Here is a 56,777-nt window from a genome sequence, read left to right as displayed (position 1 = left end):
GGATAGTCAACGGCACCGATTCAGAAGCGAAACTGTTACAGGGACAAATCGCCGGGGCCGCCAATGCCGCAGCTATTGCAGCCGACACTTTGGGCATGATGGACAAGCGCCTTAAGGATAACGCCGGCACGCTTGGTCAGCTTTCCCGCTCGGGAAATATTATGCAGGCCACCGTGACCAACGGTCTGGTCCTCAAGCAGATTCACGATGCGATGATCCAAAATGTCCAGGCCACGAGTCTGCTGACAATGGCCACTGCACAAGGGAGCCTTCACGCCGTGGAGGAGGCCGCCACGCAGCGTCGCGAACATCAGGACACCGCTAATATGTTTAGCATCCTCCCGTAAACCACACAGAGTTCATCAGGCTCAGCTGCGCTGATCAGGGACACATCAGGCTCACGCCATGAATTTCAAAATTCCCGCGCCATTCACGACTATACACACGATCTTTCATGGGGCCTTCACGTCCGGGCTGCACAAAGTGCTTGAAAACGTCCAAGCGGCGGTCAGTGCGCCTCTGGTTGCGTGTGTCACGCTCTGGATAATAATCCAAGGCTGTCTGGTCATGCGTGGTCAAGTCGATGCGCGCGGGGGTATCTCGCGCGTAATCATGGTGTCGATTGTCGTCGCCCTTATCTTAGGGCAGGCCAACTATCAGCAGTACATTGAAGCGCTCTTCGACGACACGATTCCGAGGTTGGCTCACGACATCAGTGGCAGCGACTTGCCCTTCATCGGAATCCCCCAGAAGCTCGATCTCATGTTTGCTTCAAGCCAGTATGTCTTTCAGCTGATTGCTTCCGAAATTGGGCCTATGAACGGCCAGGACATACTTGCTTTCGAGGGAGCGCAATGGATTTTCTACGGCGCGCTGTGGACAGCGTTCGAGATCTACGATGCCGTTGGAATTCTGACGAAGGTGCTCTTGACGATCGGCCCCCTGGTCCTTGTAGGCTACCTTTTTGATCACACTCGAGACGTAGCCACCAGATGGATCGGCCAACTGCTCTCGTACGGGCTGCTGCTTCTCCTCCTCAACATCGTTGCAACGATAGTAATCGCTGCCGAAGCAGTCTCGCTGGCAGCCATGCTTTTGATGATCAAATTCTCGGGCACGACAGCAGCCAAGATCATCGGGCTTTACGAGCTCGACATGCTTTTCCTAGCTGGTGACGCTCTGATCGTCGCGCTTCCGACGATCGCCAGCAGCATCGCCGGCGGCTCTTGGGGAGGTGCGAACCGACCTCTTAACAGCCTCAATCGCCACTTTGCCAAAACGGCGGGTGCTTAATCAATCGACAAGCTCGGTGCCAAAAACATGAAATATTGCCTACTTCTGTCAATCCTCGCTTTGGCCGCCTGCAAGACGAGCCATGGGCTTGCGACATGCGCGGGTGCCCCATTCCAACTGAACGTGGGACAATGGGAAACCACCCCTGAGGATCTTCAGGTCCAATGCGCGGAAGAGCCAAAGTGAAAGTTCCTGAACATGCCCTTCTGGTGGAGAGAGAAACGCTAGCCGCCCACTATAAGAAGGTGGAAGCGTTTCAAACTTCACGAGCGAAGTCTGCGCGGCGCCTGTCAAAGGCCCTGATAGCCTTTGCCGCAGCGGCGGTCCTAGGAAATGTTGCCCAGGCATTTACCATTGCTGCCATGGTCCCGTTGGCCAAGCTCGTACCTGTGTTCCTCTGGGTCCGGCCGGATGGGACCGTCGACAGCGAAGTGTCAGTCTCTCGACTGCCGGCAACCCAAGACCGAGCCGTCATAAATGCTTCGCTGTGGGAATATGTACGCCTGCGCGAGGGGTACACAGCAGATACAGCCCAATACGCCTATGACCTCGTATCCAGTTTCAGCGCGCCGGCTGTGCGACAGCAATATCAAGATTTCTTCAACTATCCGAATCCCACCTCGCCGCAAGTCACGGTCGGCAAACGCGGCAAGCTCGAGGTCGGGCATATTTCTTCAAACGACATCAGTCCGGACGTTCAACAGATCCGTTACAAACGTTCGCTTGTTGTCGATGGGCAGATGCCGATAGTGACCACCTGGACAGCTACCATCCGCTACGAGCGCTTGACGGGTCTGCCTGGGCAATCGAGGCTCACCAATCCGGGAGGTCTACTCGTCACTTCCTATCAAAGCTCGGAAGATAGCGTATCGAACCTGGGCTATGTGCAGCCATGACAAAAAGAGCGTTTCTCGCGCTGGTCTGTTCACTCTTCTTAACGATGGAAGCGTCAGCGGAAGACACACCACTTGCCGGCAAGCATGATGCGCGCATGCGCTACCTGGCTTACCGTCCTGACGAAGTGGTGCGCCTGTCTACCGCAGTGGGGGCAACGCTGGTTGTCACATTCGCGGCCAACGAGACAGTCGCAGCCGTGGCCGTTTCCAATAGCAAAGACCTGGCTGCGCTCCCGCGCGCCAACTATCTCTTTTTTAAGGCTAGCCGGATGCTCCCGCCGCAGCCGGTCGTCGTGCTGGCCGAGAGTGAGTCCGGTACACGGAGATACGTCTTCAGTATTTCAACGAGAGCGATGCCAAAACTCGATGAGCAGCAACCTGACCTATACTACAGTGTGCAGTTCACCTATCCTGCTGATGAGGCTGCTGCTCAGAGAAAGGACGCAGAAAGGCGCTCGATTCTTGGTCAGGCCCGGGCGAAAGTGCTGCGCGACGAGAGAGTTCAGGATTTGTTGAATCGGCCCGCCGCAACTACCAGTCCGGACGAAAGCAATTTTCACTACGTCGCAAAGGGCGATCGATCGCTGGCGCCGCTGGAAGTTTTCGATAATGGCTTTACCACCGTATTTGGCTTCGCAAGCAATTCCCGCATACCCTCCCTCTACATTATCAATCCCGACGGCAAGGAAGCCGCTGCCAATTACACGGTCAAAGGAGACTATGTTGAAGTATCCGCAGTCGCCCGGGAATGGCGTCTGAGAGATGGCAATACGGTCTTGTCCATTTTCAACAGGGCTTATGACCCTGTGGGACGAGCGCCAGGGACCGGTACAGTGACACCCGACGTGTGGCGCGTTTTGAAAGGCCCGGCCGATGAATGAAACCGGCCCACAGTCGGGACATGATGTCCATGCCTCAGGATCGATGGTCTCGGAGCCGGCCCGCCGGCATGTTTCGGGATTGCAGAAGTTGGCCGTCGCTGCTCTTGTTCTCATCTCATCTCTATCGCTCATCTGGCTCGGCGGTCGTCCCAGCACACAAGACGAGCCAACTCAGCCAAAACCTCCAATTGTCGCCGACGCCGAGCCATTCCGCCCCGTGCCGATTGAGATTGCTCCCGAAGCTCCAGCACCCGTACAGGCGGCGCAGGCAGGAGATTCTGCGCCATCCACGCCGCCTCCGACGCCAGCTGATCCGCCGCCGGAGGAAACACCAATTTTCGCCTACAGTGGCAGCGGTCAAATGCCCAACGACGGTCAGCGGAGCGAAGACAACCATAGGGATGCTCCCGCGACCTCGCATGAGATTTCAGACGCTGGCGATCTGACGGGGCGATTGAAACCAGATATACAGGAGCCAAGCCGGGCCACACTTTTGCCGCACCCTGATCTCGTGATTACCCAAGGAACGATAATTCCCTGCATTTTGCAAACGGCAGTCGACACAAATTTACCGGGTTATGTGAAGTGCGTCTTACCTAAAGACGTCCGCGGCGCCACCAACAACGTGGTGCTTTTGGATCGCGGGACGACCGTGATTGGCGAGATCCAGCGTGGTCTCCAACAGGGGGATGCGCGTGTCTTCGTGCTGTGGACGCGCATCGAAACGCCTGACCATGCCCTCGTTTCGCTAGCGTCGCCGGGCGCTGACGAGCTCGGCCGCTCCGGAATGCCTGGCACGGTGGATAATCACTTCTGGCAGCGCTTTGGCGGAGCAATGCTCATGAGCGTCATTCAAGGCGCGTTTCAGGCCGCCGGTCAATACGCTGGCAGCTCAGGTGGAGGAAGCGGCATCAACAGCTTCCAGAGCAACGCCGGACAAGCCGTTGACACGACCCTTAGAGCAACGATCAACGTTCCGCCAACTCTGAAGAAAAACCAGGGAGATGCTGTATCCATCTTTGTGGCTCGGGACCTCGATTTCTCAGATGTATACGATCTTAGACCGATCGCCGTGGCGCCAGCCCCCCAACATCGCCAACGCCGGAGAGACAACAATGCGACCGGAGGCTGACCCTCAATTGCGTTTGCTTCTCAACCCTGTTTTGAAATGGCTTGAGGAGCCAAGGACCGAAGAGGTCGCTATCAACCGGCCTGGGGAAGCCTTTGTCCGACAGGCCGGCGTTTTCACGAAACATCCGCTGCCGCTATCTTATGACGATCTGGAGGACATCGCGATCCTCGCTGGAGCGCTGCGCAAGCAAGATGTCGGACCGCAAAGCCCCCTCTGTGCGACTGAGCTGCCGAACGGAGAGCGGCTGCAGATCTGTTTACCGCCCGCTGTTCCCTCAGGAACAATAAGCCTGACGATACGGCGTCCCTCAAGTCGTGTGACCGAACTCAAGGAAGTTTCTTCTCGCTACGAATACTCGCGTTGGAATCAATGGCGGTCACGAAAGGAGCGCCAAGAGCGGCAGGACGAAACGATTCTTCAGCACTACGACCATGGTGACTTGGAGCAATTTTTGCGAGCATGCGTTTGCGGGCGGCTCACGATGCTGCTTTGCGGACCTACTGGAAGCGGCAAAACGACAATGAGCAAGACTTTGATCAACGCTATACCCCCGCAAGAGAGGCTGATAAGTATCGAGGACACGCTCGAACTTGCAATCCCGCACGAGAACCATGTCCGGTTACTTTATCCGAAGGACCGAGCAAGCGTAGGTGCGGTGACAGCCGAGCAACTGTTGCAAGCCAGCTTGCGCATGCGCCCTGACCGAATATTGCTTGGCGAGATGCGCGATGATGCTGCTTGGGCCTACCTTAGCGAAGTCGTCTCCGGCCATGCGGGATCAATATCAACGATTCATGGGGCGGATCCGGTCCAAGGCTTTAAAAAGCTCTTTTCACTCGTCAAGAGCAGCCCGCAAGGAGCTGCTGTGGAAGACCACACGCTTCTTGACCTGCTGTCGGCTGCCATTGACGTCATTGTGCCGTTCAGTACCCACGGCGACGTGTATGAGGTGGGGGAGGTGTGGCTCGCCGCCGATGCCCGGCGACGCGGAGAGACAGTAGCCGACCTTCTTAACAAGCACTAAGGCTAGAGCACGTCGGGGATCGGTAGGTCGTTTGTGATACGATGGCGTAATTTGTTCAGATTGAACGTCCACTTTGATTTGAGGGAGGTGGATAATGGGAGGAGGACTGGGCGTAGACCTTCGGTCACAAGTCTGAAGTCTTCGGGCGCCCTGTCGGCGCGGCAAGTTGCGGCACGATTCGACTGGGTGTATCGAGCGCGTCCGCTGAATTGCGCGGGCGACGCTCACCGAGCTGGTGCCGATGCCTGCTTCAAAAGCGGCATCGACACCCGGCAGTCGTACCCTTGATTTACCTAGCCGCGCTCAATGAGTGTCTTCAAAGCCGCCGAACGTGGTTCGGAATGACCGGTGGTAAATCGGGAAGTGCCATATAGGGAATCCTCCTGGTATTGCCTCCAGGGGGTCCTCTCAATGAACAAAGCCGCAACCTGCCCTTGCGACCTCAGCTGGATGTTGCGACGCAACCCATAGGAGGATCGATGCGCAGAGAAATCGCAGGCAGAGTCGGTGGCATTGTGGGCCCGCCGACCGACGGTTTCAGCCCGTCAACAGGTCTTCACGTGTTCCATCCCCGACTATTGCAGGCGTGCGGCTTGCATGCTCCCGCGATCACCCATCGGAAAGAGCGTTACGAACACTACGAAGAGTTGCGCGACTTCCGCTGTCGCCCCGGTCTTACAGCGGACGGTGACCTGTCCGACCTTGATAGGACGTGAAATGCGAACGCTGCTCATTGATCATCATGTGGATCTTACGCGCGCTGTGCGAGTTGCGCTCGGGGATAGCGGTTTTGCCGTTGATGTAGTTGGCAACCTGGAACAGGCATCGAGGGCATTTTGTTGCGCAACCTATGAAATTCTCCTGCTGGAGTTGGCTCTGCCAGATGGCGATGGCTTGGGCTGGCTGAGACAGCTAAGGAGCAACGGGCATTCAGTTCCAACCCTCATTATGAGTAGCATCAACGATCTCGAGAAGCGGATTGCAATTTTCAACGGTGGCGCGGACGACTTTCTGCTCAAGCCCGTCTCTTTCGATGAGCTCATCGCCAGAATGAGAGCCATTCTGCGCCGGTCGACACAGGTGACCGACCCCATCGTTGTATTTGGCAATCTCAATTTCGATCCGATCGGCCGACAGGTTTCCGTCTCGGGTCATCCTCTGAAGATCGCACGCCGCGAACTATGTATTTTGGAGCATCTGCTTATCCGTGCAGGCCGCATCGTGCCTCGTGCGCAGTTGGAAGATCACCTCTATTCGTTCAACGACGAGGTATCTGCCAACGCGCTTGAAGTCGGAATCTATCGCTTACGTGGACACCTGAGAAGGTCAGGTGCAACGCCACGTATCACGACCATGCGCGGCGTTGGTTACATTCTTGAATTGACTGAGGCGGCATCCGCATAGTTGGTCTAAATTGAAAGAACAGACTGCCTGCCCGTCGTCAGGGTGATCTTGTGGCCATAATGGACATCGCGGCCGCCCTTGACGATGGTGTCGGCATGCGGTTCGAACGGCTCTGTCGCAAACCTTTTTGTAAACGAGCATGGCAAGAAAAACGCCTCAGCTGTGGAGGAGCACGTGATGTTCAAGGGCCGCCATTTCGACCAGGCTATCGGCTTCAAGTCGCATGCGAACCGCGTGGTTATCCTCTCCGGCATCGAGATGATCCACATGATGGGCAAGCGACAGGCGAGGTATGCCTACAAGGCTGTCGATCGCTGTTTCGATCTCTCGCTGCCTGACGGACAGGCCGAAATGGCCGTTCACAACCCCATTTCCAGGTTTGCGACAGAGCCTTTTGTCGGCGTTGCCGGCTTCGAAGGGCCGGTGCGCGCCGAGCGGATCAAGATCACCCCCGGCCACCTTGCTGCGGCCACTCGCCGAGTACGAAGCGGCGGCCGGAGGGAGCTGGTGATGACGACCCTAGATCATGACCTGCTGATCGCAATCCTGGATCGGCTGAAGTTTACGGCGATCCGCGACCAGCTCGACACGCTCATGTCGAGCAAGATCGCGCAGTTCCCGTCTGTCCGCGAACTCGACGGCTTCGGCTTCGACGCGCAGCCATCGGTCTGCTTCAGCCAAACGTATTCATAGGTATGGGACAGGCTGCTATGTCCGCCACCCACGCCTGCTCCGAGGCCCTCCAGGGCAATGGTCTGAGACCTGGGCTCAAGCCCTTCGGCGAGGAGGATGAGACGCTGAGGCGTTGCGACTATCATCGCGGCGACACGCAGCTCTTGATTTGTGTGCGAAATCCTCAGCAGATCCATCGGGCTGAGCCGCTCAGCAATTATCAACGAGAATGTCCAGCGGCAGATCAAGGATACTCAGAGGAGGAAACGTTCTTGAGGCTCAGAGCGCGTCTGCTCCACTATAGATCAGGATGATTCACCGGGCCCTTCAACGCCAGCCGCCGGTTCCGACGAGAGAATTGTCCCTGATATCACGCTCGAGATGGGCGCCTTGCCACGCTCCTCAATGCCCCTCATGATTCACCGCCTATAGCTACCAACTGAATGAATCATCGTGATTGTCGCGCAGCGGAATCCTCAAGGATCGGGCAGTTCGTAGGGGGCGCCGGTTTGACCAGGTTGAGCCCGCGAATTGCTCGATCGGACAAGATCCTAATTCTCGACCATGCGGTGAGGCTCGAACGAGATCCTCGGGACGCACTCCAAGGTTTCGATCATGTTCGGCACACAAGGAAAGGGCGGCATTGCTGCCGCCCTGTCCGCTGTAAGTTGATAGGGGCTGGATTAAAAATCCATACCGCCCATCCCGCCCATGCCGCCCATACCGCCGCCCATGCCGCCAGGCATGCCGCCGCCAGCTGACTCCTTCTTCGGAGCCTCCGCGATCATGGCTTCGGTGGTGACGAGCAGGCCGGCGACCGAGGCCGCGTCCTGGAGGGCAGTGCGAACGACCTTGACCGGATCGACGATACCCATGGCGATCATGTCGCCATATTCGCCGGTCTGGGCGTTGTAGCCGTAGGTCGCGCCCTTGTTGTCGAGGATCTTGCCGGCGACGATCGAAGCTTCCGCACCTGCGTTCGAAGCGATCTGACGGGCCGGAGCCTGCAGTGCACGGCGAACGATGTTGATGCCGGCAGCCTGGTCGGCATTGACGCCGGTGACCTTGATGTTGGCCGAAGCGCGCAGCAGTGCGACGCCGCCGCCTGCAACGATGCCTTCTTCCACGGCCGCGCGGGTCGCGTTGAGGGCGTCATCGACGCGGTCCTTCTTTTCCTTGACTTCGACTTCCGTCGCGCCGCCGACGCGGATCACCGCAACGCCGCCGGCGAGCTTCGCCAGACGTTCCTGCAGCTTCTCCTTGTCGTAATCCGACGTGGTCTCTTCGATCTGCTGCTTGATCTGGGCAACGCGGCCCTGGATCTCGTCCTTCTTGCCGGCGCCGTCGACAATGGTGGTGTTCTCCTTGGAGATCGACACCTTCTTGGCGCGGCCGAGCATGTTGAGGCCGACATTCTCGAGCTTGATGCCGAGGTCTTCCGAAATGACCTGGCCACCGGTGAGGATGGCGATGTCTTCCAGCATGGCCTTGCGGCGATCACCGAAGCCCGGCGCCTTGACGGCGGCGATCTTCAGGCCACCGCGCAGCTTGTTGACGACCAGCGTGGCCAGAGCCTCGCCTTCGACGTCTTCCGAGATGATGAGCAGCGGCTTGGAGGTCTGCACGACGGCTTCGAGAACCGGCAGCATGGCCTGGAGGTTGGACAGCTTCTTCTCGTGCAGGAGGATGTAGACGTCCTCGAGCTCGGCAACCATCTTGTCGGCGTTGGTGACGAAGTAGGGCGAGAGATAGCCGCGGTCGAACTGCATGCCTTCGACGACTTCCAGCTCGGTCTCGGCGGTCTTGGCTTCTTCAACCGTGATGACGCCTTCATTGCCGACCTTCTGCATCGCTTCGGCGATCATCTTGCCGACCGACTCGTCGCCATTGCCGGCGATCGTGCCGACCTGGGCAACTTCCTCGGAGGTCTTGATCTTCTTGGCAGCGTTGCCGAGAGCCGCGACGACTTCGGTCACGGCCAGGTCGATGCCGCGCTTCAGGTCCATCGGGTTCATGCCGGCGGCAACCGCCTTGTTACCTTCCTGGACGATCGACTGCGCCAGAACGGTCGCGGTCGTGGTGCCATCACCGGCGATGTCGTTGGTCTTCGAAGCAACTTCGCGGATCATCTGCGCGCCCATGTTTTCGAACTTGTCGGAAAGTTCGATTTCCTTGGCGACGGTGACGCCGTCCTTGGTGATGCGCGGTGCGCCGAACGACTTATCGATGACGACGTTGCGGCCCTTGGGACCGAGGGTCACCTTCACCGCGTCGGCGAGGATGTTGATGCCGTGAAGCATGCGCTCGCGCGCGTCGCGGGAGAATTTTACGTCTTTGGCAGCCATTTTTTAGCTCCTGGCAGGGGCTTGCGATCAAGCCCGAAATTCAGTTGACGGTGAGGCCGATAATCAGCCGATGATGCCCATAATGTCGGATTCCTTCATGATCAGAAGGTCTTCGCCATTGAGCTTGACTTCGGTGCCCGACCACTTGCCGAACAGGATGCGGTCGCCGGCCTTGACGTCCAGCGGGACCAGCTTGCCGGCTTCGTCGCGAGCGCCGGAGCCGACGGCGATGATCTCGCCTTCCTGCGGCTTTTCCTTCGCCGTATCCGGGATGATGATCCCGCCGGCGGTCTTGGATTCGGATTCGACCCGGCGTACGACCACGCGGTCATGCAGCGGCCGGAAATTCGACTTTGCCATTTTTGGATTTCCTTGGTGCGGATGTTGAACGGTGCTCCGTTGCCGGAGCATGCCTAGCACTCAGCCGAAGCGAGTGCTAACGCGGCAATAGATAAGCCGCAGGCTCCTGCTAGTCAAGACGGAAGAGCAAAGAGCAAAGAGAAAAGAGAAGACAGCAAAGAGCAGCCAGCAAAGAGCGTGTAAGCATCGAGCCTTTTATGTGAACAATGTCGGGTATCCGACATATATGGGGCGGCTCACCCTTTGTAATTGAGCTTTATTCAGATGGTACGATTGGTGCAACGGGTGTTGCATTTGAACTCATCCAGAGGCTCGCACGGGTCGTGCTGCGTCAGCTTGGTCATGTCGAGCTTCAGAAGGCCATTTTTTGGCATTGGTTCTGTTGCTCCTATTGCCATTCATGACCAATCCTGCGCGCGTGAGCCGGCCGGCTAGATTCCAACCACGAGAGCGCCGCCGCTGAGACCCGCACCCGCCGCCGCCAGAAGGATTTTCTCTCCTGGCTGGAATGGCTTCATCTGGTTGGCGAGCGAGAGCGACAGCGGGACCGTCGCGGCCGAAGAGTTGCCGTATTCGGCAATCGTCTTGACAATTGCTTGGTCCGCAATGCCGAGGTTTCTTCCGACCGCGCCGAAAATCCGAGTATTGGCCTGATGCGGCACAAACCGGCCGACATTGTGTGGCCGCACTCCCGCAGTGGCTAGCGCGGCTGTCGAGCAATCGGTCATCATCTCGACGGCCTTTGCGAACACTTCGGGCCCGTCGGTCATCGTCATCCGGGTCTGCCCGAGGTCGAGGTCGCCATGGAACGGCGTGTTGCTTCCTCCTGCGGGAATCTGGATCAGCCCGTAGCGCGAGCCGTCCGAAGCCACCGAGGCACCGAGAATGCCCCGATCAGCATCATCGCACTGACCGATCACCAGGGCGCCGGCGGCATCGGCGAACAAGGCTGAGCTCGCGCGCTCGGCTGGATTGATGCGGCGGCTGAGGATGTTGGCGGCGATGACCAGCGCTGGTTTGCCATGCAGGCGGGTGAACCCGTCCGCAAACATGAGCGCATAGATGAAGCCGGCGCAGGCGCCGGTCAGATCGACCGCGCCTGCGCGGCCAAGGCCAAGCTTGTGTGCGACCAGCGGCGCGCTTGGCGGCAGAAGATGGTCGGGCGTCGAGGTGGCAAGCAACAGCAGACCGATGTCGTGGCGCGCAATACCGGCGTTCACCAGCGCCATGTCGCCAGCCCGGGTGGCAAGACCCGACAGCGTGTCTTCGTCCGTTGCCCAGAAGCGCGAACGGATTCCGGTACGCCTTTCGATCCAGCCCGGCTCGAGGCCGAGATTGCTCTCGATCTCGGCATTGGCCACCTTGCGCCCAGGCACGTGATGGCCAAGTCCGAGAATGCGCGACGACTTGCTCATGGCCTTGACCCGAAGCGTTCCCCAGCCTCCTCGATGGCGTCATAGAGTCGTTCGAGCTCGTCGCCTGCGATGCAATAGGGTGGCAGAAGGTAGAGGACATTGCCGAGCGGGCGCACAAGCAGGCCGCGCTCGAGGAAGAAAGCGCGCAGCTTCGGACCAATCTCGGCGAGATAACCTGCTGAACCGGTTCGCAGGTCGAGCGCCGCGATCGTTCCCGTGGCTCGACAGTCGACAAAATATGGATTGTCCCGAAAGCGTTGCAGCCCGACGGCCTGCATCACGCTCAAGGCCGTGATCCGCCCGGCCACTGGCTCGTCGCGCCAGATCTCGACATTGGCGAGTGCTGCCGCACAGGCAATCGGATTGGCGGTGTAGGAGCTCGAATGGAAAAACGTCTTCTTCCGGTCCTCGGAATAGTGCGCCCGGAAGATGGCATCGGTGACAAGCGTTACGGCCAGCGGGATGGTGCCGCCGGTCAAGCCTTTGGAGGTGCACAGGATATCTGGAGAAATCGATGCCTGCTCGCAGGCGAACATGGTTCCGGTGCGTCCCCAGCCGGTCATCACCTCGTCGGCGATCAGCAGCGAGCCGGAGGCCTCAGTGATCTTCTTCAATTCGGCCAGAACCGATGCTGGATACATCAGCATGCCGCCGGCGCCCAGCACCAGCGGCTCGACGATCAAGGCTGCGGCTCGTCGATCGCGGGTCACAGCCTCGAAACGATCCAGCGTCTCCTGCTCGTGCCCCGCGGCCGGAAAGGGGATGATGTCGACCTCGAACAGCAAGGGTTCATAGGCGGCGTTGAACACGCCACGCGCACCGACGCTCATCGTTCCAATCGTGTCACCATGATAGCTGTGCTCCATGACGACGATGCGCGAGCGCGGCGCGCCGATGTTGCGGAAATAACCGAGCGCCATCTTCAGCGCGACTTCGACTGAGGTCGAGCCACTGTCGGAATAGAACACCCAGTCGAGTCCAGCGGGAGCGAGGCCGACAAGCGCCTTGGCCAAGCGCTCTGCCGGCTCGTGCGTGAAGCCCGCAAAGATAATCTGGTCGAGGCTCGACGCGGTTGTCTCGATTGCCTTCATGATGCGGGGATGGCGGTGGCCATGTGTGACGACCCACCAGGAGGAGATGGCGTCCAGGATGCGGGCGCCGTCGGCCCTGTGGAGATAGGCGCCCTCAGTCAGGACGATTTCTGGGATCGCAGGCTCGAGTGCGTGCTGGGTGAAGGGATGCCACACATGAGACTGCGACATCAGTCACCTCCAGTAATCGAGGCGAAGGCGAAGCCGGCAACCATTGCGTCCCTCAGTGTTTTGCCCGTCAGCACATCGAGGTGCGGCAGCCTGCCGAGCTGCGGGGCACCGCTGAATTCCACGATGGTCCGTTGCGTATCGGCCATCTCATCGCCGATGAAAGCGATGCCCGCCAACGGGATGGAGCGGGCGCGGAGCGCCTCGACCGATAGCAAGGTGTGGTTGATGGTGCCGAGTGTGGTGCGGGCGCACAGAATAACGGGCAGCCGCCATTCAGCGAAGATGTCGATTAACCTTGTGCGCCGGTTGAGCGGCACCATTAGGCCGCCGGAGCCTTCGATGACGAGCGGCGTCGGTAGGACGGGAAAAGCAAGATCGGCAGCCTTGATCGCCACGCCGTCGATCTCGGCCGAACGATGTGGCGACAGCGGGCTCCGCAAGCGGTAGGCTTCCGGCAGCACGCGCTCTGAGGGCAAGCCGGCAAGCCGCGCGACAACCTCGCTGTCGGTCTCGCCGTCGAGGCCCGATTGCACCGGTTTCCAGTAAAAGCCGTCCAGCAAACCGGCGAGCCCAGCCGCAAACACGGTCTTGCCAACTCCGGTATCCGTTCCGGTGATGACGATGCGTTGGGTCATATCGCCTCCGGTGATGTTTCGGCCAACACCTCGACCAGCGCCTCGACCATGGCGGAAATGTCGGCTTCGCCAATATTGAGCGTCAGTGAGATGCGCAGCCGCGACGTGCCCTCGGGCACGGTCGGAGGACGAACGCCGCGTATGTCGAAGCCGCGGGCCTGCAGGCGCGCCGCCACTGCCATGGTGCGCCTGACATCGCCGATTACTAAGGGCTGGATCTGAGAGCCACTTGGTGTCACACCCCAGCGATTGACCAACCGGCCGGCGCTGGCGACGCGTTCATGCAGCTGAAAACGCCGCATAGGCTCGTCGGCGAGCATTGCGAGTGCCTCGCGCGCCACGACCGCCATCAGAGGCGATGGCGCGGTTGCGTAGATGAATGGCCGGCAACGGTTGATCAGATATTCGCACAGTGCCCTCGGCCCGGTGACGAGCCCACCAGATGCGCCGAGCGCCTTGCCGCAGGTGTGGAGCGCTATGATGTTGTCGCGGCCCTCGAAAGCGGCGGCAAGCCCCCGGCCATCCGGTCCCCAGACGCCGGTGGCATGCGCCTCATCAATGACGATGAATGCGCCGTGCCGATCGGCAAGTGCGACCAGGCTCTCCAAAGGCGCGCAGTCGCCATCCATGCTGTAAAGGCTTTCCACCGCGATCCAGACGCATCCCATGCCGCCTGCGACGCGCCAACGTGTAATCGCATCCTCGACAGCGGTGGCGTCGTTGTGCGCGGCCAGCACGAACTGTGCGCGCCCGGCCTGCGCACCCTCATGCATGCTGGCATGGGCGAGCTCATCGACAACCAAAAGATCGCCCTTCTGCGGCAGGGCGCTCAGCAGAGCGAAGTTGGCGATGTAGCCGCTGCCGAAGAACAGCGCGCGGTCGGCTCCAAAGAATGCCGCCGCGTCTGCCTCGAGCTGCTCGTGTTCCGGTGCATTGCCGCGCAACAGCCGCGACCCGGTGGCGCCAACCGGCGTGCCCCGCGCAATCGCCGCCACAACCGCATCGCCAAGTCTTCTGGACGCGGCCAGCCCGAGATAGTCGTTCGACGAGAAGTCCAGCCCGGCGCGGGGCGAAAGCGTCCGCAGCCGGTCCTTGCGCGCTAGCCCCTGCAAGGTCGCATCATAACGGGCAAGCGGCGCCCCGTTCATTGCGCCTCGAGTTCCATCGGATCGATGCCAAGGCGCCGGAACAGCAGGGTATCCTTGTCCTCACCGGGATTGTCCGCCGTCAGCAGCGTGTCGCCGAAGAAGATCGAGTTGGCGCCGGCAAAAAAGCACAGCGCCTGCATCTCGTCAGTCATCGCGGTGCGGCCGGCGGACAGACGGACATGCGATTTCGGCATCATGATGCGCGCCAGCGCGATCACGCGCACGAATTCGATCGGCTCAATGGGCTTGGCGTCTGCAAGCGGCGTACCGGCGATCGGGATCAGCATGTTGATCGGAACGCTTTGCGGATGTTCCGGCAGATTGGCCAGCGTCACCAGCATGTCGATCCGGTCCACCGGCTCCTCGCCCATGCCGACAATGCCTCCACAGCAGACCTTGATGCCGGATTTGCGAACGTGGTCAAGCGTCTCGAGCCGCTCGGCAAAGCTCCGCGTACCGATGATCTCGCTATAGTAGCGTTCTGACGTATCGATGTTGTGGTTGTAGTAGTCGAGGCCCGCCTGCTTCAGTCGAGCGGCTTGCTCAAGATCGAGCATGCCGAGTGTCATGCAGGTCTCCAGGCCCAGCGCCTTGACGCCTTCGACCATCGCCACCACCGCATCCATGTCGCGCGCCTTGGGGTTTCGCCAGGCCGCGCCCATGCAATAACGGGTGGCGCCGGCATCACGCGCCTTGGTCGCTTCGGCGATGACGCGCCTGACATCCATCAGCTTGGACGCCTCCAACCCGGTTTCGTGACGCGCCGACTGGCTGCAATAGCCACAATCCTCCGGGCATCCTCCGGTCTTGATGCTGAGCAGCCGGCTGAGCTGGACCTTGTTTGGATCGAAATTCTGGCGGTGCACCGTTTGCGCCAGGAAGAGGAGATTGTTGAAGGGGGCATGGTAAAGTGCCTGAGCCTTCTCCAAGGTCCACGCTCCAGGGTCAGGGGGGTCAAGAGATTTGGCCTGTGGCGGTGTCTGCGTTGAACTTGCCGTTTGCATCTCCATGCTGTTCCTCCGGTCTGTCTTGCGGGTCTTTGCTATCTGACTATGATGATCGGAAAGGACAGTTGACCCAATCCTGTTCGTTACTCAGACAATCATGAGCCCCGATGGTCGAGGCCGATATCCAGGATCGGCGCGCTGTGGATGAGTCGGCCGACCGAAATCAGATCAACGCCGGTCGCGGCAACCGCTCGCGCTGTATGCGACGTGATCCCGCCAGAAGCCTCGGTGATAGCGCGGCCACCGACCATTGCGACGGCGCGGCGAAGATCGGGGAGGGACATGTTGTCGAGCAGAACCGCATCGGGAGCGAAGCCAAGTACCTCCTCCAACTGGGCCAGAGTATCGACCTCGACTTCGATCTTGACGAGATGACCGGCTGCTCTTCGTGCTCGCTCGAGCGCTGGCCGGACGCCGCCTGCGATGGCGATGTGGTTGTCCTTGATCAAAATTGCATCGTCCAGACCGAAGCGGTGATTGGACCCGCCACCTGCGCGCACGGCATACTTTTCGACTGCCCGCAATCCGGGCGTCGTCTTGCGGGTGCAGACGATCTTCGCGCCATATCCACGAACCGCAGCGACCATCGATGCCGTTGCTGTGGCGATGCCGCTCAGATGGCACAAAAAATTGAGTGCCGTCCTTTCGGCTGTGAGAATGGCCCGGGCCGGGCCAACCACTGATGCAATGACCTCTCCATCCACGACATTGCAGCCGTCTGCCCGCTCCACGGAGATTTCGACACCAGGATCAATCAAGCCGAAAGCGAGCATCGCCAGATCGATGCCGGCGACAACTCCGGACTGTCGCGCCACCAACACGGTTCCCGCTTGGCATTCCTTCGGGACGATGGCGTCCGTGGTCAAGTCGCCGGCTCTGCCAAGGTCTTCAAGAAGAGATGCCCGTACAAGCGGCTCAAGCAGGACCGTGGGGAGCGGTGAGAGCATCATCCCTTTGCACCTTCGGAGCTTGGCGAGTGTCCGAGTTCCCGCGCAGCCGCCAAGGCGGCTTCGAGCGTGATTTCGGACCGTCGGGCGGCAGTCGCATGATGAGGAAAATCTGTCCGGTAATGAGCGCCGCGGCTTTCTTCGCGCAACAAGGCGACAACAGCAATCATTAGCCCGACAGCCGCCGGATCCGAGACCGCATCCTTGCTTTCGGCGAGCGGCAATAAGGCACGCGCGGCTGCTTTCAACGCTTGACCATCCCGGACGATGCCGAGTGCGCGCGACAGAAAAACGCGCACGGCTATCGGAGCGGGCGGTGGGTAAACGTTCGCAAACGCAGGCCTTGTTCTGCGCGCAGGCGTTCCGGCGACGCTTTCAGCGACCCAGCGGGCGCACACGATTGCCTCCGTCAAGGAATTGCTGGCGAGCCTGTTGGCGCCATGCAGTCCTGTCGAAGCGACTTCGCCGCAGGCCCACAGCCCCTTGACGGAGGTCCTGCCCGAGCTGTCCACGGCAACGCCACCCATGTGGTAGTGTTGGGCCGGACGAATGGGGATGAGATCGCGCGCGGGATTGATGCCCGCTCCAAGGCAGGCTGATGCGATTGTCGGGAAATGTCGAGCGAATGCCGGGCCTGGCCGTTGTCGGGCATCGAGAAAAACATGGTGGCCGTCCGCAAGATGGTTCCACACGGCGCGGGCCAAGACATCGCGAGGCGCAAGTTCCGCCCCGGGCACGCTCTGGAGAAAAGCCTGGCCGGTTTCATCGATCAGGGCAGCACCTTCGCCTCGCACAGCCTCGCTGACCAGCGCCATAGGGCGTTCTGGGCCGTCAAGCGCGGTCGGGTGGAACTGAATGAATTCGAGGTCGGCTAGGACAGCTCCAGCGCGGGCCGCAAGCGCAAGGCCTTGTCCGCAACTGCCCCAAGGGTTCGTGGTGTCGAGAAACAGTCCCCCGATGCCACCGGTGGCGAGAACCACCCGCCGTGAGCCGAAGAAGAAAGGTGCGATCGAACAGCTCGCCCAGACGCCTCGGATCGCATTCTCTCGCACTGCGAGCCGGCGCGCTTCCACGCCCTCCACGACAACTATCGACGGAGTGGAACGCACAGCCGCGATCAGCGCACGCATGATCTCACGCCCGGTGCCGTCCCCATGCGCATGAACGATGCGACGTCGGCTGTGTGCGGCCTCCAATCCGAGGCACAGTGATCCTTCCGGCGTGCGGTCAAAGCGAACCCCAAAGCCCGCAAGCCCCTCTATGGCCTTGGGCGCGGCTTGGAGGATGCGGCTCGCCACGTCTCTGTCGCAGAGACCATCCCCGGCGGCAACCGTATCGGCCAGGTGCATTGCCGGATCGTCGTCTTCGCCGAAACTTGCAGCCAGGCCCCCCTGGGCCCAGGTGCTCGAGTTGTCAGCTCCCAGCAGCGACCTTGACAGAAGAAGCACCGGCTCCGGCGACAGTTGAAGCGCGGTCATCAGTCCGGCGATGCCGCCGCCGATGATGATGGGCCGCCCGAAGAAGCTGCGGAGGTCGGCGCTCAAACTGCCAGCATCCGTTCGACCGCTAGCCGCGCGCGCCCGGCGATCCCGGGTTCGACGGTTACGACATGGTGGTTCTGCTCGAGCGCCGTGCGGATGTTGGCAAGCGTGATCCGCTTCATATGCGGGCACAAATTGCAGGGCCGGATGAACTCGACCTCTGGGTGCGCTAACGCGACGTTGTCGCTCATTGAGCATTCCGTCATCAGCACGACACGTGGCGGCCTTTGCCTTTCGACATAGTCGGACATGGCAGCCGTCGAGCCGGAAAAATCTGCTTCAGCCACGACGTCGGGCGGGCATTCGGGATGGGCGAGCACGACCACGCCGGGATGGCTTTCGCGCAACTCGCGGATGTCGGCCGGTGTAAAGCGCTCATGCACCTCGCAACGCCCTTTCCAGGCGATGATCTGCACATCTGTCTGAGCGGCGATATTCTGGGCCAGATATTCGTCCGGCAACATGATCACCCGGAGAACCCCAAGGGATTCGACGACCGCCTTGGCGTTGCCGGATGTACAGCAGATATCCGACTCGGCCTTCACTTCGGCGGACGTATTTACATAAGTGATGATCGGAACGCCGGGATAACGCTGGCGCATCAAGCGCACGTCTTCTGCCGTGATTGAGTCCGCCAACGAGCAACCGGCGCTGAGATCCGGAATGAGCACGGTCTTGCCCGGATTGAGGAGCTTGGCCGTTTCGGCCATGAAATGGACGCCGGCCAGCACGATGACTTGCGCCTCGACCGTCGCAGCCGTGCGGGCTAGTGCCAAGCTGTCGCCGACGATGTCGGCCACGCAGTGGAAGATCTCGGGCGTCTGATAATTGTGCGCCAGGATGATCGCGTTGCGCTCGCGCTTCAGCGCAAGGATCGCCTCGATATCCTCGGCGAAAGCCGGCCATTCAATCGGCGGGATCACTCGTCGGACGCGCTCGTAGAGCAACGCGGCCGTAGGCAGCATGGCGCCCATCGACCCCCTCCCGCTTATACTCTAACTGAAAATAACCAGCATATACTTGCTGTGAGTATAAGGGATGTCAACCCCGCGCCAGCGGCAATTTTGTCCCGGCGATGAGCCTATCGTCGAGAACGGCGTGGCGGAAACGGAAAAGCTTCGCTGGCCGGCCGCCGGTCTCAGTGGTGGCCTCTCCGGTCTCCTCGACCAGCTCCTGCTGTTCGATCAGTCGGCGAAAGTTCGGCTTGTGGATGAGCCTGCCGGCGAGCGCCTCCACGGTTCGCTGCAGCTGCAAAAGCGTGAAGACCGGCGGCATCAGCTCAAAGACGACTGGGCGGTATTTGATCTTGGAGCGCAGCCGCGCAATGCCGGTCGCCACGATGCGGCGATGATCGGCGACCATGGACTTGCTGGGCACCAGCGGCGGGGGTCCTGCGTCCCGCCCTCTTACGGCCTCTTGGACCAGGCCTGCTTCGTAGACTAACTCATAGCGTTGAAGCGTGAGTTCCTCGTTCCAAAGGCGGTCGTCGAAGCCAAAGGCTATCGTCGCCCGCTGCCAGCGTTCACGTCGCGTGGCCGAATCGCCAACCCCGTTTGCCCATTCGATCAGGCGCGGCCGCAGAACGTCCAGCACGACCGCAGGCGTGCCGGAGCGGTGGTCCTCCCATGGAAAATATTCATACCAACTCTGCCATCCGCACTTGGGCGAGCCCGCTGCCTGTTCCTTGCGCGTCAATGCGAGATAGCTGATGGAGATGACGCGCTGCTGGCGCTCGGCGCCGATGCGATCCCGATCCGCGAACGTGTAGAGTTGCTCAATGTACCCCAGCCGATGGCCGGTTTGCTGCTCGACCCACCCCCTCAAGCCGGATTGCAGCGATCGGTGCTCAAGCGCAAATGGACCGGAGGGCAAGGTGTCCGCCTGGCCGATGGTGAGGACACAGGGTTGACTGCCGTTTACGGCGACCACAAAGGCGATCAAGTCCACTTTGACGTTGTCGGCCTTGCCGGCGGCTCTGTCTTTCCTGAGTCCTATTGCCTGATCGTCCATTATTTGGCCAACTCGGGGGCACCTTAATCGATTTAGTGTAAGCGTGCCAATTGGCACGTCAACACCCCGCAGCTGCATGGCCATTTTTTTGCTCTTCGCACCTGCACAAAAATGTGCCAAAGGCGACAGCCGCAGCTGGTAACGTAGGGGAAGGAGGGTCCCATGAGCGCTTATGGTGACACCAGGGCGATCACACCGCCGGATATTCGTTCGCGCAAAGGTGGGACGCCGCTCGTCTGCCTTACCGCCTACACCACCCCAGTCGCCCGGCTTGTCGATCCCCATTGTGATGTGGTGCTCGTCGGCGACAGCGTCGGCATGGTTCTCCACGGCCTGCCCTCGACGCTCGGTGTCACGCTGGAGATGATGATCACGCACGGCCAGGCGGTGCGCCGTGGCATCAAGCAGGCGCTGATGGTGGTCGACCTGCCGTTCGGTTCCTACGAGGAAAGCCCAGAGCAGGCTTTCCGCAATGCCGCGCGCGTCATGGCCGAGACCGGCTGCACGGCCGTCAAGCTCGAAGGCGGCGAAGCGATGGCAGAGACGATCGGCTTCCTCGCCGCACGCGGCGTGCCCGTCATGGCCCATGTCGGATTGACGCCGCAGGCCATCAACACCATCGGTGGCTACCGCGTACAGGGCAGGGGCGGGGATGCCGAGCGCATCAGGCGCGATGCAATTGCGGTGAGCGAAGCGGGGGCCTTTGCGGTCGTCCTGGAGAAGGTTCCTGAAGCGCTCGCCCGCCGGATCACCAAGGAGGTGGCGACCCCGACCATTGGCATCGGTGCCTCGGCAGCCTGTGACGGCCAGATTCTCGTCGTCGACGACATGCTGGGCCTCTTCGGCGACTTCCGGCCCAAGTTCGTCAAGCGCTATGCTGAACTCCGGGAGGCGGCTGCGGCTGCGATCGCTTCCTATGCGCGCGAGGTGAAGGAGCGCCAGTTTCCCGCCGCAGAGCACGTGTTTGCCGATGCGCCCAAGCCCGCCGACACGGACGCCACCAAGAGCGGAGAAGCAGCGTGAGCGTGCCGATCGTCAGGAGCGTTGACCAGCTTCGCGAAAGCGTCGCCGCATGGCGCTGCGAAGGTGTGAGGATAGCCCTGGTGCCAACGATGGGCGTCCTGCATGAGGGCCATCTCAGCCTGGTGCGCGCTGCACTCGAGAAGGCAGACCGTGTGATAGTGACGCTCTTCGTCAACCCGAAGCAATTCAACAGCCAGGCCGATCTTGCCGCGTATCCCCGCACCGAGGACGAGGATGCCGCCAAACTGGCACCGGTTGGCGCGCACCTGCTTTATGCGCCAGATGCAGAGGAGATGTATCCGGCGGGCTTCGCCACCACCGTTTCGGTTTGCGGTGTCAGCGAAGGCCTGTGCGGTACATTCCGGCCGGGGCATTTCGACGGCGTGGCGACCGTCGTCGCCAAGCTCTTCCTGCAGACCAGCGCTGACTTCGGCTTCTTTGGCGAAAAGGACTTTCAGCAAATTCACCTGGTCAGGCGCATGGCCCGGGATCTGGATATTCCAATCACCATTGTTGCCTGTCCGACAGTCCGTGAAGCCGACGGTCTTGCGCTATCATCGCGCAATGTGCGGCTCTCGCCAGCGGAACGCGCTGTTGCTCCCAAGCTATCATCGGTCCTGCTCAAGACGGCTGAGCGGCTTGAGCGCGGCTCACCCATCCTGCCAACGCTTGCAGAATCTCGCGCAGCAATTCTGGCTGCAGGCTATCGCGAGGTCGAATACCTGGAACTTCGCGATGAGGCAGATCTGCACCCGATAACAAGCCTCGATCGACCGGCACGGTTACTTGCCGCCGCCTGGCTCGGCGGCACACGGCTCATAGACAACGTCAGACTATTTCGGATTGGTTCAACAGATTAGCCACGTTCTCGGCACGCGCCGTATTCGTCCGGGATCATCTAAAAAAAGGTCTCTGCCTGGCATTGAGCGTTACGGAGGTTACGCACAGGACACATGCATCGCGTGTTTGAGAACTTCGTCGAGCAACTGTCTGCAAGTGTTGATGCTGCCGATCTCTGTGAGGCAATGGCCTCCGCTGCAGCCGGCTTCGACTTCCCGCTACTCGCCTATTTCACCTACCCGTCAGCCTCCGGCGACGCCCCCCAATTGATTTCAAACTATCCTTCATCCTGGACGTCACGTTATCTGCAACAGCGGTACCACAGTCTCGATCCGGTCATCCTGCGCGGGCTGCAAGGCTGGGATACATTCGATTGGGGTGTGGATCGCGCTCGGCACGGTCTGCCGAATTCGCAGCAACAAATTCTAGAGAGTGCGGCTGAGTTTGGCATCTGCGGCGGCCTGACGATGTCCATGCATGATCATCTCGGCCGGTTTGCTGCCCTGACCTTTGCTTCCGACGAGTCCCGTCCGCCTCTGTTGCGGTCACTGGCACGTTACGAAAAAGCATTGCAGCTGGTGGCCATCAACTTTCATATCCATGTCCGGCGAAGGCTCGCCGATCATCGCGTGGTGGATGGTGTAACGCTCACCCCGCGGGAGTTCGAGTGTCTGAAATGGGCGGCGCGCGGCAAGTCGGCTTGGGATACTAGCCAGCTTCTCGGCGTCTCAAAGCGCACCGTGACCTTTCATCTGGAAAACGCCAAGGCAAAGTTTGGAGTTCGAACGATCAACCAAGCCGTTGCACGAATGGCTGCCTCCGGCCTGACGAGATCCTGATTCTCAGCCACGATACCTGTAAACCTCTACAGGCTGCATCGCTGTCAGCTTTGCCCTTCGATGGCGGGAACACATCCCACATGGAGGCGACCATGATGCAACTGATAGCACCAGACTTTTACAGTGATTTTGCAGGCGAGCTCAAAGAGATGCACGGGCTCAGGTTTCGGGTGTTCAAGGAAAGGCTCGATTGGGAAGTTGATACCGAAGACCAGATGGAATCCGATCCGTTTGATGCTCTCAAGCCTGTCTATCTGCTCCTCAAAGGATCCGACTGGCGAATTCGCGGTTGCGTGCGTCTTTTGCCCAGCACCGGACCCACAATGTTGCGCGACACCTTCCCGGTGCTGCTGGGTGCTGACGTCGTGCCCTCGACCACCGACATATGGGAGAGCAGTCGTTTCGCGCTCGATCTTCCTCCGTCGGCGCCCAAGGCAGCGGGCGGGCTGGCCCAGGCGACCTACGAGCTCTTCGCGGGCATGATCGAGTTCGGCTTGGCCAAGGATCTGACCCGGATCGTAACGGTGACGGACACGCGCATGGAGCGGATCCTCCGCCTTGCTACGTGGCCATTGTCGCGCATCGGAGAACCCAAGTGCGTCGGCAAAACGGAGGCGGTGGCTGGGTTTCTCGAGATTTCCCACGCGAGCCTTTTGCGCATCCGCAGCAGGGGACGTCTGAGCGGACCGGTACTGTGGCAACCGGTTCTAGGCCCGTCAGCATAGCGCCATTGTGGACACCTGTGCCATGAAGGATGCTGGTTTGCCCAAGGAAGCGACGGTCGGCCTTGTATGCTGGCCGGACTGGCGTCGCCAGGACGCTTACCACTACGCCAGACGATTGCCACGCACTGGCTGGGCCTGGGAGTTTCTTCGGCGCAATCCACAATTCCAGCGCGACCACGCCAAAATGGCACCGTCCGCCTGCTTCGTCGGAACCCAGGCCGACATGAAGATAATCGAGTTGACGACAGAATCAGCTTTCCTAAGACAATGGAGCCTCCTTTTTCGCGGACGCGCCACAGTCGGACGCTACATCGGCGAGGGTCTTTTGGGATCCGCGCGATTGCGCCTGTATTCTACGAGCGGCCGCGGAGCCGCTGGGGCTCGACCACGATTTTGAACCGCTTCACCTTTCTTCGCTCTCATGCTGCAAGGACATCCTGCTGACAGCTGCGGGCATGCAGCACGTGCTGCTGAGGGAGAACTGCCGGAGTCTGCAGATCGCCGTTTCCGGTGCGTCCGTCCTCCGCCCGTTGCGGCTATATGTCGACGCAATCCTTCAGCCGCAGCACCTCAAGTTCCATGTCGCTGCCCTTCAGTTCCTGAACGACATCAATGATTGCCGCCGCGTGTCAGCTGCTTGCTTTCCGCCGGAACACCGCGGAGCGCGTCTGCGTATTGTACTGCAGGCTTTGGATGGCTCGCTGGCGGGAGCATCTCATCAGGAGGTCGCCATTGCCTTGTTCGGGAGACGCCGTGTCGAAGAAGATTGGCGTCATCCAGGCGGCCATCTTCGCGATCAGGTACGTCGCGCCATCCAACGCGGCCGCTACCTGATGGGCGGCGGCTACAGACAGTTCCTGAGGTAATTGGAGTGGTTGCGATTGTCTTATACGAACGCGCAACCTCCATTTTCTCACTGCAATGGTGCGTTGCACAAAACGTGGCAAGCGCCTAGTTCTTCCGCGGCGAATCGGGTTTCGGCGAAACACCGGGACCCAACTTCGTCCATAAGTGCATTCATGACCTGAGGACCCCGATGACCGTTATGAACTCCGACAAAGCCGGCGCTGCAAGCCTTGAGACAATCGCGCGAAACGGCAGCATGCTGCGTCGCATAGCCGTACGCATTCCGACCTACCTGTCGGATATTCGCGAGAACCCGGCGTGGCTGCCCATGTTCATGTTGGCGCGCACCATGCCGGCACGGAGAATGCACTGGCGTGGTGCAAAGCCGGTCCGAAGGCCGCAAAGAGCCCAGGACACGATGTTTGCCGGTGTCAATTGCCACGACGTTGTCGACGCGCTGCGGATGGATGGGCTTTTTCCCGGCCTTGTCCTGCCTGCAATGGTGGCTGAAGATGTAGCCGCATTCGCCAGGTGCACACCTTGTTTCGGCAATTTCGATCGCCGCCTCGAGTTCATGCCGGCGGAGCATGCGGAGGCTGAGGCGCGATTTGGCCGTCCGTTGCTCAGCGGCCATTATTTCGAGCGCATTCTGGGCTGTAAGTCGGCCGTTGCCATCCAAAACGATCCGCTGCTCATGGATATCGCGGCGCACTATCTCGGCGGCCAGGCGACGCTGATCACGACGCGCGTCTGGTGGAGCTTCCCGACCGGCCAGGCGTCGGACGCGGACAAGAACCTGGCTTCGCTCGGCAAATACCACTTCGACCTGGACGACTGGCGGATGCTGAAGTTCTTTTTCTATCTGGTGCCCGTCGACGAGGGGACCGGCCCGCATATCTATGTTCGCGGCAGCCATGATCGCCGCGCCCTAAAGCACCAATTTACGCTTGTCGTCGGCCATCCAGCGCAAGAGATTCTGGACGTCTACGGCAAGCAGAGTCCGGTCACGCTGACCGGCAAGGCCGGTTTCGGTTTCGTCGAGGATCCGTTCGGGTTCCATATGGGCACCGTGCCGTCGCACAGGCCACGGCTGATGATGGAAGTTGGCTTCGGCGTTTCTCCTCCATCGCGCCGCCGCTTCCATGGCGAGCCTGTGATCCGCTGATTTCGAAAAGTCCCGAAACAGCCTTCCCGTTGTGAGGGAAAGATAAGGCTATGCCGCCAATCGATCTGTTCCGGGCCAAAAGCGGTTGTCTGCACATGCCCTGAACTTGGCTGGTGCAATGAGTCTCGCCATTGCTCCAGCCAGCGCATCAGTGCCTGTTTAATCGAGGTTAGATGGCAGTGCGCCCAAGAGATCCTCCTCGATATCGCCTGCCGCGCGAAGCCTCAGATGCTCTTCGAAAACCTCCTTTACGGACCAAGTCGTCTCGGGTCTCCTTTGAGTGGCCGGAAGGTGGTGCACAGCCGTATCGTGCTTCGGGATCCTGAACGAAGGCGAGGGGCGGTTTGTTCCTCGCGGGGCGCATGCAGCGGTGCCGGCATGACAGCTTCGTCTTGGATCCCGATGCTCGGCAACGTCGGCGGTGAAGGCTCTGTCTAGGCGGCTTACGTGACTCCAATGCAGGAGATCGACCATCTCCTGTCGAGCACATTCGTTGGCGATCACCGTCGCGGCGCTACGGACGCCGCGGCGCCTGCGATCAATGCAGTTTGCCGACTAGCCGAGCGTATTCGGCTTCAGCCCTGCCATATGACCCATCTGCCAGCGCAATTAGACGCGCGCGATCAAGAATGACTACCTCTCCTCGCATTGAGCGTATCAGACCTTGGCCCTCCAAGGTTTGCAGCGCTATGGTGACGCCGGGCCGCCTGACACCGAGCATAACTGATAAGAACTCGTGCGTAATCGCAAAGCTGTTCCGGTCGACGCGATCATCACACATCACCAGCCATCTTGAGAGCCTGTCGACTATGTTCATCCGGGCATTGCTGAGCGCGGTGAAGCTTGCCTGGAGGTGAAAGTAGTGAACGTAGCGGAGCAGAAAGGTTCGCAAGGTTGGGCTTGTCAGAAGCGCCTTGGTGAAGAGGCCCGCGTCGATAACAAAGGCTCGGGCTTCTAATTGGACGTAACAATCGTGCGTTGACCGGTCATCGCCCATGACGAGCGCTGAGCCGGTCATGCCCTCACAACCAATGATTCCGATCTCAGCTTCGATACCAGGCCGCAGCTCGCCCACCACTGACCCGAGACCGCTCTCGAAGAAGTACACGGTGCTGATTGGTGACCCCGCCACTTCGAGATGCGTCTTCAGCCCAAGGGAGACGCTTTCGAAATGAGGTTGCAGCAATGCCAAATCTGCCGAGCACATTCGTAGCAGCAGCGAATTGCGATAGATCGAATTTTGGCCGGTGTCGCGTTGCGCGGCAGTGTGAGTTTGTGAACTGGAGTCTGTCATAGCTCCCTCTCCCTATTGGGGCGGAAGCATGTTGATCGCTCACAGCCGACGGACGCCCTTAGAGTTGCCGTCGATGGCACACTGTATGCCTGCCGACCGCGGATGTCCCATTTTTTAATCAATTACGTTAATCGGCCGAGCCAAGCTTTGGCGCACCCGCTCTAACGCGGCATTCAGATGCTCCAGAAATTCGTCATCGCTTTTGGTCGCCAAGCCGACTTGTCGAGCGCGAGTTACAATGCGCTCCTGGAGTGAAACCGCTGTCTCATAGTGGTCCACGATCATCTGAAATGAAGCGCTCATTGGGGCGGATTGAAAGGGCTGTGCCATAGCACAACCCTAGCTCCACGAGGATGAGAGTTCCATGCCGGCCGCCGCTTGGGTAACAATCGTACAATATACCCAAGACTGACCGTGCTCTTTGGTTATCCTCCCAGAAATCCGGTAGCCTTGCGTGGCGCAGCTTCTCTTCGCTCTTCGACCTCCTGACCCGGCCGACCAGTCCCGGCTTCAGCCATTCCGCCTTGTACTTCTTATGCTCCTTCGGGACCGGGACGCCGACCTCGCCCTGCACACGATCCCACAGCGTTTGCCTTTTGTCGGCCTTGACGGCTAACATCGCCCGCCCTTGTAGGACCGCTTTCAGCCATTATCACCTCGGGGGGCTGAACGAAGCGCGTGGTTGTCGACTCTGTCGGTCGTCGCAGACGCTTACGGAGGCCTCACCGCAGAGGGAGATGCGCACTCCGGCTCGACGACGGCTGTCGAAAATCAGACTGATGTGGATGCACTACCATCGATCGGCACTAAGATTCTCGACCTCGGCAATAAGCTCCTCTGTACAGCAAGCGACCTTCCTGCCTCGCAATATCAAAAGTCAAACCCCGCCGCAGATGCATATGCCTGGCAGCACGCGTCGGTCTTTGGCCGCGCATCTGCCAAACCGAAATCAAGTAGCCCGCCATCGCGCGACCCTCAACGCGATCTTGATCATTGCAGTGGGGCAATAACTTATCTCTTTGGAGCTTGGTGGTGATATATAGGCGCCCAAGCCAGCGCTAATATTGCATGGAGCTAAAATGCCCGCTAAGATTTCTTGGGTGTTGGCTGGCGGGTGTTTGATGCGGTTTCATCGTCTAGGCGCGGTCGCTCTGGGTCTGGCGTCCTTCATCAGCAGCGCTCATGGCCAAGAATCCTGCGACCCTAACTACACAGGCGCCTGTGTTCCAATCGCCAGCGATGTCGACTGTTCCTCCGGAAAGGGCAATGGTCCCGCATACGTACACGGGCCGGTCTCTGTCGTGGGCACCGATATCTATGATCTTGACCGAGACGGCGACGGAATAGGTTGCGAAAACGGCTAGAGGAAGCAAGTCGCCCTCCAACTTCATGACGGCACCAGCCCATCCGCTGTTGATGGTAACGGTCACCTCCGAGTTGAGGGTGAGCAACGTTCCCAGCCATTTGCATCAAATATTAGGGCCTCGTAAATGCGACTTATGGCGACTCTGCGGTACGACGGTCGAACACCTTCCACGTCTCAACCGTCTCCTGCCTTACGTTTTGTCAATTGGTAGCTGATTGTAGAATGTGCCAGTAACTGGGATGCTCATCTCGTTCCACATGCGCGAGCCCTGATGCGCGTCAGTTATTTTTACTCTCCGGTCACGATGAGACCACTGGCCCGGGCGATGTTCCCCGAGAAGAACAAAGAGGTAGATGGTGCCGGCATGGTCCCACCAATGCTCTCCCCTTGTGAACGGCATCCAAATTTTTCGGCGGGCTTGAACAGCGGCCACCTTTGGCGGCTGTCGAGGGCTGATGATAGATTCCATTCCAGCTCTTTCTAATGTGTCGTCCGAACAGTGAACGAAAGTAGAACATATAGTTCAAGCGCGAATCGACTGTGAGAGGGATGAGCTCCAATTTGGGTCATGCCTGACGCTGGTGGAAGACGAAATTGCGGTGGCGACTGGAAGCTCAGCGATGCACCAAATGAAACTGGGCAGCTGGTGCTGTCCGCTGCGGCGCTATGACGACAGACGATGGTATCTGCCGAATGACCTGGGGAATCTTCGGGGACGTCGAGGCCGACGTGGTCGGAAGCAAACTGAGTTGCAGGCGGTGCGGCAGGAACGACCATATGCAAGCTGAGACGCCTGTCGCCGTCTCCGCGTTCCAGGCCGACGTTCTCTGCATTCCGAGGCCTGGTGAGCGATACGGGTGCGCCTGAGTGTCAATGGCGCATTTAGCAACGGCCTGGTACACGATTCACCGCGGTGCGAGCTGATCGAAACTGGCTTGGTCGATTGCATCGTAATAGCGCCGCCCACCAGGAAAGATTTTTCTATCGTTTGCGGTTGGGGTCGCATGACGCGATTGTCGGACGCAACAAGCCAGCTTGGCAATAGGCAGAGGCTGTCCACACTGTACTCCCTAATGCCAATCCATACCTAACGAGACCGCCATGCCGTCACCTCCAGATTTCACCGACGATTTTCGCTCCGAGCTGATCACGCTGCTGCGCTGGCGCAGGGATGTGCGGCGCTTCGAGCCGACGGCTCTGCCAGAGGGTACGCTGGAACGCCTGCTCGAGCTCGCCAGCATTGCGCCCTCCGTTGGCCTCAGCCAGCCCTGGCGCTTCGTAGTAGTCGAGAGCCTCAAGCGGCGCACTGCCGTGAGAGACTGCTTCGAGCGCTGCAATGCCGAGGCGCTCACGCGCTTTTCGGGAGAGCGCGCCGCACTCTATGCCCGGCTGAAGCTTGCCGGGCTCGACGAGGCGCCCTGTCAATTCGCGGTCTTCGCCGACCGCACGACCCGACAAGGCCATGGGCTCGGTCGCATGACCATGGCGGCGACCATCGACTATTCGGCCGTCATGGCAGTGCACACACTGTGGGTGGCGGCGCGGGCGGAGGGCATCGGCATGGGCTGGGTGTCGATCCTCGATGCGACCGAGATGGCCGAAATTCTCGACACGCCGCCCGAATGGACGCTGATCGGCTATTTCTGCCTCGGCTATGCCAGCGAGGAGCACGACATGCCGACCTTGGAACGCGAATGCTGGGAACATCGGCGGCCGCCGGTGGTGATCAGGCGATAGTGGGGCTGCTCATCATTCGCCTCTTCCCTGGCGATGAGCTTGACGCAGATCGGGTCGCCCTTCGCCACATTGCCATTCCGACCGAAGCCGAGGTTCGTGTTCTTGCAAAGGCCAGGAAAGAGCAGCATGACAAGCGCGACCGCAGCGAAGATGGCGCTTGCGACAACCGGGCTGAAGCCGGGCATGGAGGTGGTCGACCTCTGTTGCGGGGCGGCTGTGCCGATCGCCACGATCACCCGCCATGTCGTCGCACTACGCCGACCAGCTGGAGGCCGCGCAGCGCCGGCTGACCGGCGCCGGCGCGACCAATTGCGAATTCGTCGCCGGCTACGCGCTACGAACTCGCTACTCTGGTGTCACGCCCCGTGAGTCTTCACGGCCAACGCCTTCGACGGCGTCCCGGACCGACCGCGGCTGGCACGTGCCGTGCGCGAGGCGCTCGCCCCCGGCGGACATTTGTTATCGTCAACTGACACCGGCAGCCGCGCGAGACGACGACGGTCCTGAAGCGAACTCAGGCTGTCGCCAAGACAGACCATCGCCGATGCCCAAGTCGGCGGCACCATGCTCCTAGATGCCGACGGCCTGACAAGGGGCCGCAGGCCCGTCGTCCGTCCACTGTCCAAGGCCTCCTGGCCTTTCCGAGGCCGTGATCCTGCCGCGGGTGTGAGTTTGCGATCCTCATAAGAGCGTCAGGCGCGAATAGAAGTTTGGGTCGTGGCTCCACAGTGGCCAACCTATCCATCGGGTGGATGGTAGTTATCACAACAATCAATTTTACCAATATTATGGAATTCTACTACAAGGCCGCCACTTAAAGCGGCCGGACGGGTATCCGTCTCGCGTGGGCTGGTGCTGCCCGCAAAGATGCGGAGACGAACATGTGCGGGATTGTTGGCATCGTTGGGCAACAGCCGGTGTCGGATCGGTTGATCGGCGCGTTGAAGGGTTTGGAATATCGCGGCTATGATTCCGCCGGCGTTGCGACGATCATCGAGGGTGCCTTGCACCGCCGGCGCGCCGAGGGCAAGCTCGTCAACCTCGAGAGGCGACTGAAGGAAGAGCCGCTGAGCGGCAACGTCGGCATCGGCCACACGCGTTGGGCAACCCACGGGGCCTCGACCGAACGCAATGCGCACCCGCACTTTAGCGACGGTGTCGCCGTAGTCCATAACGGCATCATCGAGAACTTCACCGAGCTGAAGGACGAATTGGCGGCGGATGGCGCCGAGTTCCAGACCGACACCGAGGTCGTTGGGCATCTCTTGGCAAGATACCGCCGAGAGGGCATGAGGCCGCAAGAGGCCACGCGTGCCATGCTGAAACGCGTCAAGGGCGCCTATGCGCTTGCCATCCTCTTCGAAGATGAACCGTCGACCATCACGGCGGCGCGCAACGGGCCACCGCTCGCGATCGGTCACGGCGACGGCGAGATGTTCCTGGGCTCCGACGCGATCGCCCTTGCTCCCTTCACCAATGAAATTACCTATCTCATCGACGGCGACTGGGCCGTTGTCGGCAATTCGGGCGCCCATATCTTCGATGTCGACGGCCGCCCCGTCGAGCGTCCGCTCCATATCTCCACGGCCGCGGCCGATCTGGCCAACAAGGGCAACCATCGCCACTTCATGGAGAAGGAGATTTACGAGCAGCCCGAGGTCATCGCCCATGCTCTCCGTCATTACATTAACATCATAGACAGTCGCGACATGGTTCCTGGCATTGATTTCGCCAAGGTCCCGAGCTTGGCGATCTCTGCCTGCGGAACCGCCTATTTCGCCGGACTGATCGGAAAATACTGGTTCGAGCGCTATGCGCGCCTGACGGTTGAAATCGACGTTGCGTCCGAATTCCGTTACCGCGAGATCCCGTTGCCGCCGCAGTCGGCAGCTCTTTTCATCTCGCAGTCCGGCGAAACCGCCGACACGCTTGCGTCATTGAGGTACTGCAAGGAGCGTGGGCTGAAAATTGGCGCTATCGTCAATGCCTGCGAATCGACCATCGCTCGCGAGGCCGATACGGTTTTCCCGATCCTTGCCGGACCGGAGATCGGCGTCGCCTCTACCAAGGCTTTTACCTGCCAGCTTGCCGTTCTAGCAGCACTCGCCATCGGCGCCGCCAGAGCCCGCGGGACGGTCCCCGAAGACGAGCTGCAGGAGCTCGTCAGGAGCCTCGCCGAATTGCCGCGCGTGATGGGCCACGTACTCGAGAGCATCCAGCCGGAAATCGAGTTCTTGTCGCGCGAACTGTCAAAGTGTCGTGACGTCCTGTATCTCGGCCGTGGCACCAGTTTCCCGCTAGCGATGGAAGGTGCGCTGAAGCTCAAGGAGATTTCCTACATCCATGCCGAGGGCTATGCAGCGGGTGAATTGAAGCACGGGCCGATCGCCTTGATAGACGAGAACATGCCGGTGATCGTCATCGCGCCCCATGACCGTCTTTTCGACAAGACCGTTTCCAACATGCAGGAAGTGGCTGCCCGTGGAGGGCGGATTATCCTCATCACCGATGAAAAAGGGGCAGCCGTATCGAAACTCGAAACCATGCACACGCTCGTGCTGCCGGTTGTCGACGAGATTATCGCGCCAATGATCTTCTCGCTCCCGATACAGCTTCTAGCCTACCACACGGCGCTCTTCATGGGGACGGATGTAGACCAGCCGCGCAATCTCGCAAAATCGGTCACGGTCGAATGATTGTGAACCTGTACAGGTGGCGATGCGCCTCCAGGAAAGCGGTACCCCTTGTCTGGATCCGAAGCCCGGATGAAACCAGATGACCATTGTTTGCTGCAATTGCGAAACTCGGTAGGGGTTACGAGCGGGTCTTTCGCTGCCTCGCCGGTGGAGATTGCCGAAGGAAGCAGTGTCCGTGCCGAAAGTTCGAGTTGCTGTTCAAGAAAGCCATCGGCGAGAATGGTCCACGAAGGATCGCAGGTCGCATGCGCTACGCCGACCAGGCTCTCAGCACGGGCAGTCTTGATACTTGATCAGAAGCAGGTGAGCCGCCATATTCCGGCCCGGCCAATTCAGCGGCCCATCCCATGCATGAGGCCGGTTCGGCCGAATGGACGACCATTTTTTTTATTTGCTAAGTGTGCGCCTCGGGGAGGAATCTCCGAGGGAGCTCCCAGTTCTTGGAGATGTTTATGAAGGATTCGCGCATTCCCGAACCAGTCTTGACGGCTATGTCCCAGGGAACCCACATCGTCCGCGCTTATCGCGAGCACCTTGGATATTCGATCGACGACCTGGCGGTCGCGTGCGGGCTGGCCGCTGAGGAAATCCAAAACATCGAGCGAGGTCTGAGGTACAGCAAGGGCTATCGGGATCGGATAGCGAAATCGCTTTCCATACCTGTGGGAATTCTTGAGTCGGAGTTGGACATATCGGACGCCGCCTGAACAGTCGGATGATCTGCAATGGGTGGACTAGCTGTTGTGATGTGAAGCTTGCGGCTGATGTCGACGCTTGATTCGATTGATGCGATGCCTTCTGGCGCAGCTCGCCGAACAACAAAGCGATATAGCCGCCCGGAGTGCTACGAAACGTGCACGACGACATCGGCTCGCGACGAAGGACTAACGGCGAACTCTTCCTAGTTCGGCGAGGCGATGCTGGCTTGAGCATCAACTCGGCCTACGAGAGTGGCTAGTCCTAGGCTGAATCGTCCACCATGGCGAAGTCGCGCCGCTCTGAAAGTAACATGGCGGGCATCCTGACGTTTCCGGTTGACTATGGGCGTTCGAACCACGAAAAGGGGCCGCTCTTCGTGAGTGGCGTGCGCCGGCAGTCTGACCCCCAAGCCCCCGCCCAGGCTGCCGGCGCGCTTCTAGAAAGATCGAAGTAGCCACTCGCTTGCGCTCTGCCCGCTGACACCTTGTGGTTCCTCCTGCGGGTCCAGCGGACCACCATGGGTGTCGCCAGTTCTGGTGGTCACGCGCCTCCATTTGCGATCTCGTGTCAGTGAGTGCACCGCAAGCACCCTCTCTGCTAGCCTGAAAAATTCATGTGGGTTGGTGGATGTGGCGCAAGCCCGTTGAAATGACGTAGGATTTGGTTGCTTAAGCCGATCCGAAATTTCCCGGAGACCACACCCGCCATGAACGATCTTGCGCTGCCGCTGAGCGGTTTGTCATCAGTCGGCAAGTCCGTCGTCGCCCGTTTCGACGGCGGCATGCTGTCGTCCAACAGCGGCGTTCTGGCCTTGGCCGAGGTGGAAAAGCGGTTGCGGGTGGCCGAGCGTCTGGCGCGTTGCATCGACGATCCGCGCTGCCCGGACCAGGTCGTCCACAGCCTGGCGGACATGATCGCGCTTTCGCATGAAGATGATCGCCGCCGGCTACGAGGACGGCAACGACGCCAACCGGCTGCGCCGCGATCCGGTCTTCAAGATGGCCCAGGATGCGCTGCCGTCGGGTCGGGATCTGGCGTCGCAATCGACGCTGTGCCGGCTGGAGAACCTACCCGAGGTGCGGGAGCTGGTCGCGATGGGACGGGCGATGGTCGATCTCTATTGCGCCTCGTTCCGGCAAGTGCCGAAGCGGATCGTACTCGACATTGACGACACCTTCGACGCTGTGCACGGAGGCCAACAGCTTCGCCTGTTCAATGCCCACCATACGAGTACGGCTTCCAGCCGATCGTCGTGTTCGATGGTGCGGGACGGTTCGTCAGCGCGATCCTGCGACCGGCCAAGCGGCCGAGTGGGGCTGAGATCCGCCCCCACCTGCGCCGTCTGGTGCGGGCGATCCGGATCAACTGGCCGAACATTCGAATCCTGCTCCGCGGGGATAGCCATTATTGCAACCCAGGTCATCGACTGGTGCTGCGCGTCGACTTCATCTTTGGCCTCGCGCCCACCACGACCCTGCGCAAGCATGTGGCGGATCTGGAGGCCAGCACGACAGCACGCCTGGAAGCGTCGGCCAAGAGAGGCAAGGTCCGCATGTTCAAGGAGCTCATTGACGGCGCCCGCGGCGCGGCCGGGCCGGCAGCACTCAGGCGACTATAACGGGCGCAGAGCCGACCCTGCGGCTTCCAGACATTGTCGTGTACAGCTTCAGACCCTCAAGCCGAGCCCGCATGGCCTCGCTTACCTTTTACGGGGCGGCGGTACGTCCAAGCCGGTTCAACAGTTAAGAATTTCGCAAAGACGATACCCCCGGATCCTCGAGCTTCCGCTGCCCCTTCCCGCATTCGCCGAGGCGGTCAATGACCCGCCCTTCACAAGGTTATCCCGGCAAGCATCTGGATGCGAGAGATAATGTTGCCGGAAGCATCTTTCATGGCTTCTACACCTGCCTGAACGCCAGAACCGCGTTCGTGCCGCCAAAGGCGAAGGAGTTGCTCAGTGCCACGCGCACCTTGCGCTCGCGTGCCACATTGGGCGTGACGTCGAGATCGCAATCGGGGTCCAGCTCACGATAATTGGCAGTCGGCGGGACGACGCTCTCGCGGATAGCCATCACGCAGGCGATCAACTCGAGCGCGCCGGACGCGCCGAGGCAATGCGCGTGCATGGACTTGGTAGAAGAAATGGACATTGAGAAGGCGTGCTGACCGAAGACGCGCTTGATCGCCGCCGTCTCGATCTGGTCGTTGGCCTTGGTGCCGGTGCCGTGCGCGTTGAGATAGTCGACATCCTCGGCGTCCAGCCTGGCATCGGCAAGGCAGGCCCGCATTGCTGCCTCCGGCCCCTCGACAGTCGGCGCGACGATGCCGGACGCATCGGCGGAAAGGCCGACACCGGCAATTTCGGCAAGGATGGTGGCGCCCCGAGCCAAGGCATGCTCGTAGCTTTCCAGCACCGCCATGCCGGCGCCTTCACCAAGCGACAGGCCCTGGCGATCGGCCGAGAATGGCCGGCAAGTATCGGGCGAAAGCACGCGGATCGCTTCCCATGCCTTCAGCACACCCCATATGAGCGGCGCTTCGCTGCCGCCGGCAAGCATCACGTCGGCCCGGCCGAGCCTGATCTGGTCCACCGCGCAGGCAATCGCATGGTTTGCCGAGGAACAGGCGGACGTGACGCCGAAGACCGGCCCGCGCAGGCCGAGACTCATGCTGACCTGGCCGGCAGCGGCACCCGGCATCGCCTTGGGTACAGTCAAGAGAGCGGCACGCTTACCGCCCAGAAGGATGGCGCGGTAGGTTTGCTCGATCGCATCCCACCCGCAGCCGCCAACGCCCACCGCCGCACCGAAGCGATAGCTATTTCCCTCTTTGGAGGAAAGTCCGGCCTGACGCATGGCTTCGCGCGCCGCAAGCACAGCGAGCAGGCTGAAGCGGTCCATGGAGATGAGTTGCTTGCTGTCGATGTCATGCTCCGGCAGGGCCTTGATCTCGGCACCGATCCTGACCCTCAATTCATGGAACTCGGAGTTGACGATTGGGCCGATGGCGGAGCGGCCTTCTCGCATCTCTGTCCAAATGGCGGCGGCGTTGGTTCCAAGCCCGCAAATCCCGCCAATCCCAGTAATCACGACGCGCCTGTCCATTCACACCCCCGTAGGGAGCAAGCTGCGCACGGCTTCCACCATGCCCCCAACATTCTGGAGATCCGACCATGCCTCGGCCGTATTCATCTCGATCTCGATGCCGTAGGCCTGCTCCAGGTCCCAGAGAACGTCCGCCAATCCCAGTGAATCGATACCGAGCGAAGTCAGTCCCGTGGCAGCCGTTATTTCGCCGCCCGTGGCAGGCGCTATGCCGCCCTCCGACGCGGCGCGCTTCTTGATCATTGCGATTATTTCGTTGGCGAGTTGATCTGCCATCTTGTTCCTTTCCAGCTTGCGTTTTCGGCGTCGTTCAAAACCCGAGTCGCGTCGCGTTGCCAAAATTGCCCCTCATAGAGCCTGTGCGCCGACCAAGCCCAATGCCCATAGGAACCGGACGAGTTCCGGCTTCTGCGGCGTCAGCCCGATGACGAAGAAAAGTCGCCGGCCTCCCGCTTTTGCGCCAACACATCAAGAATCTGCGTGTAAATGGATAGGAACCGTCGTCAAACGTCAGCTAAACGCTGCGACGGTGGGTGCTGTCAGCGTATTCACTCGGCAACTCATATGTAATCGAGATGTTTCATAGCTCCGGACCAGTTGCGATCAACTATGTACCGGTCGCCATTCGTCGGAGAGTTCGACATGATTTGGAGCGCTGCCTCTCATTCCCAGTACAATCTCCACCGCACGCGACAGATTTCCTCTTTCGGGCTCTTCTCAAGGGACTCGCCACGCGATAGAGGCAGTGATCGGCGCACGTGAGGTCCTGCCAGGTCCATGCGACATTCCGGAAAATTGGTAAAATCGTTTGTTTCAATCAAATTCATCCACGCTATGGATAGCTAAGACATGCGTTTCAAAGGGCTCGATCTGAATCTTCTCGTCGTTCTCGACGCGCTGCTTAGCGAGCGCGGCCTCATGGCGGCGGCACGCAGCATCAACCTAACCAAATTCATGGGGGTTGGTGGATGTGGCGCAAGCCCGTTGAAATGACGTAGGATTTGGTTGCTTAAGCCGATCCGAAATTTCCCGGAGACCACACCCACCATGAACGATCTTGCGCTGCCGCTGAGCGGTTTGTCATCAGTCGGCAAGTCCGTCGTCGCCCGTTTCGACGGCGGCATGCTGTCGTCCAACAGCGGCGTTCTGGCCTTGGCCGAGGTGGAAAAGCGGTTGCGGGTGGCCGAGCGTCTGGCGCGTTGCATCGACGATCCGCGCTGCCCGGACCAGGTCGTCCACAGCCTGGCGGACATGATCGACTTTCGCATGAAGATGATCGGCGCCGGCTACGAGGACGGCAACGACGCCAACCGGCTGCGCCGCGATCCGGTCTTCAAGATGGCCCAGGATGCGCTGCCGTCGGGTCGGGATCTGGCGTCGCAATCGACGCTGTGCCGGCTGGAGAACCTACCCGGGGTGCGGGAGCTGGTCGCGATGGGACGGGCGATGGTCGATCTCTATTGCGCCTCGTTCCGGCAAGTGCCGAAGCGGATCGTACTCGACATTGACGACACCTTCGACGCTGTGCACGGAGGCCAACAGCTTCGCCTGTTCAATGCCCACCATACGAGTACGGCTTCCAGCCGATCGTCGTGTTCGATGGTGCGGGACGGTTCGTCAGCGCGATCCTGCGACCGGCCAAGCGGCCGAGTGGGGCTGAGATCCGCCCCCACCTGCGCCGTCTGGTGCGGGCGATCCGGATCAACTGGCCGAACATTCGAATCCTGCTCCGCGGGGATAGCCATTATTGCAACCCAGGTCATCGACTGGTGCTGCGCGTCGACTTCATCTTTGGCCTCGCGCCCACCACGACCCTGCGCAAGCATGTGGCGGATCTGGAGGCCAGCACGACAGCACGCCTGGAAGCGTCGGCCAAGAGAGGCAAGGTCCGCAGGTTCAAGAAGTTCGTTGACGGCGCCGCTAGTTGGAGCCGCGTCGAGCGCATCATCGCGCGGGTCGAGGTCGGCGCCCACGGTGGCGATATCCGCTTCGTCCCCCGCCTGCCATCACGCCGGAGCCTGACGAGGCGCCTGGACAAGCACCGCAACGGCGACCACAGCGTCGCTTCAGGCCGTCAAAAGCTTATCGCCGTGCATCAAGGCGGCTAGATGGCAACGAGGCTTATGCCGCCCGAGCATCGCAGCTAAGTATGCATGAGGGGTCGTCCCTTCAAAATACTTGATACATTTGCGCTTGCGTAGCTCCTTGCATGCGCTCGATGCCAGGAGGAGACCTCTGTTCTAAACGCTCGCATCGATGCAACGCCGTTGACACCATTATCGCGGCGACCGCTTTGCCGCGGCCGCCGCAGCCCTTTTCGAGCATGACGATCATGCCGGCGCCATCGCAGTGATGCACTTGCAAATTCAGAGATGCACTCTGGCCAAATGCTAGGTGCCCAGCATATGTCCGGCATCCCGCAACGCCGCTACGAAGAGACGGGCATTGCCGTTGGCATCCATCTTGGCCTGCATCGACAGGGGCATCCTGTGCCAGCTCTCCAAGGCCGCAATGTAATGTGAGAACATACCGTTAACGATGCAATAGTGGGTAACTAGGCCGTGTCCGTCTAACGCCAGCACGCCGAATTGGCCGCCGTGATATCGGATGGCTGCGACCCGCTGGACCTGCGCGTCACCGTCGATCCGCACGTTGAAAAGCAGGCTGCCGCGGCTCCTGGTGGCTATCTCGGCGGCTTTTTCAGCGAAGCTCAACGAGAGCGAGCGGACGCTTTCGACTGCCATCTGTAAAACCATCAAGTTCAGTTCATCCACTGCCATAAGGTACCTGTGCGCAAGACATGGGTGATTGCAATCGACCACACCGCTTGTTCACAGATGTCGGCTCACGACCGGTTATTCAGGGTTCGCCGGTTATCCATTGAGGGCGTGCTCATCAAAATGATCCTGACGTGGAATGCGCTGCATCTACGAAGCGCGACGAGCAGGCCAGCCAAAGCTGTCGCGACAATTGATCTCATAATCCACCCCGATATCTGGATTTCGGCATCGCTGAACATCCCTGGTAAGTGAGCTGTTTGCGGCAAGCCCATCTCGGCTTTGTACTCCGAAACCGTTGCAATGGCGTCGCTCGGCGCTCGGGACCGACAGGCTCTGCTCGTCGAGAACTTTGTCCCCGAGAAGCGTTCGACTTTGAGCATTCCGCTGAAGGGTGACGTCTCGTCAGTCCGTGTCCTTGCAGCTCACCGCGAAGGCTTTTTGCGCATCGCACGCAAGCGCACGAATTGGTCTCCGTTCACTTCACAAAATGGTTTTCCTGAAGTACTGGAGCGCAGAGAAATCTCCGGTCGCAGCCTACCCGGTTAAAACAAGGACCCAACGATGAAGACTCTCGTCGTCTGCTCCGGCGGATTGGATTCCGTTACTCTTGCCCACAAGGTGGCAGCGGAGCACCAGCTGACCGGCCTGCTATCGTTCGATTACGGCCAACGGCATAGGAAGGAATTGGGCTTCGCCACCCTTTGCGCGGCGCGCCTGAGTGTCCCGCAGCGAATCATCGATATCCACGAGATCGGCGGCGACCTTTCCGGCTCCGCGCTGACCGACAATGTGGACGTGCCCGACGGGCACTATGCCGAAGACACGATGAAGATAACGGTGGTGCCCAACCGGAACGCCATCATGTTGGCCATTGCCTTCGGCCTCGCCGCAGCGCAAGACGCTGACGCAGTGGCGACGGCCGTGCATGGTGGGGATCACGTTGTCTATCCCGATTGCCGTCCGGCCTTCATCGACGCTTTCCAGATGATGCAGGACCACGCGCTCGACGGCTACGCGCAGATTCGCCTTTATGCACCCTATGTGAACCTGACGAAGGCGGACATTGTTACGGATGGAGCCACATACGGCACGCCGTTTGCGCAGACCTGGTCCTGTTACAAGGGCACCGAGCGTCATTGCGGGAGGTGCGGGACCTGCGTCGAGCGGCGTGAGGCGTTTCACATCGCTGGGCACCCGGACCCAACCGAGTATGAGGACTCCGACTTCTGGCTCGGAGCGCTGCGAAGGACCACCGCGTAATGTTCCGCATCACCAAGGAATTCCACTTCTCAGCCTCGCATCAGCTCACCTCATTGCCACCCGATCACCAATGCGCGCGCCTGCACGGACATAACTACATCGTCGAAGTGGAGCTTTCAGCGGATGGACTGGACGATCACGGCTTCGTGCGCGACTACCACGACTTGGCGCCATTCAAACGCTACATCGACGAGAGCTTCGACCACCGGCATCTCAACGACGTGCTGGGACACGAGCAAGTCACGGCGGAATATCTGGCCAGACATTTCTACGACTGGTGCAAGGCACGCCTGAGCGAAACCGCGGCCGTGCGGGTGAGCGAAACGCCGAAAACCTGGGCGGAATACCGGCCATGACGAATACTCATCCCGCAATCCGCGTTAGCGAGATTTTCGGGCCGACGATCCAGGGCGAGGGCGTGCTCATAGGTTTGCCGACGATCTTCGTCAGAACCGGCGGGTGTGACTATCGCTGTTCCTGGTGCGACAGCCTCCATGCTGTGGACAATCAATTCCGCCATGAATGGGAGATGATGTCCGTTGGGGCGGTGTGGAAAAATGTGCTTGCCCTTTCCGGTGGCCGCCCGCTGATGGTGTCGCTATCAGGCGGCAATCCGGCCATCCAGCCGCTCGGCGCGCTCATCGACCGGGGCCATGGTGACGGTTACCGTTTTGCGCTGGAAACCCAAGGGTCGCTTGCCAGGGACTGGTTTGCGCAGCTTGACGTGCTGATCCTCAGCCCAAAGCCGCCGTCAAGCCGAATGACGACAGATTGGGCCGCTGTCGAGGCGTGCCTCCAGGCGGCACAAGGCAAGCCCCAAATCGTGCTCAAGCTCATTGTTTTCGACGAAAGGGACTACGCCTACGCGAAAGACGCCGCTGCGCAATTTCCGCAACTTCCGATCTATCTGCAGCCCGGCAATCACACGCCGCCACACCCCACAAATGATGACGCGCCTGTCGACCTTGACGGAATATTGAAGCGCATGGAGTGGCTGGTTGACAGCGTGACCCGCGACAGATGGTTCGAGGCCCGCGTGCTGCCGCAGCTGCACGTTGTGCTCTGGGGTAACAAGAGAGCCGTCTAGCCCAGGCCCTTTCCACTGGAACTGCGCCGGCAGAATTCGGGTGAACGGGTGGTTCAGGTCGAAGGGAGCTGTCGCCGACAACCATGATCCGACAGACAGGGCTCGAGCGGACGATATCGTCGCTGCGCCAAGACGCGTCTGGTCCGCTCAGAATCTTGTCTCGATAGACGGTCGCCGATCAACAAACGTACCGCGGTCCATGATCGACTGAGAGGCATGACCGTTCCTCTGAGTGCTCAGACTGCCGCCGAGTGCCTGGCCGTTCCAGCTTCGAAATATTTGTCGAACCTGGCCGCGATGCTTCGGACGAAAGGGCGACTTTCAGCCGGCACAACGAATCTGTCGCCATCAAGTTCAAGCAATCGAACCGGATCGTGGAGGGCCATGGAACTTGACTGAAGGAGGAGCCTCTGGCCGGCCTCGCCGAAGCGTTCCACCAGATCGATGGCCGAGAAGGCGAAGTCGCACATCAAACGTTCGATGATCCAGCCGCGAACGCGGTCGTCGTTGGAAAGTGCGATACCCCGAACAGCGGCCAGCCCGCCGTCATCAACCATGCGTCTATATTCGCTGGTTGAAGGCATGTTCTGCGCATAGCCTTGCCGAAACTGGCTAATGGATGACGGGCCGAGCCCGATCAAGATTTCGCAGCAATCGTCCGTGTAGCCCTGAAAGTTCCGGTGCAAAGTCCCGGTGCGGGCGGCAAGGGCCAGGGCATCGCCGGGTTTGGCGAAATGGTCGAGCCCGATTGCCTCGTATCCATTGTCTACAATCGCCTGTGCAGCCAGTTGCGACTGGGCAAAGCGCTCCGCGGGACCCGGCAACCAGGCCTCGTCGATCATCGTCTGATGTTTCTTGAACCACGGTACATGCGCGTAGCCAAACAGTGCGATCCGATCCGGTTCCAGGGTCAGTGCCTGCGTGACCGTAGAAGCGACGCTTTCCCTGGTCTGGTGCGGCAGACCGTAGAGCAGGTCCAGATTGACCGATTCGACGCCGCGCGAACGAACGCCGTCGACGACCGTCTTGGTCTGCAGGAAGCTCTGCTCGCGGTTGATCGCCTTTTGCACCTTCGGATCGAAATCCTGAACGCCGAGGCTCGCACGGGTCATGCCGATTTCGGCAAGCGCATCGAGGCGGGCATCGTCCATATCGTTGGGTTCGATTTCAACGCTGATCGTGGCGCCGGGAAGAAAGCCGAAGCTGTTGCGCAGGGCGGTTCCCAGCGCCACCATATCTTCGGGCTTGAGCATCGTCGGCGAACCACCGCCGAAATGGACGGCACGCACACGACCTTTGCCTCCAACAAGACTGGCGACGGTGGCGATCTCGGCATGCAGTGAGCGCAGATATGTGGTCACCGGTTCGTAATGGCGTGTCTGCTTGGTATGGCAGGCACAGAACCAGCAAAGCTTGTCGCAGTATGGGATGTGCAGATAGAGCGAGATTTCGTCGCCCTCGTCGAGCCGCTGTAGCCAGCCACGACAAACGGTAGCGTCAACGCTTGCATTGAAATGCGGCGCGGTCGGGTAGCTCGTGTAGCGCGGGACGTTCTCGCCAAATCTGGCAACTAGCTTTTGTCGCATGTCGTGGTCCACCGTGTTTGCGTCGCCCGAACTGTGGATGCTTGGATCAGCCTAAGCCCTGATTTCGATCAACCTTCAGCACGGACAAACTGCCGCAAGGATTTTTCTACCGTGGATGCTATCCTGCCCGCACGGACCGGTAGAGCGATCGAATGACATTACGGCAGGATATTCACAGTTCCGGCATCCCCGTTCTTTGCCTGTCTTGCGAGGCACGGCGCCGCGGTGTCTGTGGCGCGCTAGAGCCAGACCATTTGGCTCAGCTCGCCAAGACGTCGTCGCGGCACAATATCGAGCCGGGGGTCGAACTGATCGGCGACGCCGAGGCGGTCGACTGTTATTCGAACGTGCTTTCAGGCGTGGTGAAGCTCACGAAGAGCCTGTCAGATGGACGCCAACAGATTGTCGGCCTGCAGTTCGCCCCGGATTTTCTGGGTCGGCCCTTCAAGATGAAAAGTGCGATCAATGCGGAAGCGGCAACAGCTGTCTCGCTATGCTCGTTTCCCAGAGCGGCCATCGAACGGATGATGAAGCAGTCACCCGAATTTGTGCATCGCCTGCTCAAGCAGGCGCTGAACGAACTTGACGAGGCACGCGAATGGATGGTGACTCTGGGGCGCAAGACCGCACCAGAGAAGGTGGCGAGCTTTCTCCTCATGATTGCCCGGAACATCGACTCCAATGTTGACCCGACGGCTAGCTCGACGTGCTTCGAGCTGCCGATGACGCGTGCCGACATTTCTGATTTCCTTGGAATCACAAACGAGACCGTGAGCCGTCAGCTGACCAGCCTGAGAATGGACGGCGTGATTCGGATCGAGAACAACCGCCGCGTCACCGTGGACAGCATGAGCCGGCTGGAACGGCGCTGCGGCGGCCGAGGCGCTACAGCCGTTTGAATGACGCAGAAGCTGCATGGCCCCCGTCACTTACTTCATTCGGGGCAGGGCATGCTCGCGTTGGGCTCAGAAGAAGTCGCGTAGCGACAGCCCGTTCTCCATCCGATCCGTATGCGCCAGTTGCCTTTCGGCTCGTCGGCGAAGCATCCACACTTGGCCGAAGTCAATACGCCTCATCCGCAGGGGAAAATCGCCGTCTCCCCAAGCCACGAATGTCACGACGGCAGCGTAACGCTGGCGCTGGCTGTTCCAAGGCATTGAACGCGGGGTTCGGTAAGGCGTCGACCTGCTTTCCAGCGTCGCAGAAGGTGCGCTCCCCCACACGCCCGCGGTCGCCTCCGCACCCGGGGCCCGACCGGGGACGCCAGGTCCCATCCATAAACGAGCGGCCGGTGGTGCGCTTCCACATTCGATTGTCGCAGTCTGATCGCACCGAACTCGATGCTGCTCGAGCAAAATGGTGCGGCTCTGACATGGATCAGGGCGAGCAGGCGACGGCTGCGCAATAAGACACCGCGGTTTGGCATCCGCCGGAATTGGAAATCGGGGCTTGCGATGAAATTCGGCAAAGAAATCGTGCTTCTAAGCCTGTTCGCATTCGCGGCTTTGGTGGCGGCTGGCGCTGGGGTGGATGAACCCTTTCGCCAGCATATGTGGGTCTTGTTCTTCGCCTTGGCTGGCTTCACTGCGATCCTACTGCGTAACGCTGAGTTCAAGCCTGCCGCTCCGATCGACCCGTCCGCCTACATGGATGGTCCAATCCGCTACGGCGCCATCGCTACCATGTTCTGGGGTGTGGTTGGCATGCTGGTCGGGGTGATCATCGCGCTGCAGCTTGCCTATCCCGATCTCAACATCCAGCCCTGGTTCAACTTCGGCCGATTGCGGCCTCTGCACACCTCGGGCGTCGTCTTCGCCTTCGGCGGCAACGCGTTGCTTTGCACGTCTCTCTATGTCGTCCAACGCACCTGCCGCGCTCGGCTGTTCGGTGGCGATCTCGCCTGGTTCGTGTTCTGGGGCTACCAGCTCTTCATCGTCATGGCCGCGACCGGTTATCTGCTCGGCATCACCGAGAGCCGCGAATATGCGGAACCCGAATGGTATGTCGACATCTGGCTGACCATCGTCTGGGTCGCCTACCTGATCCTGTTTCTGGGCACGATCCTGAAGCGCAAGGAACCGCACATCTACGTTGCCAACTGGTTCTACCTTTCCTTCATCGTGACCATCGCGATGCTGCATGTGATCAACAACCTCTCGATGCCGGCCTCCTTCCTCGGATCCAAGAGCTATTCCGCCTTTTCCGGCGTTCAGGACGCCCTGACGCAATGGTGGTACGGCCACAATGCCGTCGGTTTCTTCCTGACCGCCGGCTTCCTCGGCATGATGTATTATTTCGTGCCCAAGCAGGCCAACCGGCCGGTCTATTCCTACCGCCTGTCGATCGTCCATTTCTGGGCAATCATCTTCCTCTACATCTGGGCCGGGCCCCATCACCTGCACTACACCGCCCTGCCCGACTGGGCGCAGACGCTCGGCATGGTGTTCTCGATCATGCTGTGGATGCCGTCATGGGGCGGCATGATCAACGGCCTGATGACGCTGTCGGGCGCCTGGGACAAGCTGCGCACTGACCCGATCATCCGCATGATGGTGATGGCCATCGCCTTCTACGGCATGTCCACCTTCGAGGGCCCGATGATGTCGATCAAGACGGTCAATTCTCTGTCGCATTATACCGACTGGACCATTGGCCACGTTCACTCCGGTGCGCTCGGCTGGGTCGGCATGATCTCGTTCGGCGCGATCTACTTTATGGTGCCGAAGCTGTGGAACCGTGAACGGCTCTACTCGCTTCGCCTCGTTACCTGGCACTTCTGGCTGGCGACGCTTGGCATCGTTGTCTACGCCGCTGTCATGTGGGTGTCCGGCATCATGCAGGGCCTGATGTGGCGCGAATACGACGAGCAGGGCTTCCTGGTCTACTCCTTCGCCGAAACCGTGGCCGCTATGCACCCTTATTACATCATGCGCGCCATCGGTGGGGCCATGTACCTCTCCGGCACCCTGATCATGGCCTGGAACATCGCCATGACCATCCTCGGCTACCGGCGCGAGCAGGATCCGATGCCGCGCTCCACCCCCGCCCTCCAGCTTGCGCGATGATGAGACAGAAAATGAGGTTGATGAACAGACACGCGGTCATCGAGAAGAACGCTACACTTCTCCTCCTCGGTTCGCTGCTGGTCGTGACAATCGGCGGCATCGTCGAGATCGCGCCGCTCTTCTATCTCGATAATACGATCGAGAAGGTGGAAGGCATGCGCCCCTACTCGCCGCTCGAACTTGCCGGACGAAACATCTATGTCCGCGAGGGCTGCTACCTCTGCCACAGCCAGATGATCAGGCCGTTCCGTGACGAGGTCGAGCGCTACGGCCACTACAGCCTGGCGGCCGAGTCGATATACGACCACCCCTTCCAGTGGGGATCGAAGCGCACCGGACCGGATCTCGCCCGCGTTGGCGACCGGTATTCCAACCTGTGGCACGTGGATCACCTGACAGATCCACGGTCCGTGGTGCCGGAATCGATCATGCCGAGCTATGCCTTCCTGAAGGACAAGCCGATCGCGGTGAAGGACTTCTCGACGCATCTGGTCGCCAACAGGCGCGTCGGCGTCCCTTACTCCGACGACATGATCGCCAACGCCAATGCCGATTTGATGGCGCAGGCTGATCCCAACGCCGACACATCCGGCCTCGAGGCCCGCTACCCCAAGGCCAAGATCGGCGACTTCGACGGCAACCCGCAGCAAGTCACCGAAATGGACGCGCTGGTTTCTTATCTCCAGATGCTGGGCACGCTGGTCGATTTCAAGAACTACGATGAGACCGCCGGCTACCGCTGAGGACAATGGCCATGACGTACAATTTCATGCGGGAGTTTGCAGACAGCTGGGGCCTACTTGCCATGGCTCTTTTCTTCATCGGATCTGTTGCCTTTGCAGTTCGTCCCGGAAGCCGCAGGCAAGCCGGCGAAGCAGCTCAAATTCCTCTGAAGGAGGACTGATCATGAGCAGCGATCACATCGACGAGGTTTCCGGCATCTCAACCACCGGTCATGAGTGGGACGGCATCCGGGAGCTCAACAACCCGCTTCCGCGCTGGTGGATCTGGACGTTCTACATCACCATAGTCTGGGCGATCGGCTACACCATCGCCTATCCGGCATGGCCTCTGCTGCACACGGCAACCAAGGGGGTGCTCGGCTACTCCAGCCGCAACGATGTCGGGAACGAGTTGTCCGCGGCTGAAGCGGCCAAGGGCAAATATGTCGCCGCGATAGAAGCGAAAAGTGTTTCGGAGATCGCGGCGGACGACACGCTGCGCGAATTCGCCGTCGCCGCCGGCGGTGCCGCGTTCAAGCTCAATTGCGTGCAGTGCCATGGTTCCGGCGCCCAGGGCTCCAAGGGCTTCCCCAACCTCAACGACGACGACTGGCTGTGGGGCGGCAAGGCGGACCAGATCCAGCAGACGATCACCCATGGCATTCGCTTCGCCTCCGATCCGGATACGCGCCTGTCGGAAATGCCCGCCTTTGCCGACATCATCACCGCCGACCAGATCAAACAGGTCAGCGCCTACGTCGCCAGTCTGTCGGGGGCCGTCGTCAATCAAGCATTGGTCGCGCCGGGCGCAAAGGTCTTTGCCGAAAACTGCGTGGCCTGTCATGGCGACAATGCAAAAGGCAACAAGGAACTCGGCGCTCCAGATCTGACCGACGCCATCTGGCTCTACGGGTCAGGCGAAGCGGCCATCGCCGCCCAGGTAACCGCACCGAAACACGGCGTGATGCCGGCTTGGGGCGCGCGCCTCGGCGAGATCAAGGTCAAGGAACTGGCGGTCTACATCCATTCGCTTGGCGGCGGAGAATAGGAAAGCAGCCTATTCTCGTCCTCCCCCTCCCGCCAAGCGACGAGGCCCGGCGCAAGCCGGGCCTCGGCATCATCCAGAACCGATGAGTCGGCTTCCGGCGAAATCGTCGCTGGTGACTGGAGCTTCTCGTGCTCGATAACACACAAATAGAACGGATCGAACCCACGACGTTCAACTCCGCCAAGGTGCGCCAGCCAATGTATGCCGCGCGCAGGAAGATCTTCCCGAAGCGGGCCTCGGGCAGCTTTCGCCGATTCAAATGGATCGTGATGGCGATCACGCTCGGCATCTACTATCTGACACCGTGGCTGCGCTGGGACCGCGGTCCGTTTGCCCCCGACCAGGCGGTGCTGCTCGATGTCGCCAACCGGCGCTTCTATTTCTTCTTCATCGAGATATGGCCCCAGGAATTCTACTATGTCGCCGGCCTTCTGGTCATGGCCGGCGTCGGTCTTTTCCTGATCACGTCGACTGTTGGCCGTGCCTGGTGTGGCTACACATGCCCACAGACCGTATGGGTCGATCTGTTCCTGGTCGTCGAGCGCGCGATCGAGGGCGACCGCAACGCACGCATCAAGCTCGATGCCGGTCCCTGGACCACTCGAAAGCTTGCGCTGCGGGCATCGAAACACGTCATCTGGCTGGTCATAGCCGCAGCGACTGGTGGCGCATGGATCTTCTATTTCGCCGATGCGCCGACGCTGGTCGGCGAACTCTTCACCGGCACGGCAGCGCCTGTCGCCTACATCACCGTCGCGGTTCTGACGGCGACGACCTACACGTTTGGCGGGCTGATGCGCGAACAGGTCTGCACCTATATGTGCCCTTGGCCGCGCATCCAGGCAGCCATGCTCGACGAGAGCTCGCTCACTGTCACCTACAATGACTGGCGCGGCGAACCGCGCACCCGTCACGCCAAGAAGGTTCTTGCCGCAGGGCATCCCGTCGGCGATTGCGTCGACTGCAATGCCTGTGTCGCCGTCTGTCCGATGGGGATCGACATACGCGACGGTCAGCAACTCGAATGCATCACCTGCGCGCTCTGCATCGATGCCTGTGACGGCGTCATGGACAAGCTCGGCAAAGCGCGAGGACTGATCTCCTACGCGACGCTCTCCGACTACAACGCCAACATGATCCTGGCCACCGCCGGCGGCGCCAGCTCGGTCGATCCATCACTGGTCAGGACGGATGACGGCCTGTTTTCGGACAGGGTGGCGCATTTCCATATCCGCAAGATCTTTCGGCCACGAACCTATGTCTACATGGCCATGTGGTCGCTGATCGGGCTGGGCCTGCTCTTTTCGCTGCTGACCCGCGCCCGGCTCGAAATCAATGTCCTGCACGACCGCAACCCGCAATTCGTGACGCTCTCCGACGGCTCGATCCGCAATGGCTATACCGTCAAGCTCTTGAACATGATCCCCGAACCGAGAACGATTATCGTCACCCTCGGGGGTTTGCCAGGCGCGGAGATGAGCATCGTTGGCGTCGATCTCCCCGCCGATCGCTCCTTTGCAGTCCAGGTCGAACCCGACCGGCTGAAGATGTTGAAGGTTTTCGTGCGCCTGCCCGCCGACCAGATTCATGGCCAGGCGCAGACCTTCACACTCCATGTCGAGGACAAAGCGAGTTTCGAGTCAAACGAATACACCGCCACCTTCAACGCACCGGAGATCGCCAGATGAACGCCACCACGCGAAAACCCCGCGAGTTCACCGGCAGGCACATGTTGGCCACCATCCTTGCCTTTTTCGGCGTGGTCATCGCGGTCAATCTCACGATGGCGACGCTTGCCAACACAAGCTGGACCGGCCTTGTCGTCGAAAATACCTATGTGGCGAGCCAGCAATTCAACAAGAAGGCCGAGGAAGGCCGTGCGCAGGCAGCGCTTGGCTGGACCGGCCAGTTGACCATCGCATGGGGCGAAGTCCGGTATGGCCTCACCGACGCCGCCGGCAAACCGGTTTCCCTGCATGGCGTGAAGGTGCTGTTTCGCCATCCCGCTTACGAGAAAGAGGATGAGTCCGTCACGCTCGCCCTGGTCTCTGGCCAGGAGTTTGCAGCACAACACGTGCCAAGGGATGGTGTCTGGATCATCGAAATAGACGCCGATGCCGGCCTGGCAAAACCTTATCGAGACGTGCGCAGGGTCATGATTTCCAATGGAGCGCTGCAATGAGTTGTTGTGCACCGGGCGCCGAAATGGCGCTTTATCTGGTCAACGCCGGATCGGTCCTGCCGTCCAGCCAGGAGATCAGGCTGGCCAGCCGATCGCTTGGCGACGACCTTCATCAGACCGACCTTTCGGTGCCGACCGTTCATTGCGGCGCCTGCATCCAGACGATCGAGATGGCCTTGGGAAAACTCGGTGACGTCGAGGCAGCTCGCGTGAACCTGTCAACCAAGCGGGTCTCAGTCCGCTGGCGCGGCGACGAGGCTCCACCTTTGGTCGCTGTGCTCGGCCGGCTCGGCTATCAGGCGCATTTGTTCGAAGCCGACACCGATGCGAAGGACAGGACGTTATCGGAGCTCATCCGCGCCGTCGCCGTTGCCGGCTTTGCTGCGGGCAACATCATGCTGCTGTCGGTGTCGGTCTGGTCCGGCGCCGAGGGCGCCACCCGCGACCTGTTCCACTGGGTCTCGGCTCTGATCGCCATTCCTGCGCTGGCCTTCGCCGGCGGGATCTTCTTCAAGTCGGCGTGGAATGCGCTGCGCCACGGCCACATGAACATGGACGTGCCGATAGCCGTCGGCGAGTCGCTGGCCTACGCCATGAGCCTCTATGAGACGATCACCCATGGCGACCACGCCTATTTCGACGCATCGGTATCCCTGCTGTTCTTTCTCCTGATCGGTCGCACGCTCGATCACGTGATGCGGGAACGCGCCCGCACCGCTGTGAAGAGCCTGTCACAATTGGCCGCACGCGGTGCCATGGTGCTGCGCGGCGATGGCGCTCGGGACTATCTGCCGGTGGGCGAGATCGAACCGGGCATGCTGTTGCTGATCGCCGCCGGCGAAAGGATCCCCGTCGATGGCAAGATCGCGCGCGGGACATCCGACGTCGACTGCTCCCTGGTCTCCGGCGAGAGCACGCCCAGTAGCGTGGCGCCGGAAGACACCGTGCAGGCCGGGGTCCTCAACCTCACCGGTCCGCTGACGATTGAGGCGACAGCGGCCGCCAAGGATTCGTTCCTGGCGGAAATGGTTCGGTTGATGGAGGCCGCCGAAGGTGGTCGCGCCCGGTATCGCCGTATCGCCGACCGCGTGTCGGCACTCTACGCGCCCGTGGTTCATCTCACCGCCTTGGCAACCTTCCTGGGCTGGATGGCGGTGACTGGCGACTGGCACCGGGCGATGACGATCGCAATCGCTGTTCTCATCATCACATGCCCGTGCGCGCTTGGCCTCGCCGTTCCAATCGTTCAGGTGGTGGCCGCGCGGCGCCTGTTCGAAAACGGCATCATGGTCAAGGACGGCTCGGCCATGGAGCGCCTGGCAACGATCGATACAGCCGTGTTCGACAAGACCGGCACGCTCACGCTTGGCCAGCCCAGGCTCGTCAACACGTCGTCGATCAATCCCGCCATGCTGGCAATCGCTGCCGACTTGGCCGCGCATTCGTGTCATCCATATTCAAAGGCCATTGCCGGCTTTGCCCTCAGCAGCAGCCAGCACAAATTCGGTGCGGTGACCGAGCACCCGGGTTTCGGGATCGAAGCCACAGCCGCCGGTAGCACCTGGCGGCTGGGTAGACGCGGATGGGCTGGCTGGAAGGCTCGAACCGGCGGCGAAGGCAAACATGGCTATGGCGGAACAGTCCTGACTAAAAACGGCATGATTGTCGCATCCTTCGTTTTCGAAGATGCGCTACGCCTCGACACCAGGGCAGCGATCGATCAACTGCGCAACGCTGGTATGTGCGTGGAAATGCTGTCGGGCGATACCGCGAAAGCCTGCGCCGAGGTTGCCGACATGCTTGGTGTCGATGACTTCGTTCCCTGCCTGCTGCCGTCCGGCAAGGTTGAACGCATCGAGAGCCTGGCGAGAGACGGGCACAAGGTTCTGATGGTTGGCGACGGGCTCAACGACACGCCGGCGCTGAGCGCCGCGCATGTCTCGATCGCACCCGCCACCGCCGCCGACATTGGCCGCAATGCAGCCGACTTCGTTTTTCTGCGCGAAAGCCTCTTGGCGATCCCGCTGGCGCTGGACGTGTCGCGCAAGGCGGGAAGCCTGATCCGACAGAACATAACAATTGCTATCGTTTACAATGCTGTGGCCGTGCCGATCGCCATTCTGGGTCATGTTACGCCTCTGATCGCGGCGGTCGCGATGTCTGCCTCGTCATTGCTTGTGATTGGAAATGCGATGCGTCTGCAAGGCTTCGCAACGGGTGCGTCGTCCGAAACGGCGCGGCAGGACAGGCCCGCGCGGGCCGGCACCTTGGCCCGATCCTCATGACGACGCTCGCCTATCTCATTCCGGTGGCGCTGTTCCTTGGCGCACTCGGCCTGTCCGGCTTCCTGTGGGCGTTGAGAAGCGGCCAGTACGATGATCTCGATGGCGCGGCGGAGCGCATTCTTATCGACCGCGACGACGGCGCGGAGAATCCTGCTCGTTCCAAGTGACTCAGATCAAAGCGCCGCGGGTCGGGATGTCCCATCGTCGTCAACGTAAGATCAGGAGGGTGAGGATGCAAGCCGAATCCATAATGACAAAGCCAGTCATCACGACGGATGCGAACGCGACGATCGCGCAAGCGGTCGAGCTCATGCTTTCAAACAAGGTCAGCTGCCTGCCGGTAGCAGACAGCGACGGTGCCCTGGTTGGTATTGTAAGCAAAAGCGACTTCTTGCGCCGAGAAGAACTTGGGACCCAGCGTGTGCGTCCGCGCTGGCTGGAGTTTGATCTTGGCCCGGGCACAGTCGCCAATGACTATGCGCGCTCGAACGGACGGATCATCCATCAGGTGATGACCACACCCGTCATCTCGGCGCCTCCTAGCGCCTCGATTGCAGATATTGTCGACCTGATGATGCAACATCGCATCAACAATCTTCCGATTGTCGATCGGGACAGGGTCATCGGCATCATCACGCGAACTGATTTGCTGCTTGTCCTGATCCGCGCCATGCCGAAACAGGGAACCACGCCACCCGATGACGACCTGATCCGCAAGGCTATCCTTGCCGAACTTCAGTCACAAACCTGGAGCGGTGGTGACTTGATCGATGTGAGGGTCAGCGACGGCCTTGTCGAACTGAAGGGGGCGATTGTCGACGAGCGTCAGCGGAAGGCAGCGATCGTTGCGGCTGAGAAGGTTGCCGGCGTCGGGCAAGTCAAGGACGGCCTCCTCCTCAGTACGGATCCGTTCGGTGAAGGTTTCATAGCTGCGGAAAAGGCGGCGACGCGGAGCAGAGTCCCTTTGGTTCTGCTCCCTTCCCACATCACTTGGACATGAGGCTGTCGGCGAGTTCCTTCGGCGTCTAGCGCCCGTCATGGGCGGAGAGCACGCTGTCGGCAGCAAGATGCCCGTCCTGACGGAATGCGATGGCCGCTGCCTGTTTTGGTGGGGCTTGGACCGGCGCTTCCTGTGGATATGAAGAGCGGCCAATACGAAGATCTCGACGGCTCCGCCCAGCGGATCCTTATCGATCGGGAAGAGCCGCGAGGCTGAACCGGTTGGCGGCGCCCAACGACTGTGCGGATGCTGGTCGTCAGTCGACCGAGTCTTTGCTGGATTGCCTCGTCATGATGATATCGGCGCGCGTGCGAAGAACGGATCAGCCACAATACGTTGCCGAACCTTTGGCCAGTAGGGGCACGCGATTGGGAAGCCGACCATTCAGAATGCCTAGACATGCAAACGTTTTCACGGCAATCGACCACTCGACCGTGAACCCGCCGTTGCCGGGTTATCGAGCCTGGTTGATCCAGATCAGCGTTATCTCTTCGTCGGCGTGGTTTCATTGACCAGGCTTCCAACGGAGAACGCATGTCTATCGACGATGGGGAGATGAGCGGCAAACCGTGGGTGATTGCGATGCTTCAAGAGCGCTTCGTATCGCAGATAGCCGCTATGGCGGCACGCTGATGGCCGGCTCTGTCGACACATTCGACATCATTGTCGTCGGAGCTGGGCCGGTCGGACTTGCCTTCGCAGCATCGCTCGCCCTGAGCCGACTCAAGGTGGCAGTGGTTGAACGGCAGTCGCTCGACAGCCTGGCGAATCCGGCTTTCGACGGTCGCGAGATCGCGCTGACGCACGCATCGGTGAGAATCCTTCGCGAGCTCGGCGCCTGGGACGCCATGCCCGCATCTGACAAATCACCGCTTCATGGCGCGCGCGTGCTCAACGGATCGAGCCCTTTCGCCCTGTGCTTCGATACTCGCAGCGGATCTGGGGAACCACTCGGATTTCTGGTCCCAAATTGTCGGATCCGCGATGCCCTGTTCAAAATTGTCTACTTCCAGGATCATGCCCGGCTGCTGTGCGGCAACTCGGTCGTGAATGCAACAACCAGCGACGACGAGGCGGTCATAACGCTTTCTGATGGCAGGCAATTGGCCGCTCGGCTGCTCGTAGCAGCGGATTCGCGTTTGTCCGCGATGCGCGACCTGCTCGGCATTGGCGCCAACATCCATCCGCTTGGCCACTCCATGCTGATTTGCCGAGTGAGGCACGAGCGCTTCCATCACCAGATCGCGGTCGAATGGTTCGACCACCATCAGACCATAGCGATGTTGCCGCTCATGGAAGGCGTGTCGTCGCTGCTTCTGACTTTGCGCTCAATCGAGGCCGATAGACTGTCTGTTCTCGATGACGAATTGTTCCTCATGGAATTGATGAACCGGTGTCGAGGACGCCTCGGGCAGATGACCCTGGCAAGCACCCGCCATGCCTATCCGCTGGTCACGACCTGGGCGCACAAGTTCTCGGCACCGAGTGCGGCACTTATAGGAGACGCTGCCATCGGCATGCACCCGGTGACCGCGCATGGCTTCAACATCGGCCTCAGCGGCCAGAAGCAACTCGCTCATAAAATACTGACAGCATGTCGCGCCCGCCGCGACATTGCCGATCCCGACATGCTCGGCAGATACGAAAGCCGGCTGCGGCTGTCGGCGGCGCCGCTCTATCATGCCACCAACATGCTTGTCGGTCTTTACTCAAGCGAGCACCCGGCGGCACGGCTTGCAAGACATGCTGGGCTCCGCTTTGCCCAACATCTTCCCTTTGTCCGCCATGGCATTTCGGCCATGCTCAGGCGGTGAATCGCACAGAGCGCTGCCGCTCTGGAACGCTGTCTCGGCGAGGCTTCCTTGTCTTGCTGGCGCGCGTCGTCGCGGGGCAAGGCTGTCTCCTGGTGACGTTGCCGATCATGGCATGATTCGGATCAAGGCACGCGCGCGGGCGAAGCCTTGATGATTCGGCAATGCAAGCCAAAGGTGTGACCCGAAGCATGGTGAGCGCACTGGTTACCCTCGCTGGGTAGTTAACCCGTCCTTCAGTGGGCTTGCATAGATTTGGTCCTCGCGAACGACGACGCAAGCAAGCTGGTCCATTCATGGCACCCCTAAAGGAAGAAGAATCGCTGGAGGCCAAAATCCGTCAGGATCAGCTTGCTGACCTGAGGGCCGGGCTCTTCGTGTCGATGCCGATAAGCGCGATCCTGTCAGGCCTGATTTGCGCGGTGCAGGCCCTTTCTGGCGGCGGCTTCGCCGCTGCCAGCTGGTTCCTGGTCGTCAATGCGCTAAATGCCGCCCGGCTTGCACTCGCCCGTTTTCAGCTAAAGGAAACGGGGCGCCATCAGGATTTGCTTGGCGTTTTGCCGCGCCTTCGCATGTTTGGCGTCCTTGCCCTTCTGGCAGGGTTTGCATGGTCCTTCCCGGCCGTGCTGACTGTTGGATACACAACACCACAAGCACCGATGCATCTGGTCATACTGGCGGGCATTTCAGCTGGTGCGGTTACATATGGCAGTTCGTATGCCGCGGCGGCGACCAGCTTCATCACACCTCCACTCCTCATCACGGTGGCGTGCCTTTTGGCGAAAGGCAATTTTGAACGCTACATTCTGGCTTTCACCGTTCTGCTCTTCATGGGCGGCTTGGTCCGAGCTTCGTTTGTTGGGCAGGCGCGCTTCCGCGAAGCAAGCCGCCTGAGACATGAGGCAGAGCGATTTGCGTCGGAAATGGAGCGCAACTCCAGGGAGGACCATCTGACCGCCCTTCTCAACAGGCGGGGCCTTGAACACGCCATCGGTCGGTTCAAGACCGCGGATGGCCCCTTCGTGGCAATGCTGATTGATCTGGACGGCTTCAAATCTGTCAACGACACCTACGGTCACAGGACCGGTGATGAACTGCTTGTCATGATCGCCCGCCGCATAGAGCAGGAAGCACCCGAAGGCTCAACGCTCGCTCGTATCGGCGGCGATGAATTCGTGCTGGTTTTTCCCTCAACGAGAGCTTCGCTTTCTGCCAGTGATCTCGCCTCCAATATCATAGCCAAAATTGCTCGCCCCTATATCGAGGTCGCGTCCGTTCGGGTCGGGGCATCGATAGGGATATACTTGGCGCAGACGCCGAGCCTGACTGAAATGTTGTTGCGGGCGGATATCGCCCTGTATACGGCCAAGCGCCATGGCAGGAACGAATTTTGCCTGTTCGATGCCGAACTCGACAGGGAACTGCAACGTCGCCAGTCGATCGAACGGGATCTTCATTCGGCGATAAAGACGGGAAGATTGCAACCTTGGTTCCAGCCGATCGTGAAACTCGAAACCGAGACGGTGGTCGGTTTTGAAGCCTTGCTGAGATGGTCCCATCCGACGCATGGTGCCATCTCTCCACCCGAAATCATCACGGCCGCACGCGAAACCGGAATGCTTCAGCTGCTGACGCAAACCGTATT

52 protein-coding genes and 5 pseudogenes (2 of these 57 running past the window's edge) are annotated in these 56,777 nt (G+C 60.3%); 40 read left to right on the top strand and 17 right to left on the bottom strand.

Going from position 1 to position 56,777, the window contains the following annotated elements; all coding sequences use genetic code 11:
* The 10 genes and pseudogenes from NKL06_RS10420 to NKL06_RS10375 all read left to right on the top strand — a co-directional run.
* Window positions 1-347, top strand: partial view of a TrbJ/VirB5 family protein gene (locus tag NKL06_RS10420; RefSeq protein WP_023694985.1) — the 3' portion only. 337 nt of this gene lie to the left of the window's left edge; the window shows 347 of its 684 coding nt (coding positions 338-684); its start codon lies off the left edge, out of view; the stop codon is at window positions 345-347.
* A gap of 58 nt (window positions 348-405) precedes the next feature.
* Entirely contained in the window at window positions 406-1,293 is an 888-nt protein-coding gene (locus NKL06_RS10415) for a type IV secretion system protein (protein WP_023694984.1), read from the top strand.
* Between the two features lie 27 nt (window positions 1,294-1,320).
* Window positions 1,321-1,479 carry a type IV secretion system lipoprotein VirB7 gene (locus NKL06_RS10410; protein ID WP_081731658.1) on the top strand — a complete coding sequence of 53 codons (159 nt, stop codon included), beginning with the start codon at window positions 1,321-1,323 and terminating at the stop codon, window positions 1,477-1,479.
* A complete protein-coding gene (locus NKL06_RS10405) occupies window positions 1,476-2,189 on the top strand; it encodes a type IV secretion system protein VirB8 (RefSeq protein ID WP_023685154.1) in 714 nt (237 codons plus the stop codon). The genes NKL06_RS10410 and NKL06_RS10405 overlap by 4 nt, the downstream gene beginning before the upstream one ends.
* Entirely contained in the window at window positions 2,186-3,070 is an 885-nt protein-coding gene (locus NKL06_RS10400) for a TrbG/VirB9 family P-type conjugative transfer protein (protein WP_023673701.1), read from the top strand. The genes NKL06_RS10405 and NKL06_RS10400 overlap by 4 nt, the downstream gene beginning before the upstream one ends.
* Window positions 3,063-4,202: a type IV secretion system protein VirB10 gene (gene virB10, locus NKL06_RS10395; RefSeq protein WP_023708086.1), complete on the top strand. Its 1,140-nt coding sequence runs from the start codon at window positions 3,063-3,065 to the stop codon at window positions 4,200-4,202. Before NKL06_RS10400 ends, virB10 begins: the two co-directional genes overlap by 8 nt.
* The gene (virB11, locus tag NKL06_RS10390; RefSeq protein ID WP_023673699.1) at window positions 4,186-5,226 is read left to right on the top strand and encodes a P-type DNA transfer ATPase VirB11; all 1,041 of its coding nucleotides are present in this window, start codon (window positions 4,186-4,188) and stop codon (window positions 5,224-5,226) included. The genes virB10 and virB11 overlap by 17 nt, the downstream gene beginning before the upstream one ends.
* Window positions 5,227-5,943: 717 nt before the next feature.
* Entirely contained in the window at window positions 5,944-6,630 is a 687-nt protein-coding gene (locus tag NKL06_RS10385; protein ID WP_031210826.1) for a response regulator, read from the top strand.
* Window positions 6,631-6,837: 207 nt separating this feature from the next.
* Window positions 6,838-6,927 (top strand): annotated as a pseudogene (locus tag NKL06_RS10380) (IS6 family transposase); the annotation flags it as partial.
* Window positions 6,928-7,140: 213 nt separating this feature from the next.
* Entirely contained in the window at window positions 7,141-7,323 is a 183-nt protein-coding gene (locus tag NKL06_RS10375) for a hypothetical protein (protein ID WP_280939980.1), read from the top strand.
* Between the two features lie 662 nt (window positions 7,324-7,985).
* Here the strand turns inward: NKL06_RS10375 and groL are convergent.
* The 11 genes from groL to NKL06_RS10320 form a co-directional block, all read right to left on the bottom strand.
* A complete protein-coding gene (gene groL, locus NKL06_RS10370; RefSeq protein ID WP_352580237.1) occupies window positions 7,986-9,647 on the bottom strand; it encodes a chaperonin GroEL in 1,662 nt (553 codons plus the stop codon).
* Window positions 9,648-9,710: 63 nt separating this feature from the next.
* Window positions 9,711-10,007: a co-chaperone GroES gene (gene groES / locus NKL06_RS10365; protein ID WP_019863563.1), complete on the bottom strand. Its 297-nt coding sequence runs from the start codon at window positions 10,005-10,007 to the stop codon at window positions 9,711-9,713.
* A gap of 431 nt (window positions 10,008-10,438) precedes the next feature.
* Window positions 10,439-11,422, bottom strand: a complete 984-nt coding sequence (gene bioZ / locus NKL06_RS10360; protein WP_023694886.1) for a 3-oxopimeloyl-[acyl-carrier-protein] synthase BioZ — start codon at window positions 11,420-11,422, stop codon at window positions 10,439-10,441.
* On the bottom strand, window positions 11,419-12,684 hold the full coding sequence (locus NKL06_RS10355) for an adenosylmethionine--8-amino-7-oxononanoate transaminase (RefSeq protein WP_023694887.1): 1,266 nt from the start codon (window positions 12,682-12,684) through the stop codon (window positions 11,419-11,421). Before NKL06_RS10355 ends, bioZ begins: the two co-directional genes overlap by 4 nt.
* Window positions 12,684-13,319: a dethiobiotin synthase gene (bioD, locus tag NKL06_RS10350; protein WP_023673640.1), complete on the bottom strand. Its 636-nt coding sequence runs from the start codon at window positions 13,317-13,319 to the stop codon at window positions 12,684-12,686. The genes NKL06_RS10355 and bioD overlap by 1 nt, the downstream gene beginning before the upstream one ends.
* Window positions 13,316-14,467: an 8-amino-7-oxononanoate synthase gene (locus NKL06_RS10345; protein ID WP_023694888.1), complete on the bottom strand. Its 1,152-nt coding sequence runs from the start codon at window positions 14,465-14,467 to the stop codon at window positions 13,316-13,318. Before NKL06_RS10345 ends, bioD begins: the two co-directional genes overlap by 4 nt.
* A complete protein-coding gene (gene bioB / locus NKL06_RS10340) occupies window positions 14,464-15,477 on the bottom strand; it encodes a biotin synthase BioB (RefSeq protein ID WP_031203143.1) in 1,014 nt (337 codons plus the stop codon). Before bioB ends, NKL06_RS10345 begins: the two co-directional genes overlap by 4 nt.
* Before the next feature lie 92 nt (window positions 15,478-15,569).
* Complete coding sequence (gene nadC / locus NKL06_RS10335) at window positions 15,570-16,424, bottom strand: carboxylating nicotinate-nucleotide diphosphorylase (RefSeq protein ID WP_023673637.1); 855 nt, start codon at window positions 16,422-16,424, stop codon at window positions 15,570-15,572.
* Entirely contained in the window at window positions 16,421-17,965 is a 1,545-nt protein-coding gene (locus NKL06_RS10330) for an L-aspartate oxidase (RefSeq protein ID WP_023694889.1), read from the bottom strand. Before NKL06_RS10330 ends, nadC begins: the two co-directional genes overlap by 4 nt.
* Window positions 17,962-18,936, bottom strand: a complete 975-nt coding sequence (nadA, locus tag NKL06_RS10325) for a quinolinate synthase NadA (RefSeq protein WP_023673635.1) — start codon at window positions 18,934-18,936, stop codon at window positions 17,962-17,964. The genes NKL06_RS10330 and nadA overlap by 4 nt, the downstream gene beginning before the upstream one ends.
* A gap of 67 nt (window positions 18,937-19,003) precedes the next feature.
* Entirely contained in the window at window positions 19,004-19,972 is a 969-nt protein-coding gene (locus NKL06_RS10320; protein ID WP_023673634.1) for an NUDIX hydrolase, read from the bottom strand.
* A gap of 162 nt (window positions 19,973-20,134) precedes the next feature.
* Here NKL06_RS10320 and panB point away from each other — a divergent pair, with 162 nt between their 5' ends.
* The 7 genes from panB to NKL06_RS10285 all read left to right on the top strand — a co-directional run bounded on the left by panB (window position 20,135) and on the right by NKL06_RS10285 (window position 25,410).
* Window positions 20,135-20,995, top strand: coding sequence for a 3-methyl-2-oxobutanoate hydroxymethyltransferase (gene panB, locus NKL06_RS10315; RefSeq protein ID WP_023835502.1), 861 nt, complete (start codon window positions 20,135-20,137; stop codon window positions 20,993-20,995).
* Complete coding sequence (gene panC / locus NKL06_RS10310; RefSeq protein ID WP_023740408.1) at window positions 20,992-21,855, top strand: pantoate--beta-alanine ligase; 864 nt, start codon at window positions 20,992-20,994, stop codon at window positions 21,853-21,855. The genes panB and panC overlap by 4 nt, the downstream gene beginning before the upstream one ends.
* Window positions 21,856-21,948: 93 nt before the next feature.
* Window positions 21,949-22,674, top strand: a complete 726-nt coding sequence (locus NKL06_RS10305; RefSeq protein WP_352580233.1) for a LuxR family transcriptional regulator — start codon at window positions 21,949-21,951, stop codon at window positions 22,672-22,674.
* A gap of 92 nt (window positions 22,675-22,766) precedes the next feature.
* Window positions 22,767-23,399: an acyl-homoserine-lactone synthase gene (locus NKL06_RS10300; protein WP_023707030.1), complete on the top strand. Its 633-nt coding sequence runs from the start codon at window positions 22,767-22,769 to the stop codon at window positions 23,397-23,399.
* A 22-nt stretch (window positions 23,400-23,421) separates the two neighbouring features.
* Window positions 23,422-23,796 carry a transcriptional regulator domain-containing protein gene (locus NKL06_RS10295; protein ID WP_352461172.1) on the top strand — a complete coding sequence of 125 codons (375 nt, stop codon included), beginning with the start codon at window positions 23,422-23,424 and terminating at the stop codon, window positions 23,794-23,796.
* Window positions 23,797-23,854: 58 nt separating this feature from the next.
* A complete protein-coding gene (locus tag NKL06_RS10290; protein WP_023673629.1) occupies window positions 23,855-24,265 on the top strand; it encodes a DUF2285 domain-containing protein in 411 nt (136 codons plus the stop codon).
* Window positions 24,266-24,435: 170 nt separating this feature from the next.
* Window positions 24,436-25,410: a hypothetical protein gene (locus NKL06_RS10285; RefSeq protein ID WP_023708080.1), complete on the top strand. Its 975-nt coding sequence runs from the start codon at window positions 24,436-24,438 to the stop codon at window positions 25,408-25,410.
* A gap of 538 nt (window positions 25,411-25,948) precedes the next feature.
* Here the strand turns inward: NKL06_RS10285 and NKL06_RS10280 are convergent.
* Window positions 25,949-26,704 (bottom strand): Crp/Fnr family transcriptional regulator, encoded by a 756-nt coding sequence (locus NKL06_RS10280; protein WP_050587174.1) that lies wholly within the window; start codon window positions 26,702-26,704, stop codon window positions 25,949-25,951.
* 2,467 nt (window positions 26,705-29,171) lie between these two features.
* Here NKL06_RS10280 and bluB point away from each other — a divergent pair.
* The 5 genes and pseudogenes from bluB to NKL06_RS32685 all read left to right on the top strand — a co-directional run.
* Window positions 29,172-29,807 carry a 5,6-dimethylbenzimidazole synthase gene (gene bluB / locus NKL06_RS10275; RefSeq protein ID WP_023694898.1) on the top strand — a complete coding sequence of 212 codons (636 nt, stop codon included), beginning with the start codon at window positions 29,172-29,174 and terminating at the stop codon, window positions 29,805-29,807.
* Between the two features lie 881 nt (window positions 29,808-30,688).
* Window positions 30,689-32,503: a glutamine--fructose-6-phosphate transaminase (isomerizing) gene (gene glmS, locus NKL06_RS10270; protein WP_031210801.1), complete on the top strand. Its 1,815-nt coding sequence runs from the start codon at window positions 30,689-30,691 to the stop codon at window positions 32,501-32,503.
* Window positions 32,504-32,955: 452 nt separating this feature from the next.
* Window positions 32,956-33,210: a helix-turn-helix domain-containing protein gene (locus NKL06_RS10265; protein ID WP_031197535.1), complete on the top strand. Its 255-nt coding sequence runs from the start codon at window positions 32,956-32,958 to the stop codon at window positions 33,208-33,210.
* 698 nt (window positions 33,211-33,908) lie between these two features.
* Window positions 33,909-34,781 (top strand): annotated as a pseudogene (locus tag NKL06_RS10260) (IS1380 family transposase); the annotation flags it as partial.
* 168 nt (window positions 34,782-34,949) lie between these two features.
* A pseudogene (locus NKL06_RS32685) lies at window positions 34,950-35,114 on the top strand (LysR family transcriptional regulator); the annotation flags it as partial.
* Here NKL06_RS32685 and NKL06_RS10255 read toward each other — a convergent pair.
* Window positions 35,101-36,306 carry a beta-ketoacyl-[acyl-carrier-protein] synthase family protein gene (locus NKL06_RS10255; RefSeq protein WP_031196279.1) on the bottom strand — a complete coding sequence of 402 codons (1,206 nt, stop codon included), beginning with the start codon at window positions 36,304-36,306 and terminating at the stop codon, window positions 35,101-35,103. The pseudogene NKL06_RS32685 and the gene NKL06_RS10255 sit on opposite strands and share 14 nt — an antisense overlap.
* Entirely contained in the window at window positions 36,307-36,582 is a 276-nt protein-coding gene (locus NKL06_RS10250) for an acyl carrier protein (RefSeq protein ID WP_023673543.1), read from the bottom strand.
* A gap of 573 nt (window positions 36,583-37,155) precedes the next feature.
* Here NKL06_RS10250 and NKL06_RS10245 point away from each other — a divergent pair.
* Both NKL06_RS10245 and NKL06_RS10240 read left to right on the top strand, forming a co-directional pair.
* Window positions 37,156-37,257, top strand: a pseudogene (locus NKL06_RS10245) (LysR family transcriptional regulator); the annotation flags it as partial.
* A 96-nt stretch (window positions 37,258-37,353) separates the two neighbouring features.
* Window positions 37,354-38,300: pseudogene (locus NKL06_RS10240) on the top strand (IS1380 family transposase); the annotation flags it as partial.
* 175 nt (window positions 38,301-38,475) lie between these two features.
* Here the strand turns inward: NKL06_RS10240 and NKL06_RS10235 are convergent.
* Window positions 38,476-38,640: a hypothetical protein gene (locus NKL06_RS10235; protein ID WP_023694872.1), complete on the bottom strand. Its 165-nt coding sequence runs from the start codon at window positions 38,638-38,640 to the stop codon at window positions 38,476-38,478.
* A gap of 56 nt (window positions 38,641-38,696) precedes the next feature.
* Window positions 38,697-39,086 (bottom strand): hypothetical protein, encoded by a 390-nt coding sequence (locus NKL06_RS10230; protein WP_023673549.1) that lies wholly within the window; start codon window positions 39,084-39,086, stop codon window positions 38,697-38,699.
* 561 nt (window positions 39,087-39,647) lie between these two features.
* Here NKL06_RS10230 and queC point away from each other — a divergent pair.
* The 3 genes from queC to queE are packed head-to-tail and all read left to right on the top strand — an operon-like array spanning window position 39,648 to window position 41,433.
* Window positions 39,648-40,346 carry a 7-cyano-7-deazaguanine synthase QueC gene (queC, locus tag NKL06_RS10225; RefSeq protein WP_023673551.1) on the top strand — a complete coding sequence of 233 codons (699 nt, stop codon included), beginning with the start codon at window positions 39,648-39,650 and terminating at the stop codon, window positions 40,344-40,346.
* The gene (queD, locus tag NKL06_RS10220) at window positions 40,346-40,702 is read left to right on the top strand and encodes a 6-carboxytetrahydropterin synthase QueD (RefSeq protein ID WP_023673552.1); all 357 of its coding nucleotides are present in this window, start codon (window positions 40,346-40,348) and stop codon (window positions 40,700-40,702) included. The genes queC and queD overlap by 1 nt, the downstream gene beginning before the upstream one ends.
* The gene (queE, locus tag NKL06_RS10215; RefSeq protein WP_023830268.1) at window positions 40,699-41,433 is read left to right on the top strand and encodes a 7-carboxy-7-deazaguanine synthase QueE; all 735 of its coding nucleotides are present in this window, start codon (window positions 40,699-40,701) and stop codon (window positions 41,431-41,433) included. The genes queD and queE overlap by 4 nt, the downstream gene beginning before the upstream one ends.
* Window positions 41,434-41,669: 236 nt before the next feature.
* Here the strand turns inward: queE and hemN are convergent, their stop codons facing one another.
* Entirely contained in the window at window positions 41,670-43,019 is a 1,350-nt protein-coding gene (hemN, locus tag NKL06_RS10210; RefSeq protein WP_023694870.1) for an oxygen-independent coproporphyrinogen III oxidase, read from the bottom strand.
* Between the two features lie 152 nt (window positions 43,020-43,171).
* Between hemN and NKL06_RS10205 the strand changes: the two genes are divergently transcribed.
* The 13 genes from NKL06_RS10205 to NKL06_RS10145 all read left to right on the top strand — a co-directional run.
* Window positions 43,172-43,918: a Crp/Fnr family transcriptional regulator gene (locus NKL06_RS10205; protein ID WP_023708062.1), complete on the top strand. Its 747-nt coding sequence runs from the start codon at window positions 43,172-43,174 to the stop codon at window positions 43,916-43,918.
* 555 nt (window positions 43,919-44,473) lie between these two features.
* Window positions 44,474-46,084, top strand: coding sequence for a cytochrome-c oxidase, cbb3-type subunit I (ccoN, locus tag NKL06_RS10200; protein WP_031210797.1), 1,611 nt, complete (start codon window positions 44,474-44,476; stop codon window positions 46,082-46,084).
* Between the two features lie 11 nt (window positions 46,085-46,095).
* On the top strand, window positions 46,096-46,827 hold the full coding sequence (gene ccoO, locus NKL06_RS10195) for a cytochrome-c oxidase, cbb3-type subunit II (RefSeq protein WP_023716338.1): 732 nt from the start codon (window positions 46,096-46,098) through the stop codon (window positions 46,825-46,827).
* Window positions 46,828-46,838: 11 nt separating this feature from the next.
* Window positions 46,839-46,988: a CcoQ/FixQ family Cbb3-type cytochrome c oxidase assembly chaperone gene (locus NKL06_RS10190; protein ID WP_023690689.1), complete on the top strand. Its 150-nt coding sequence runs from the start codon at window positions 46,839-46,841 to the stop codon at window positions 46,986-46,988.
* A 2-nt stretch (window positions 46,989-46,990) separates the two neighbouring features.
* Window positions 46,991-47,854: a cytochrome-c oxidase, cbb3-type subunit III gene (ccoP, locus tag NKL06_RS10185; protein ID WP_023694866.1), complete on the top strand. Its 864-nt coding sequence runs from the start codon at window positions 46,991-46,993 to the stop codon at window positions 47,852-47,854.
* 128 nt (window positions 47,855-47,982) lie between these two features.
* Window positions 47,983-49,542: a cytochrome c oxidase accessory protein CcoG gene (gene ccoG, locus NKL06_RS10180; protein WP_031210796.1), complete on the top strand. Its 1,560-nt coding sequence runs from the start codon at window positions 47,983-47,985 to the stop codon at window positions 49,540-49,542.
* Window positions 49,539-50,036, top strand: coding sequence for a FixH family protein (locus NKL06_RS10175; protein ID WP_023694864.1), 498 nt, complete (start codon window positions 49,539-49,541; stop codon window positions 50,034-50,036). The genes ccoG and NKL06_RS10175 overlap by 4 nt, the downstream gene beginning before the upstream one ends.
* Window positions 50,033-52,321: a heavy metal translocating P-type ATPase gene (locus NKL06_RS10170; RefSeq protein ID WP_031210793.1), complete on the top strand. Its 2,289-nt coding sequence runs from the start codon at window positions 50,033-50,035 to the stop codon at window positions 52,319-52,321. Before NKL06_RS10175 ends, NKL06_RS10170 begins: the two co-directional genes overlap by 4 nt.
* Window positions 52,318-52,488, top strand: a complete 171-nt coding sequence (gene ccoS, locus NKL06_RS10165) for a cbb3-type cytochrome oxidase assembly protein CcoS (RefSeq protein WP_023694862.1) — start codon at window positions 52,318-52,320, stop codon at window positions 52,486-52,488. The genes NKL06_RS10170 and ccoS (NKL06_RS10165) overlap by 4 nt, the downstream gene beginning before the upstream one ends.
* A 65-nt stretch (window positions 52,489-52,553) precedes the next feature.
* Window positions 52,554-53,321 carry a CBS domain-containing protein gene (locus tag NKL06_RS10160; protein WP_023694861.1) on the top strand — a complete coding sequence of 256 codons (768 nt, stop codon included), beginning with the start codon at window positions 52,554-52,556 and terminating at the stop codon, window positions 53,319-53,321.
* Window positions 53,322-53,405: 84 nt separating this feature from the next.
* Entirely contained in the window at window positions 53,406-53,537 is a 132-nt protein-coding gene (gene ccoS / locus NKL06_RS10155) for a cbb3-type cytochrome oxidase assembly protein CcoS (RefSeq protein ID WP_081732297.1), read from the top strand.
* A 416-nt stretch (window positions 53,538-53,953) separates the two neighbouring features.
* Window positions 53,954-55,135 (top strand): 5-demethoxyubiquinol-8 5-hydroxylase UbiM, encoded by a 1,182-nt coding sequence (ubiM, locus tag NKL06_RS10150; RefSeq protein WP_023694860.1) that lies wholly within the window; start codon window positions 53,954-53,956, stop codon window positions 55,133-55,135.
* Between the two features lie 293 nt (window positions 55,136-55,428).
* Window positions 55,429-56,777 carry the 5' portion of a putative bifunctional diguanylate cyclase/phosphodiesterase gene (locus tag NKL06_RS10145; protein ID WP_023694859.1) on the top strand. Its footprint extends 562 nt past the window's final position, so only the first 1,349 of its 1,911 coding nucleotides appear in the window; the start codon lies at window positions 55,429-55,431; its stop codon lies off the right edge, out of view.

The sequence above is a fragment of the Mesorhizobium sp. C268A genome (genome assembly GCF_040324475.1).
GTDB lineage: Bacteria > Pseudomonadota > Alphaproteobacteria > Rhizobiales > Rhizobiaceae > Mesorhizobium.
This window is presented reverse-complemented; position numbering and strand designations above follow the sequence as displayed.

What these genes read in the sequence shown, in the direction of transcription:
- bluB (WP_023694898.1), top strand. Translation starts at nt 29,172, where the DNA reads ATGCCGTCACCTCCAGATTTCACCGACGATTTTCGCTCCGAGCTGATC.
- queC (WP_023673551.1), top strand. Translation starts at nt 39,648, where the DNA reads ATGAAGACTCTCGTCGTCTGCTCCGGCGGATTGGATTCCGTTACTCTT.
- bioZ (WP_023694886.1), bottom strand. Translation starts at nt 11,422, where the DNA reads ATGAGCAAGTCGTCGCGCATTCTCGGACTTGGCCATCACGTGCCTGGG.
- panB (WP_023835502.1), top strand. Translation starts at nt 20,135, where the DNA reads ATGAGCGCTTATGGTGACACCAGGGCGATCACACCGCCGGATATTCGT.
- NKL06_RS10285 (WP_023708080.1), top strand. Translation starts at nt 24,436, where the DNA reads ATGACCGTTATGAACTCCGACAAAGCCGGCGCTGCAAGCCTTGAGACA.
- NKL06_RS10170 (WP_031210793.1), top strand. Translation starts at nt 50,033, where the DNA reads ATGAGTTGTTGTGCACCGGGCGCCGAAATGGCGCTTTATCTGGTCAAC.
- hemN (WP_023694870.1), bottom strand. Translation starts at nt 43,019, where the DNA reads ATGCGACAAAAGCTAGTTGCCAGATTTGGCGAGAACGTCCCGCGCTAC.
- virB11 (WP_023673699.1), top strand. Translation starts at nt 4,186, where the DNA reads ATGCGACCGGAGGCTGACCCTCAATTGCGTTTGCTTCTCAACCCTGTT.
- NKL06_RS10415 (WP_023694984.1), top strand. Translation starts at nt 406, where the DNA reads ATGAATTTCAAAATTCCCGCGCCATTCACGACTATACACACGATCTTT.
- queE (WP_023830268.1), top strand. Translation starts at nt 40,699, where the DNA reads ATGACGAATACTCATCCCGCAATCCGCGTTAGCGAGATTTTCGGGCCG.
- NKL06_RS10305 (WP_352580233.1), top strand. Translation starts at nt 21,949, where the DNA reads ATGCATCGCGTGTTTGAGAACTTCGTCGAGCAACTGTCTGCAAGTGTT.
- NKL06_RS10205 (WP_023708062.1), top strand. Translation starts at nt 43,172, where the DNA reads ATGACATTACGGCAGGATATTCACAGTTCCGGCATCCCCGTTCTTTGC.
- glmS (WP_031210801.1), top strand. Translation starts at nt 30,689, where the DNA reads ATGTGCGGGATTGTTGGCATCGTTGGGCAACAGCCGGTGTCGGATCGG.
- NKL06_RS10255 (WP_031196279.1), bottom strand. Translation starts at nt 36,306, where the DNA reads ATGGACAGGCGCGTCGTGATTACTGGGATTGGCGGGATTTGCGGGCTT.
- ubiM (WP_023694860.1), top strand. Translation starts at nt 53,954, where the DNA reads ATGGCCGGCTCTGTCGACACATTCGACATCATTGTCGTCGGAGCTGGG.
- NKL06_RS10175 (WP_023694864.1), top strand. Translation starts at nt 49,539, where the DNA reads ATGAACGCCACCACGCGAAAACCCCGCGAGTTCACCGGCAGGCACATG.
- NKL06_RS10410 (WP_081731658.1), top strand. Translation starts at nt 1,321, where the DNA reads ATGAAATATTGCCTACTTCTGTCAATCCTCGCTTTGGCCGCCTGCAAG.
- ccoN (WP_031210797.1), top strand. Translation starts at nt 44,474, where the DNA reads ATGAAATTCGGCAAAGAAATCGTGCTTCTAAGCCTGTTCGCATTCGCG.
- NKL06_RS10385 (WP_031210826.1), top strand. Translation starts at nt 5,944, where the DNA reads ATGCGAACGCTGCTCATTGATCATCATGTGGATCTTACGCGCGCTGTG.
- nadA (WP_023673635.1), bottom strand. Translation starts at nt 18,936, where the DNA reads ATGGGCGCCATGCTGCCTACGGCCGCGTTGCTCTACGAGCGCGTCCGA.
- virB10 (WP_023708086.1), top strand. Translation starts at nt 3,063, where the DNA reads ATGAATGAAACCGGCCCACAGTCGGGACATGATGTCCATGCCTCAGGA.
- NKL06_RS10320 (WP_023673634.1), bottom strand. Translation starts at nt 19,972, where the DNA reads ATGGACGATCAGGCAATAGGACTCAGGAAAGACAGAGCCGCCGGCAAG.
- NKL06_RS10250 (WP_023673543.1), bottom strand. Translation starts at nt 36,582, where the DNA reads ATGGCAGATCAACTCGCCAACGAAATAATCGCAATGATCAAGAAGCGC.
- groES (WP_019863563.1), bottom strand. Translation starts at nt 10,007, where the DNA reads ATGGCAAAGTCGAATTTCCGGCCGCTGCATGACCGCGTGGTCGTACGC.
- NKL06_RS10345 (WP_023694888.1), bottom strand. Translation starts at nt 14,467, where the DNA reads ATGAACGGGGCGCCGCTTGCCCGTTATGATGCGACCTTGCAGGGGCTA.
- NKL06_RS10355 (WP_023694887.1), bottom strand. Translation starts at nt 12,684, where the DNA reads ATGTCGCAGTCTCATGTGTGGCATCCCTTCACCCAGCACGCACTCGAG.
- NKL06_RS10300 (WP_023707030.1), top strand. Translation starts at nt 22,767, where the DNA reads ATGATGCAACTGATAGCACCAGACTTTTACAGTGATTTTGCAGGCGAG.
- nadC (WP_023673637.1), bottom strand. Translation starts at nt 16,424, where the DNA reads ATGATGCTCTCACCGCTCCCCACGGTCCTGCTTGAGCCGCTTGTACGG.
- NKL06_RS10280 (WP_050587174.1), bottom strand. Translation starts at nt 26,704, where the DNA reads ATGACAGACTCCAGTTCACAAACTCACACTGCCGCGCAACGCGACACC.
- NKL06_RS10160 (WP_023694861.1), top strand. Translation starts at nt 52,554, where the DNA reads ATGCAAGCCGAATCCATAATGACAAAGCCAGTCATCACGACGGATGCG.
- NKL06_RS10230 (WP_023673549.1), bottom strand. Translation starts at nt 39,086, where the DNA reads ATGGCAGTGGATGAACTGAACTTGATGGTTTTACAGATGGCAGTCGAA.
- bioD (WP_023673640.1), bottom strand. Translation starts at nt 13,319, where the DNA reads ATGACCCAACGCATCGTCATCACCGGAACGGATACCGGAGTTGGCAAG.
- NKL06_RS10375 (WP_280939980.1), top strand. Translation starts at nt 7,141, where the DNA reads ATGACGACCCTAGATCATGACCTGCTGATCGCAATCCTGGATCGGCTG.
- ccoS (WP_023694862.1), top strand. Translation starts at nt 52,318, where the DNA reads ATGACGACGCTCGCCTATCTCATTCCGGTGGCGCTGTTCCTTGGCGCA.
- NKL06_RS10190 (WP_023690689.1), top strand. Translation starts at nt 46,839, where the DNA reads ATGACGTACAATTTCATGCGGGAGTTTGCAGACAGCTGGGGCCTACTT.
- ccoP (WP_023694866.1), top strand. Translation starts at nt 46,991, where the DNA reads ATGAGCAGCGATCACATCGACGAGGTTTCCGGCATCTCAACCACCGGT.
- bioB (WP_031203143.1), bottom strand. Translation starts at nt 15,477, where the DNA reads ATGGAGATGCAAACGGCAAGTTCAACGCAGACACCGCCACAGGCCAAA.
- ccoS (WP_081732297.1), top strand. Translation starts at nt 53,406, where the DNA reads ATGCGATGGCCGCTGCCTGTTTTGGTGGGGCTTGGACCGGCGCTTCCT.
- ccoO (WP_023716338.1), top strand. Translation starts at nt 46,096, where the DNA reads ATGAGGTTGATGAACAGACACGCGGTCATCGAGAAGAACGCTACACTT.
- NKL06_RS10295 (WP_352461172.1), top strand. Translation starts at nt 23,422, where the DNA reads ATGAAGGATGCTGGTTTGCCCAAGGAAGCGACGGTCGGCCTTGTATGC.
- NKL06_RS10235 (WP_023694872.1), bottom strand. Translation starts at nt 38,640, where the DNA reads ATGATCGTCATGCTCGAAAAGGGCTGCGGCGGCCGCGGCAAAGCGGTC.
- groL (WP_352580237.1), bottom strand. Translation starts at nt 9,647, where the DNA reads ATGGCTGCCAAAGACGTAAAATTCTCCCGCGACGCGCGCGAGCGCATG.
- NKL06_RS10290 (WP_023673629.1), top strand. Translation starts at nt 23,855, where the DNA reads ATGCAGCACGTGCTGCTGAGGGAGAACTGCCGGAGTCTGCAGATCGCC.
- NKL06_RS10265 (WP_031197535.1), top strand. Translation starts at nt 32,956, where the DNA reads ATGAAGGATTCGCGCATTCCCGAACCAGTCTTGACGGCTATGTCCCAG.
- NKL06_RS10400 (WP_023673701.1), top strand. Translation starts at nt 2,186, where the DNA reads ATGACAAAAAGAGCGTTTCTCGCGCTGGTCTGTTCACTCTTCTTAACG.
- queD (WP_023673552.1), top strand. Translation starts at nt 40,346, where the DNA reads ATGTTCCGCATCACCAAGGAATTCCACTTCTCAGCCTCGCATCAGCTC.